The organism is Pseudomonas sp. H11T01, assembly GCF_048515765.1.
Classification (GTDB): Bacteria; Pseudomonadota; Gammaproteobacteria; order Pseudomonadales; family Pseudomonadaceae; genus Aquipseudomonas.
The window spans coordinates 230687-288357 of sequence record NZ_JBLYED010000007.1 but is presented as its reverse complement, the minus strand read 5'-3'; the positions used below and the strand labels follow the sequence as shown (position 1 = coordinate 288357).

General features: G+C 57.4%; 50 protein-coding genes and 2 pseudogenes (2 of these 52 running past the window's edge). 27 read left to right on the top strand and 25 right to left on the bottom strand.

The window, feature by feature from the left end; genetic code table 11:
- The 4 genes from ACN1C3_RS12280 to ACN1C3_RS12265 all read right to left on the bottom strand — a co-directional run.
- Window positions 1-713: the 5' portion of a DUF2955 domain-containing protein gene (locus tag ACN1C3_RS12280; RefSeq protein ID WP_419116072.1), read on the bottom strand. 328 nt of this gene lie to the left of the window's left edge; only the first 713 of its 1041 coding nucleotides appear in the window; it begins with the start codon at window positions 711-713; its stop codon lies beyond the left edge, outside the window.
- The gene (locus ACN1C3_RS12275; protein ID WP_419116071.1) at window positions 703-1842 is read right to left on the bottom strand and encodes an HlyD family secretion protein; all 1140 of its coding nucleotides are present in this window, start codon (window positions 1840-1842) and stop codon (window positions 703-705) included. Before ACN1C3_RS12275 ends, ACN1C3_RS12280 begins: the two co-directional genes overlap by 11 nt.
- Window positions 1835-3337, bottom strand: coding sequence for an efflux transporter outer membrane subunit (locus ACN1C3_RS12270; protein ID WP_419116070.1), 1503 nt, complete (start codon window positions 3335-3337; stop codon window positions 1835-1837). The genes ACN1C3_RS12275 and ACN1C3_RS12270 overlap by 8 nt, the downstream gene beginning before the upstream one ends.
- 74 nt (window positions 3338-3411) lie before the next feature.
- Window positions 3412-4515: an AI-2E family transporter gene (locus ACN1C3_RS12265; RefSeq protein WP_419116069.1), complete on the bottom strand. Its 1104-nt coding sequence runs from the start codon at window positions 4513-4515 to the stop codon at window positions 3412-3414.
- Between the two features lie 235 nt (window positions 4516-4750).
- On the opposite strand from ACN1C3_RS12265, the gene ACN1C3_RS12260 reads away from it, so the two are divergent.
- Window positions 4751-5272, top strand: coding sequence for a transporter suffix domain-containing protein (locus ACN1C3_RS12260; RefSeq protein WP_419116068.1), 522 nt, complete (start codon window positions 4751-4753; stop codon window positions 5270-5272).
- An 84-nt stretch (window positions 5273-5356) separates the two neighbouring features.
- Here ACN1C3_RS12260 and ACN1C3_RS12255 read toward each other — a convergent pair whose 3' ends face one another.
- Window positions 5357-5590, bottom strand: a complete 234-nt coding sequence (locus tag ACN1C3_RS12255) for a hypothetical protein (RefSeq protein ID WP_419116067.1) — start codon at window positions 5588-5590, stop codon at window positions 5357-5359.
- Between the two features lie 96 nt (window positions 5591-5686).
- On the bottom strand, window positions 5687-6700 hold the full coding sequence (locus tag ACN1C3_RS12250; RefSeq protein ID WP_419116066.1) for an AraC family transcriptional regulator ligand-binding domain-containing protein: 1014 nt from the start codon (window positions 6698-6700) through the stop codon (window positions 5687-5689).
- 446 nt (window positions 6701-7146) lie between these two features.
- Here ACN1C3_RS12250 and ACN1C3_RS12245 point away from each other — a divergent pair, with 446 nt between their 5' ends.
- The 8 genes from ACN1C3_RS12245 to ACN1C3_RS12210 all read left to right on the top strand — a co-directional run bounded on the left by ACN1C3_RS12245 (window position 7147) and on the right by ACN1C3_RS12210 (window position 17540).
- Window positions 7147-8415, top strand: coding sequence for an OprD family porin (locus ACN1C3_RS12245; protein WP_419116065.1), 1269 nt, complete (start codon window positions 7147-7149; stop codon window positions 8413-8415).
- A 375-nt stretch (window positions 8416-8790) separates the two neighbouring features.
- Entirely contained in the window at window positions 8791-10428 is a 1638-nt protein-coding gene (locus tag ACN1C3_RS12240) for a long-chain-fatty-acid--CoA ligase (protein ID WP_419116064.1), read from the top strand.
- 25 nt (window positions 10429-10453) lie between these two features.
- The gene (locus ACN1C3_RS12235; RefSeq protein WP_419116063.1) at window positions 10454-11233 is read left to right on the top strand and encodes a crotonase/enoyl-CoA hydratase family protein; all 780 of its coding nucleotides are present in this window, start codon (window positions 10454-10456) and stop codon (window positions 11231-11233) included.
- 99 nt (window positions 11234-11332) lie between these two features.
- The gene (locus tag ACN1C3_RS12230) at window positions 11333-11647 is read left to right on the top strand and encodes a DUF485 domain-containing protein (RefSeq protein WP_419116062.1); all 315 of its coding nucleotides are present in this window, start codon (window positions 11333-11335) and stop codon (window positions 11645-11647) included.
- A complete protein-coding gene (gene actP, locus ACN1C3_RS12225; RefSeq protein WP_419116061.1) occupies window positions 11644-13308 on the top strand; it encodes a cation/acetate symporter ActP in 1665 nt (554 codons plus the stop codon). Before ACN1C3_RS12230 ends, actP begins: the two co-directional genes overlap by 4 nt.
- 29 nt (window positions 13309-13337) lie before the next feature.
- Window positions 13338-15119, top strand: a complete 1782-nt coding sequence (locus tag ACN1C3_RS12220; RefSeq protein WP_419116060.1) for an acyl-CoA dehydrogenase — start codon at window positions 13338-13340, stop codon at window positions 15117-15119.
- A gap of 120 nt (window positions 15120-15239) precedes the next feature.
- Window positions 15240-16736: a CoA-acylating methylmalonate-semialdehyde dehydrogenase gene (locus ACN1C3_RS12215; RefSeq protein WP_419116059.1), complete on the top strand. Its 1497-nt coding sequence runs from the start codon at window positions 15240-15242 to the stop codon at window positions 16734-16736.
- A 648-nt stretch (window positions 16737-17384) separates the two neighbouring features.
- Window positions 17385-17540 carry a hypothetical protein gene (locus tag ACN1C3_RS12210; RefSeq protein ID WP_419116058.1) on the top strand — a complete coding sequence of 52 codons (156 nt, stop codon included), beginning with the start codon at window positions 17385-17387 and terminating at the stop codon, window positions 17538-17540.
- Window positions 17541-17603: 63 nt separating this feature from the next.
- On the opposite strand, the gene ACN1C3_RS12205 is transcribed toward ACN1C3_RS12210, so the two are convergent.
- The 9 genes from ACN1C3_RS12205 to ACN1C3_RS12165 all read right to left on the bottom strand — a co-directional run bounded on the left by ACN1C3_RS12205 (window position 17604) and on the right by ACN1C3_RS12165 (window position 29465).
- Complete coding sequence (locus tag ACN1C3_RS12205) at window positions 17604-18110, bottom strand: substrate-binding domain-containing protein (protein WP_419116057.1); 507 nt, start codon at window positions 18108-18110, stop codon at window positions 17604-17606.
- Window positions 18111-18653: 543 nt separating this feature from the next.
- Window positions 18654-19730, bottom strand: coding sequence for a tartrate dehydrogenase (locus ACN1C3_RS12200; RefSeq protein WP_419116056.1), 1077 nt, complete (start codon window positions 19728-19730; stop codon window positions 18654-18656).
- A 166-nt stretch (window positions 19731-19896) separates the two neighbouring features.
- Window positions 19897-21345, bottom strand: a complete 1449-nt coding sequence (locus ACN1C3_RS12195) for an APC family permease (protein ID WP_419116055.1) — start codon at window positions 21343-21345, stop codon at window positions 19897-19899.
- Between the two features lie 332 nt (window positions 21346-21677).
- Window positions 21678-23153 carry an NAD-dependent succinate-semialdehyde dehydrogenase gene (locus tag ACN1C3_RS12190; RefSeq protein WP_419116054.1) on the bottom strand — a complete coding sequence of 492 codons (1476 nt, stop codon included), beginning with the start codon at window positions 23151-23153 and terminating at the stop codon, window positions 21678-21680.
- 69 nt (window positions 23154-23222) lie between these two features.
- On the bottom strand, window positions 23223-24935 hold the full coding sequence (locus ACN1C3_RS12185; protein WP_419116053.1) for a phytoene desaturase family protein: 1713 nt from the start codon (window positions 24933-24935) through the stop codon (window positions 23223-23225).
- A 77-nt stretch (window positions 24936-25012) separates the two neighbouring features.
- Window positions 25013-25453: a hypothetical protein gene (locus tag ACN1C3_RS12180; RefSeq protein ID WP_419116052.1), complete on the bottom strand. Its 441-nt coding sequence runs from the start codon at window positions 25451-25453 to the stop codon at window positions 25013-25015.
- A gap of 2 nt (window positions 25454-25455) precedes the next feature.
- Window positions 25456-26805 carry an aspartate aminotransferase family protein gene (locus tag ACN1C3_RS12175; protein WP_419116051.1) on the bottom strand — a complete coding sequence of 450 codons (1350 nt, stop codon included), beginning with the start codon at window positions 26803-26805 and terminating at the stop codon, window positions 25456-25458.
- Between the two features lie 4 nt (window positions 26806-26809).
- Window positions 26810-27838, bottom strand: a complete 1029-nt coding sequence (locus ACN1C3_RS12170) for a phosphotransferase (RefSeq protein ID WP_419116050.1) — start codon at window positions 27836-27838, stop codon at window positions 26810-26812.
- Between the two features lie 181 nt (window positions 27839-28019).
- On the bottom strand, window positions 28020-29465 hold the full coding sequence (locus ACN1C3_RS12165) for a gamma-aminobutyraldehyde dehydrogenase (protein WP_419116049.1): 1446 nt from the start codon (window positions 29463-29465) through the stop codon (window positions 28020-28022).
- Window positions 29466-29596: 131 nt separating this feature from the next.
- Between ACN1C3_RS12165 and ACN1C3_RS12160 the strand changes: the two genes are divergently transcribed.
- Window positions 29597-31096 (top strand): PLP-dependent aminotransferase family protein, encoded by a 1500-nt coding sequence (locus ACN1C3_RS12160; RefSeq protein WP_419116048.1) that lies wholly within the window; start codon window positions 29597-29599, stop codon window positions 31094-31096.
- A 693-nt stretch (window positions 31097-31789) separates the two neighbouring features.
- Here ACN1C3_RS12160 and ACN1C3_RS12155 read toward each other — a convergent pair.
- Complete coding sequence (locus ACN1C3_RS12155; RefSeq protein ID WP_419116047.1) at window positions 31790-33571, bottom strand: helix-turn-helix domain-containing protein; 1782 nt, start codon at window positions 33569-33571, stop codon at window positions 31790-31792.
- Window positions 33572-33739: 168 nt separating this feature from the next.
- Between ACN1C3_RS12155 and ACN1C3_RS12150 the strand changes: the two genes are divergently transcribed.
- From ACN1C3_RS12150 to ACN1C3_RS12095, 12 genes are all read left to right on the top strand, one after another.
- Window positions 33740-34339 (top strand): amino acid synthesis family protein, encoded by a 600-nt coding sequence (locus ACN1C3_RS12150; protein ID WP_419116046.1) that lies wholly within the window; start codon window positions 33740-33742, stop codon window positions 34337-34339.
- Between the two features lie 114 nt (window positions 34340-34453).
- Window positions 34454-35437: a flavin reductase family protein gene (locus tag ACN1C3_RS12145; RefSeq protein ID WP_419116045.1), complete on the top strand. Its 984-nt coding sequence runs from the start codon at window positions 34454-34456 to the stop codon at window positions 35435-35437.
- A 22-nt stretch (window positions 35438-35459) separates the two neighbouring features.
- Entirely contained in the window at window positions 35460-36971 is a 1512-nt protein-coding gene (locus ACN1C3_RS12140; RefSeq protein ID WP_419116044.1) for an aldehyde dehydrogenase, read from the top strand.
- Window positions 36972-36993: 22 nt separating this feature from the next.
- The gene (locus tag ACN1C3_RS12135) at window positions 36994-38070 is read left to right on the top strand and encodes an LLM class flavin-dependent oxidoreductase (protein ID WP_419116043.1); all 1077 of its coding nucleotides are present in this window, start codon (window positions 36994-36996) and stop codon (window positions 38068-38070) included.
- A gap of 5 nt (window positions 38071-38075) precedes the next feature.
- Window positions 38076-38888, top strand: a complete 813-nt coding sequence (locus ACN1C3_RS12130) for an alpha/beta fold hydrolase (RefSeq protein WP_419116042.1) — start codon at window positions 38076-38078, stop codon at window positions 38886-38888.
- Complete coding sequence (locus tag ACN1C3_RS12125) at window positions 38881-39270, top strand: carboxymuconolactone decarboxylase family protein (RefSeq protein WP_419116041.1); 390 nt, start codon at window positions 38881-38883, stop codon at window positions 39268-39270. Before ACN1C3_RS12130 ends, ACN1C3_RS12125 begins: the two co-directional genes overlap by 8 nt.
- 191 nt (window positions 39271-39461) lie before the next feature.
- Window positions 39462-40658 carry a quaternary amine ABC transporter ATP-binding protein gene (locus ACN1C3_RS12120; protein WP_419116040.1) on the top strand — a complete coding sequence of 399 codons (1197 nt, stop codon included), beginning with the start codon at window positions 39462-39464 and terminating at the stop codon, window positions 40656-40658.
- Window positions 40651-41547: an ABC transporter permease gene (locus tag ACN1C3_RS12115; RefSeq protein WP_419116039.1), complete on the top strand. Its 897-nt coding sequence runs from the start codon at window positions 40651-40653 to the stop codon at window positions 41545-41547. The genes ACN1C3_RS12120 and ACN1C3_RS12115 overlap by 8 nt, the downstream gene beginning before the upstream one ends.
- 66 nt (window positions 41548-41613) lie before the next feature.
- Window positions 41614-42648, top strand: coding sequence for a glycine betaine/L-proline ABC transporter substrate-binding protein ProX (gene proX, locus ACN1C3_RS12110; RefSeq protein ID WP_419116038.1), 1035 nt, complete (start codon window positions 41614-41616; stop codon window positions 42646-42648).
- A 165-nt stretch (window positions 42649-42813) separates the two neighbouring features.
- A complete protein-coding gene (locus tag ACN1C3_RS12105; RefSeq protein WP_419116037.1) occupies window positions 42814-44286 on the top strand; it encodes an NAD-dependent succinate-semialdehyde dehydrogenase in 1473 nt (490 codons plus the stop codon).
- A gap of 23 nt (window positions 44287-44309) precedes the next feature.
- Entirely contained in the window at window positions 44310-45695 is a 1386-nt protein-coding gene (locus ACN1C3_RS12100) for an aspartate aminotransferase family protein (RefSeq protein WP_419116036.1), read from the top strand.
- 148 nt (window positions 45696-45843) lie between these two features.
- The gene (locus ACN1C3_RS12095) at window positions 45844-46335 is read left to right on the top strand and encodes an Lrp/AsnC family transcriptional regulator (RefSeq protein ID WP_419116035.1); all 492 of its coding nucleotides are present in this window, start codon (window positions 45844-45846) and stop codon (window positions 46333-46335) included.
- 17 nt (window positions 46336-46352) lie between these two features.
- Here ACN1C3_RS12095 and ACN1C3_RS12090 read toward each other — a convergent pair.
- Window positions 46353-46469: pseudogene (locus tag ACN1C3_RS12090) on the bottom strand (oxidoreductase); the annotation flags it as partial.
- Between the two features lie 535 nt (window positions 46470-47004).
- Between ACN1C3_RS12090 and ACN1C3_RS12085 the strand changes: the two are divergent.
- The 5 genes from ACN1C3_RS12085 (at window position 47005) to rfaH (ACN1C3_RS12065) (ending at window position 51775) form a co-directional block, all read left to right on the top strand.
- Window positions 47005-47745, top strand: coding sequence for a winged helix-turn-helix domain-containing protein (locus tag ACN1C3_RS12085; protein WP_419116034.1), 741 nt, complete (start codon window positions 47005-47007; stop codon window positions 47743-47745).
- Between the two features lie 33 nt (window positions 47746-47778).
- Window positions 47779-48534 (top strand): EAL domain-containing protein, encoded by a 756-nt coding sequence (locus ACN1C3_RS12080; protein WP_419116033.1) that lies wholly within the window; start codon window positions 47779-47781, stop codon window positions 48532-48534.
- Window positions 48535-48571: 37 nt separating this feature from the next.
- Entirely contained in the window at window positions 48572-49246 is a 675-nt protein-coding gene (locus ACN1C3_RS12075) for a winged helix-turn-helix domain-containing protein (protein ID WP_419116032.1), read from the top strand.
- 369 nt (window positions 49247-49615) lie between these two features.
- Complete coding sequence (locus ACN1C3_RS12070) at window positions 49616-51010, top strand: undecaprenyl-phosphate glucose phosphotransferase (protein WP_419116031.1); 1395 nt, start codon at window positions 49616-49618, stop codon at window positions 51008-51010.
- A gap of 258 nt (window positions 51011-51268) precedes the next feature.
- Window positions 51269-51775 (top strand): transcription/translation regulatory transformer protein RfaH, encoded by a 507-nt coding sequence (rfaH, locus tag ACN1C3_RS12065; RefSeq protein ID WP_419116030.1) that lies wholly within the window; start codon window positions 51269-51271, stop codon window positions 51773-51775.
- Here rfaH (ACN1C3_RS12065) and ACN1C3_RS12060 read toward each other — a convergent pair.
- The 8 genes and pseudogenes from ACN1C3_RS12060 to ACN1C3_RS12025 all read right to left on the bottom strand — a co-directional run.
- A complete protein-coding gene (locus ACN1C3_RS12060) occupies window positions 51772-52161 on the bottom strand; it encodes a cell wall hydrolase (protein ID WP_419116029.1) in 390 nt (129 codons plus the stop codon). The genes rfaH (ACN1C3_RS12065) and ACN1C3_RS12060 overlap by 4 nt on opposite strands.
- Window positions 52162-52637: 476 nt before the next feature.
- A complete protein-coding gene (locus tag ACN1C3_RS12055; RefSeq protein ID WP_419116028.1) occupies window positions 52638-52829 on the bottom strand; it encodes a hypothetical protein in 192 nt (63 codons plus the stop codon).
- A gap of 125 nt (window positions 52830-52954) precedes the next feature.
- Window positions 52955-53104 carry an IS66 family insertion sequence element accessory protein TnpB gene (gene tnpB, locus ACN1C3_RS12050; protein WP_419116027.1) on the bottom strand — a complete coding sequence of 50 codons (150 nt, stop codon included), beginning with the start codon at window positions 53102-53104 and terminating at the stop codon, window positions 52955-52957.
- A 118-nt stretch (window positions 53105-53222) separates the two neighbouring features.
- Window positions 53223-53300: pseudogene (locus ACN1C3_RS12045) on the bottom strand (cell wall hydrolase); the annotation flags it as partial.
- A 60-nt stretch (window positions 53301-53360) separates the two neighbouring features.
- Complete coding sequence (locus ACN1C3_RS12040; protein WP_419116026.1) at window positions 53361-53774, bottom strand: hypothetical protein; 414 nt, start codon at window positions 53772-53774, stop codon at window positions 53361-53363.
- Window positions 53775-53803: 29 nt separating this feature from the next.
- Window positions 53804-55912, bottom strand: coding sequence for a C1q-like domain-containing protein (locus tag ACN1C3_RS12035; RefSeq protein WP_419116025.1), 2109 nt, complete (start codon window positions 55910-55912; stop codon window positions 53804-53806).
- A 1067-nt stretch (window positions 55913-56979) separates the two neighbouring features.
- On the bottom strand, window positions 56980-57486 hold the full coding sequence (gene rfaH / locus ACN1C3_RS12030) for a transcription/translation regulatory transformer protein RfaH (RefSeq protein ID WP_419116100.1): 507 nt from the start codon (window positions 57484-57486) through the stop codon (window positions 56980-56982).
- A gap of 16 nt (window positions 57487-57502) precedes the next feature.
- Window positions 57503-57671 carry the 3' end of a hypothetical protein gene (locus ACN1C3_RS12025; RefSeq protein ID WP_419116024.1) on the bottom strand. Its footprint extends 359 nt past the window's final position, so 169 of the gene's 528 nt are visible here — the last part of the coding sequence; its start codon lies beyond the right edge, outside the window; its stop codon occupies window positions 57503-57505.

Sequence of the window (57671 nt, the reverse complement as noted above, 5' to 3'; positions counted from 1 at the left end):
CCCAGCAGGGTCGAGCCGAGCAACTCGCGACCGGCATTGCGAGCCGTCGTTGTGCAGCTCTGTTGGCCGAGGCTGACGGCCTTCAAGATGATCGGCAGATAGCTGGCCGGATCGATCAGCGCCAACAGGAAGGCCGGTAGCACGACCAGGGTGGCACGCAGCGCTACCCATCTGGCCTCTTCGGCCGGCAAGACTGGGGCGGCTGGCGGCGACTGCCCGCTGGTCGGTTCTGGAAATAGCCAATGACTGAAGGACAACACCATGACGGCGAGGAGCAGGCCCTTGACCAGCGCGCCGATGACCAGAGTGGCCAGGCCGAAATCCGCGGTGCCGGCCGCGGAAATCATGGTCAGGCCAATCACCAGAAAGGTGACGATCAGGTTGTTACCGCCGCGCAGACCAAAATGGAAGGCCAGGAACAGGCCCAGGCCAATCAGCAGCACGCCGCTGACGGGGTAATAACGCAGGACCGGGATCAGCAGCAGGCCGCTGCCGGTGGTCAACATTGCTACCAGCGCAAGGCCCAGTCCGGCCTTGAGCGACAGCGGGCGGTTGACTGTGGCCAGGAGCATCAGGCCAAGCACGGGGGCGATAAAGGGGATCGGCAGTTCCAGTCCGAAGCTGGCGGCGAGGCACAACGCCGTGCCGCTGGCCAGGCGCAGCGCACGCTGAACGCGGGGCTCGCGCTTAGTAGGCCCGCTCTCAATAGGCATAGGACAGCCAGCTCATTAGATGCACGAACAAGCGGCCGAGCGGGTTGAGCGGATTGCCCGGGCTGGGGAACGCCATGACTTCGGCCTGGCCACCAGCGCGGACGCCACGGATGTCGCGCAATCTGGCCGACGCGTCAGGGGAAAACTCGATAATCACTGGAAAGCGCTGGGCCGGACGCAGCCAGTCGCGGCTGTTCTGCACACTCGGCAGGGTACCCGGCGCCGTGCTCGGCCCCACGCTGACACCGTAGCCAATGCTGCGCACACGCCCCTCGAATACCTCGCCGGGCAAGGCGTCCAGCACAATGGCAACCGGGGTATCAAGTTCGACCCGGCCCAGGTTGTTCTCGGTCATGTCCGCACTGACCCACACATCGTGGATGGCGATCAGGGTCATGACCGGGCTTCCGGCAGCTGCAAATAGCCCGGTATCAGTACGCAGATCGGTGATCAGCCCGGCTGAGCGCGCTCGTACCTGGGTATTGGCCAAGTCCAGTTCGGCTTTCGCCAGAGCGGTGGCGGAGCTGCGCAGCAGAGCGTTCTCTTCGTCGTTGCCGCCCTGTTGTTCACGCGCGCGTTGAACTTCGGCCCGGGCGGCGGCGACCTGACTGATGGCCTGTTCGTGGTTGGCGCGAGACACTTCGAGCAGCCGCACGGAAATGGTCCCGGGATCTTCGCGGTGCAGGCCTTCAAGGCGTTGGTTATCTTGCCTCGTCTTGAGTTCGTTGGCCTGGGCAGCCCGCAAGGACGCCTGCGCGGATTCGATGCCGGCGGTGCTGGCGCCGATTTGTCGGCGTGTCGACTCAAGGTCGGCGTGCGCGCGGTCGACGGCGATCTGATACGCCTGCCGATCCACCTCGAAGAGGACGTCGCCAGCCTTGACGTCCTGATTGTTGCGCACCTGCACTCGGGTCACCCGCCCCGCCACTTCTGAGGCCACCGGAATCACAAAAGCCTGGACCCGGGCCTGTTGCGTATAGGGGGTGAAGCGGTCAGCCAGCAGGTACCAGACCAGGCTCAGAACGATCAGCAACATCACCCACTTGATGCCCTTTTTAGCAGGGTCGGCGGCAGGCTCTGGCGCTTTGGGGGCAGGCGCCTCGGGGGTGGGCTGCGCGGCTTCACTCATTGCTTTTTACCTCGCGTGGCGTCGGGGTGGGGCTGGCGGTGGGTTCATCCAGCAGGTCGCCCCAGTCAGTGCGTTTGCGCATCTGCTCGCGGGTGGCTTGATCAACTCTCGGCTGGGCGCTGTACCAGCCCCCTCCAAGGGCCTTGTACAGGGCAATCAGATTGCTCACTGCATTGCTGCGGCTGAGCAGGTAGTTATCCTGCTGATTGAGCAGCGCGCTCTGAGCATCGAGCACCCGCTGGAAATCCGAATAACCCTCTCGGTACTGGGTGCTGGCCAGGACCAACGAGCGCTTGGCGGCCAACTCTGCCTCGCGCAGGATGCGTTCGCGCTCCAGCGACTTGGTCAGGCCGTAGGCCGCATCATCGGCCTCGCGCGCGGCCTGGCGTACGGTGTCGCGGTAGACCTCGATCAACTGCTGCAAGCGGGCATCCTGCACCCGCACGTTGTTGGTGATTCGGCCGTGGTCGAACAGGTTCCAGCGCAGACTGGGGCCGCCGATCAGGTCCAGATTATTGGAGGTACCGCCCAGTGAATTGGCGGACCAGACGATGCTGCCCAGCAGGCTCAGCGACGGGTACAAGTCGGTTTCGGCCACGCCGATGAGCGCCGATTGGGCGGCGACGTTGAGTTCGGCAGCGCGCACGTCCGGGCGGCGCAGCAGCAGGTTGGCCGGTACGTCCTGCAGCACCGCGCGGTCAACCAGTGGAATCAGCCCTTCTGTCTCGGCAAGCTGCGCCAGCCTGCCGGGCGGTTGTCCGATCAGCACGGCCAATGCATTGCGAGTGCGCGAAACCTGGTCTTCGAGGTCGGGGATGCTGCTCAGGGTGCCCAGGTACTGGGTCTTGGCCTGTTGCAGGTCGAGCTCGGCATTCTGACCGCTGTTGAACAGCTTTTCGGTGATTTCAAAACTGCGCTTTTGCTGCCCGGCGTTCTCGCGGGCGACGCGCAAACGCGCTTCAGTGGTGCGCAGCGCGAAATAAGTATCGGCCACCTGGGCCCGCAGCAGCACCAGTACGTCCTCATAATTGGCCTGGGCGGCGAAGAAACCGGCATCGGCTGACTCGATGGCACGGCTGAAACGCCCCCAGAAATCCAGCTCCCAAGCGATGTCAAAACCGGCGCTGTATTGCCAGAAATGGCTGTTCTGGGGGTTGCTCCCACCGTATTGGTTGCGGTGTACGTACAGGCTGTCAGCGCTGGCCTGCTGCAATTGCGGATAGCGTCCGCTTTGGGCAATGCCCAGTTGGGCGCGAGCTTCCATCACGCGCAGGCCGGCAACCTTCAGGCTGGCGTTGTGAGCATCAGCATCGCTAATCAGACGGTCGAGGACCGGATCGGCGAAGACCTGCCACCACTGACGGGTATCGGGTTGTGGACGCTGCTGGCTGGCCTGCTCAAGTGCGGGGCTGTTCCAGTGCTCGACCCACGCTTCGCGCGGTGACTGAAAGTCCGGCCCCAGGCGCGCACAGCCGCCAAGGCCCAGTCCCCCCATCAGGAGCCCCCCTATCAGGAGCCCCTCTATCAGAAGTACCCGGCCCGGGCGACATGAAGGAAACATGGGGCGCGTCAGCTCTTGGGCTGGTCGGCTGGTCCGCCACCTTGCGGCTGGTCCTTCACCCATTGCCAGAACAGCTGATAACCGACCGCAAGTATCACCGGGCCGATGAACAGACCGATGATGCCATTGGCGACCATGCCACCCAAGGCGCCGATCAGCACCACCGGCATCGGCACATCGACACCGCGCCCCAACAGCAGTGGCTTGAGTACGTTATCGGACAGGCCGGCAACGAAGATATAGATGGCAAACACAATGGTCGCCGTGCTGGCACCCTCAGTCACGAAGACAAAGACGATCACTGGAATAGTAATCAGCGTGGCCGGTAACTGCATGATGCCAAGCAGCAGCACCGCCAGGGCGAGCAGACCTGCGCCAGGGATGCCCTTGAGCACGAAGCCGACGCCAATCAGTACCATCTGGATGAAGGCGATGCCGACCACACCCAGCGCCACCGCACGGATGGTGGCGGTGCACAGTTCGGTGAGTTTCGGCCCCTTGAGCGGACCGCTGATGCGCGAAGAGATCTGCACCGCGCTGCGGGCACCATTCTCACCATAGGCCATGAAGATACCGGCGATGATCAGGGCGAAGAAGAAGATGAGAAAACCCATGCCGACACCGGCGAGTTTGCCTAACAGGGAGAGACTGACCCCTTTGATCTGCGGTATGAACTTCTGCGCCAGATCGGGCAGGTCGGTGGCGGCTTGCAGCCAGAAACCATACAGCGGCTTGCCCACCAGTGGCCACCCGGCTACTGAATCGGCCGGTAGAGGAATATGGATGCCGCCACTCTTGACCATGGTCATGACACTCGCCACCGAGTCCGCAATCGAGGTGCCCAACAGGTAGATCGGCACCATGAGGATACCGATGGAGATCAACACGATCAGCGTCGCGGTGTACCCCTCGTTGTTACCCAGCATGCCCTTGAGCCTGCCTTGCAGTGGGTAGAGGGTGATCGCCAGGATCACCGACCACAGCATCAGGTCAAGGAATGGGTAGAAGATCTGGAAGCAAAAAATCACCAGAACGGCGATCATCCCGGCGCGAATCAGTACATCAAGCAGGCCATAGGAAAGCGCCTTTTCGGAAGTGGGCGTGGGCACCATTGATTGCCTCCTTGCAGGTGCTGCAAAGGAATGAGTTCGGTAATCCCAGCATAGACGCTCAACAGGCGATGAGAGGGATCTGCGCATTGGCCCGCTTGCGGCCCCTCAAGACCGTCTAAACTCCAGACACAGTGTGAGTTCACGGTGTTGGTTCGACGGCGTACCCACCAGAGATAAGCTTTTTTGAGCAGGACACAATCAACAGCGAGTTAATCACAAGAAGGAAGGTACGAACATGACGAGTCCCGACCAGAACACCGTTGCGCCCGCTTCAGCCGGCTGGCGCTTCAAATTGGGGGTCGCATTGATCTGTTTGATGCCAGCAGCGTGGCTACTGGTGCCTCTCGCTGCGGCGGTCGATGTACCCGGCACAAAGATTGCGGCGCTGACAGGCATCCTGTTTATCGGCAACAAGGTTCTGCTGATCCTCGTCATCGCGATCATGGGCAAGGCCGGTTTTCAGCAGTTGAAAAGCCGTCTATTTAGCTACGTGTCCGCGTTGGCTCCCAGCGCAGAAACCGAGGTGGGCCCGGCTCGTCACCGCATTGGCCTGGTCATGTTCTGCCTGCCACTGATCTCATCCTTTCTTGAACCCTACATCGATAGCATCTGGCCTGGGCTCAGACCGAATATCTGGCAGCTCCAGATGCTGGGCGACGCCATGCTGATTGGCAGCTTTTTCGTACTGGGCGGAAATTTCTGGGACAAGGTTCGCGCCTTGTTCATCCGAACCGCACGGGTGGTCAATGCGCAATAGCATCGGCCAGGGTGTTGAGCATGTCGCTGACAGGTGACTCATGATCAGGTGCGGTGCGCGTTTGGAGTGAAGGCCATCGGCGTTTCAAAGTATCGAACGTATGGTTCCACCCTCCACACGCATTGCCATTCCATTGAGCGCCGGTGACGCCGCCAGGTGCAGAACACTGCATGCCACTTCTTCCGGCTCGATCATGCGTCTGATCAATGAGGTCGGTTCGGTATCGTCAAAATAGTCAGCGACCACCTGTTGCGCAGTAATGCCCTTCTTCAAGGCAAACAACGCGGTCACTTCTACCGCAATTGGCAGAGGCAGCATGAGTGAGCAATTTGGCATTTGGCGTTGACGAGCGAACGTAAGCGTCCGACTAATAGACCTTCCTGAGATCCCAACGCTTAGGGCGATGGTGTCCACCTAGCAGTGCTGCCGGTAGGCCCCAGGTGTACTGCCTGTCCACCCCCGAAACGCGCGATGGAATACTGCGTTGGAGTCAAAGCCTAATCCCAATGCAATTTGAGTGATCGAGAGATCCGTGTGAATCAGCTGCTGCACAGCGATATCTCGACGTAAGGCGTCCTTGACCAGCTGGTAGCTAGTACCCTCCTCCTTAAGCCTGCGGGTCAATGTGCGAGTGGACATGAGCAGCGCGCTGGCAGCGCCCTGCAAACTGTCATCATGCTTTAGGTTCGACAGTAAGTATTGGCGCACCTGCTGAGCCACCAAACGCTCTTTCAACGTGGTGAACAACCAGTAGCGTGGGGCGGCCTTGAGAAAGGGCAGTAGCTCGGCCTTATTGCGGCGAAATCTGCGCTCCCCCCACTCAAGGTCAAAACAGAGTGTTGTGCAGGGTTGCTGGAAGCGGATCGGTGCAGGGAACATGTGCATGTACTCCGAGGCATACACCGGCCGTGGAAAGGAAAACATTACGCTGCACAGAGGAATTTCCTGCCCAATCAACCATGACGCAACACCATGAGCCAGCTTCATCATTAACTCATGGCCGAAGCGCTGCAGCTTGGCGGTGCTGTCTCGTGTTTCGAGGGAGATCACAATCGTGCCCGACTCTTCGGTGTAACCGAGCTGGTAGTCATCAAGCAACAAGTTCCAGAATCGAGTGAAACGGTACATGGCGTTGGAAAGGGAACTCGCGTCAAGAAGGCTCAAGCACAAGTACTTGAGCGTGCCACTACGAATACGCCGGGACCATAACCCCATCATTTCGTCGCCACTGCCTACGGCCACTTGCTGGTACAAGCGCACAAACTGATCGTAAGTCACCCTCGCGTCAGGCGTTCCCAGCAAGTGTTGGGCGATACCTGCTGCAGTGACAAAACCCTGTATGTCGGTGCGGCTACAGATACTGGTAGCCCCCTGTAACAGTCCCTGGACGAAGGTCATAGACAAGGTGTTATCCACCGGATGATCCACGCGTCCCCACTCCCCTGCGCATCGCCAGACTGGCGTGATATGCAAATAATTCGGCGTATCGGGTTATTTCAAGCCCGATAAGTAGCTGGTTAAGCTAAGGCTCAATCGACACCGAACGCTACCCGGACCGAGAGCCATATCAAAACACAAGTAACAGGTAATACAAGCCAATCACGAACTGCAGCACCCCATACCGGGCCATCCAAAAAACAGTCCATCCAGAATAAAAATGGAGACCTGACTACCGAGCAATTCTGACGATTAAACCTCACGCGGTACCTGCGCCCCTCATTTCTGTATCCGCGTTTTTTTATCGATAGACCCTCACCCGTTTGGCGAGGGCCGTTCCAGACCCGACCACCCTTTCGAAGTATTACCCCGAACATCGAGCCCTGAAGCGCGATGCGGGAACCCGTTGTTCCATAATAAAAATAAGGGATTTCACCATGGACCGTAACACCTGCACCCTCGCTACCCGTCTGTTGCTGGCCGGCGGCGTCATCAGCCTCTCGGCCCCCGCCGCTGCGGATTTTATCCAGGACAGCAAGGCCAGCCTGGAACTGCGCAACTTCTACTTCAACCGCGACTATCGCCAAACCAACGCCCCTCAATCCAAGCAAGAAGAGTGGGCCCAGGGCTTCCTGTTGCGCTACGAGTCTGGCTTCACCGAAGGCTTGATCGGTGTCGGTTTCGACGCCATCGGCCTGCTCGGCGTCAAACTTGATTCCAGCCCCGACCGCGCCGGTTCCGGCCTGCTCAAACGCCACAGCGACACCCGCAAAGGCGCGCAGGACGAGTACGGCGAACTGGGTCTGACCGCCAAGTTGCGCGCCTCCAAAAGCGTGCTGAGACTCGGCACCCAGCAGCCCAAGCTGCCGACGGTATTGGCCAACGATTCACGGCTGTTGCCACAAACCTTCGAGGGCGGCCAGTTGACGTCGCTGGAAGTTGAAGGCCTGACCGTGGATGCCGGGCGACTGACTCAGGTCAACCAGCGTGACTCCTCGAACTATGAGGACATGGGTATCACCCGAACCGGTGCCAAGGGCATCACGACGCGTCATCTGGACAGTGACAGCTTCGATTTCGCCAGCCTGAATTACAAATGGACCAGCAACCTCGCCACCGGTTACAGCTACGGTCATCTCGACAACTTCTACAGCCAGCACCTGGTAAACCTGACTTATGTATTGCCGGTGACCACGGGCCAGTCGTTCAAGACTGATCTGCGCTTCGCCCGCTCCACCGACGACGGCGGCAGCAACATTGACAACCGCGCGCTGGGCGCCATGTTCACCTACGCCCTGGGTGGGCACGCCTTCGGGCTCGGCTATCAAGCCATGAGCGGCGACACCGGCTACGCCTACATCAACGGCAGCGATGCGTTCCTGGTGAACTTCGTACAGATCGGCGACTTCGCCAGCAAGGACGAAAAGTCCTGGCAGGCGCGCTATGACTACAACTTCGCCGCGATCGGGATCCCCGGCCTGACCTTGATGAGCCGCTACATCAACGGCTCGAACATTGACCTGGGCAGCAACCGTCCCGAAGGCAAGGAGTGGGAACGCGATACCGACATCGGCTATGTGATACAGGGTGGCCCGCTGAAAAACCTCGGAGTGAAATGGCGCAATGCGACAGTTCGTTCGACCCACTTTGGCAGCGACCTGGATGAGAACCGCCTGATCGTCAGTTATAGCCTGCCAATCTGGTAAACGACTGGGCTCATCCAGTTAACGAACGTACCAGCGACGCTGCACTTGCGGGCCACGCCCCGCGCCCCCTTCATATGACCAATAAGCCCCAAGCGTACTGCATCCCCTAACACGATCCCCGCATCTAACAAGTCTGGCGTGATATGCAAATAAATAGGCGGATCGGGTTATTTCAAGCCCGATACCTCACTGGCTAAGCTAGCGCTGTACCAATGGTTAAAGCGACCTTGACCAAGAGACACCATTAAACAGATCACAACACAGTGGCAGGTAGTGCAAGTCCGCCACTAACCGAAACACTCTATCCAGCCGTCCAAAAGACTGCTTACTAATAAAAATAATGGAGACTTAACCATGCTGTTACATGGCGGAATGATGAACCAACCTCTTCTCATTTCTTCGATCATCACCCACGCGGCACGTAACTCCGGTAGCCATGAAGTGGTGTCGCAGCTTGCCGATGGCAGTCTCCATCGTTACACCTATGCCGACTGCGAGCAACGCAGCAAACAACTGGCCGGTGCCCTTCTGGGGCTGGGAATCACTCAGGGTGATCGGATAGCTACATTGGCCTGGAACGGCTATCGCCATCTGGAAATCTACTACGGTGTTTCAGGGCTCGGCGCGGTCTGCCATACCGTCAACCCCAGGCTGCATCTGCAACAGATTGTCTACATCATCAATCATGCCCAGGACGTCGCGGTGTGTTACGACATCGGCTTTGCGGCGCTGATCGCTCAGATCACCGGGCAATGTCCAAGCGTGCGTCACTGGATCGCGCTAACCGACATCGACCATGCCAAAGATTCTCTGAGTTACGAGGCATTGCTTCGCCAGGCCAACGCCCTTGAGCGCTGGCCCGAGTTCGATGAGAACACCGCTTCGGGTCTGTGCTACACCTCGGGAACTACCGGGCAACCCAAGGGCGTCTTGTACTCCCACCGCTCCACGCTGCTCCAGGCATACGCCGCCTCTCATCCCGACGCGATGGGTATCTCGGCACACGACGTGGTAATGCCGCTGGTGCCCATGTTTCACGTCAACGCCTGGGGACTGCCCTATACGGCGCTGATGGCGGGTTCCAAGCTGGTCCTGCCAGGTAGCCGGCTGGATGGCTCATCTCTGCAAGCACTGTGTGACGGCGAAGGCGTGACCTTTTCAGCAGGCGTGCCTTCCGTTTGGCAGGGCTATATCGAAACCCTCCAGGCCAGTGGTCAGCGACCGCGGACCCTGCGCAGAGCCTACATCGGAGGATCAGCCTGTCCGCCAGCGATGTTCAGCGCACTCCATGAGCTAGGCATCGATGTCACTCACTCCTGGGGCATGACCGAAGTGTCGCCCCTGGGAACAGCTTGCCGTCTGCTGCCCAGGCACGATGGCGAGGATAGTCAAACCAGAATCCGGGTGTTGGCCAAGCAGGGACGCGAGTTGTTCGGCATCGAAATGCGCACGGTCGATGAGGTGGGTATAACCCGGCCCCGGGACGGACAACACCCAGGCAACCTTATGGTGCGTGGCAATTGGGTGGTCCGTGATTACTACCAGAGCGACTCAACGGCGTTGACCGAAGGCTGGTTCGACACGGGTGACATGGCCACCATCGACGAAGAGGGTTACCTACTGATCACCGACCGCTGCAAAGATGTCATCAAGTCTGGTGGCGAGTGGATCTCCTCCATCGACCTGGAAAACATCGCCATGGCCCATCCCAAAATACACATGGCTGCCTGCATTTCCTGCGATCACCAACGCTGGGGTGAACGCCCTCTGCTGGTCGCTGTTGCCAAGCCTGACACGCAAGTCGATGCCGCTGAGTTGTTGGCTTTCTTCGAACACAAGGTTGCCAAATGGTGGATACCCGATGACGTCCTGTTCATCGAGGACATGCCCCTGACCGCCACCGGCAAGCTATTCAAACTCGCCCTGCGCGAGCGCTATCGCGATCACTACGAGCGCCAGTCATCGACTGGCGGCGATACACAAAGCCCTCCCCTAAACCAGGCACAAGCCTGACCCATCACTGCTATCTGGAGTCTGTATGAACGAGCCCTTCCTGAAAATCGAACTGCGCGGCACCATCGCGATCGTCACGCTCAATCGTTCACAGAAACGCAACGCGCTGGATGAACAGGCGATTGCCGCCCTGGATGATTTTTTCTCCACTGTTCCAACGAGTGTACGCGCCATCGTATTGGCTGCTGCGGGCCCACATTTCTGTGCCGGTCTGGACCTTAAAGAACACCATGATAAAGAACGCTCGGCGATTGATTTCATGCGTGTATGTCAGGCATGGCACCGCGCCTTTGACAAAATTCAGCATGGCGGCATCCCGGTGATTGCGGCCATGCAGGGGGCGGTTGTCGGCGGTGGGCTGGAACTCGCTGCCGCTGCCCATGTGCGGGTGGCAGATTCCACCACCTACTTCGCTCTACCCGAAGGCCAGCGCGGTATTTTTACCGGGGGTGGCGCCACCGTGCGCGTGGCACGGATCATCTCCGCCAACCGGATGGTCGAGATGATGCTGACTGGACGCGCACTCGACGCCCGCGAGGGGCATCGGTTGGGTCTAGCCCATTACCTGTGCGAGCAAGGACAGGATGTGCTCGAACAGGCCATCGGCTTGGCCGAACGTATTGCCTCGAACGCAGCGCTGTCCAACTACGCCATCGTCAGCTCAATCAACCGCATTGCCGACATGTCCTCAACCGACGGCCTCTTCGCTGAGGGCTTGATGGCTGCGGTGGTCCAGACCGGACACGATGTTCAGCGGCGTCTTGGAGATTTCGTCGAGAAGCGCACCGAGAAAGTCAGAGTCTGAGCCTGTTCAGGGCCGTCATGCACCACCTGCCATCCGACCTGGCAGGACCATAACAAAAAACTCCACCCGATCACCTCTCAGGTATTAAGGAGCGGCAGCATGTCATCGAACCTCATTTATCAGAAGATCCGCGAAAACCCTCAGTATCGCTCCCTCGTGCTGGGCCGCAGCCGACTGGCCTTTACCCTCAGCGCCGTTGTACTGGGCCTCTACTTCCTGTTCATCGCTTCGGTATCGTGGCAACCGCAACTGCTGACACATGTGCCCCTGAGTAGCGGCAGCCTGAACATCGGAATCTGGGCTGCATTAACCCTGATTGTCGGTTCATGGTTGCTGACAGGCCTATACGTGCTGCGCGCCAATAACGAGTTCGACAAGTTGACCCAGGCGCTGCTTGAGGAGGTGCGGCCATGAAGCTCATCACTCGAGTAACGGTATTCAGCCTACTGTCCGCCGTCAGCTTCGTGGCGGTTGCGCAGGCCTCGCTTCAGAGCACCCGCGCGCCCAACATTACGGCGATTGTGATCTTCCTGGCGTTCGTTATCACCACGATAGGCATCACCTACTGGGCTGCCGGGCGCACACGCTCGACGGCCGACTTTTACACTGCGGGGGGTGGAATCAGCGGCGTGCAAAACGGCTTCGCGATTGCTGGGGATTATATGTCGGCGGCGACTCTGCTCGGTGTTTCAAGCATGGTCTTCAGCACAGGTTTCGACGGCATGATCTATTCCGTCAGCGCATTTCTGGGTTGGCCGTTGATCATGTTTTTGATGGCTGAGCGACTGCGCAACCTTGGACGCTTCACGCTCGCCGACATCATCTCCTACCGCCTCGACCCGGTGGGCACACGGGTGTTTTCAGCCTGCAGTTCGCTGATCATCATCTGTTTTTATTTGATCGTACAAATGGTCGGCGCCGGTCAGTTGATCAACCTGTTGTTCGGGCTCGATTACGAGGTCGCGGTCATCTGCGTCGGCGTGTTGATGGTGGTCTATGTGACATTCGGCGGTATGGTCGCCACGACCTGGGTGCAGATCATCAAGGCTGTCCTGCTGCTCGGCGGCGGCCTATTCCTGACGCTGCTGGCATTCAAGCACTTCGGCTTCAGCCTGGAGCGCATGGTGGACAGCGCGGTTGCCAGTCACCAGAGCGGTAGCACAATACTCGGGCCGTTGAAGTTCGCCAGTGATCCGCTCTCCATGATCTCGATGTCCCTGGGTCTGGTGTTTGGGGTGGCAGGCCTGCCACATATCATGATGCGTTTCTTTACCGTTCCGGATGCCAAAGCAGCGCGCCAGTCGGTTTTTGTGGCCACCGGTTTGATCGGCCTGTTTTTCATCGTGGTCTGCGTGCTGGGAATGTCGGCGATCAGCATTGTCGGACAACAACCGAGATTCTTCGAACAGGGGATTATAGGCGGCACGCTACTCGGTGGCGGCAACATGCCAGTCATGCACCTGGCCCAGGCTCTGGGTGGCGACCTGATGTTTGGGTTCCTGGCCGCCGTGGCCTTCGCCACCATCCTTGCCGTAGTTTCCGGTCTGGCCCTGGCCGGTGCTTCAGCCCTCTCCCATGACCTGTATGCCAATGTCCTGTGCAAGGGAAAATCCTCCAGCCGCAATGAAATGCGTGTCAGCCGCTGGGCAACGCTAGGTCTGGGCATAGTCGCCATTGCCTTGGGGATTGTCTTCAAAGGCCAGAACGTGGCGTTTCTCGTCGCGCTGACATTCGGCATCGCCGCCTCATCGAATTTCCCGGTACTGCTGCTGGCCATGTATTGGCAGGGATTGACTAGCCGGGGAGCCATTTGTGGCGGCCTGGCCGGCCTTATCAGCTCTGTTGCCTTGGTCGTGCTGTCTCCCGGTGTCTGGGTCAAGGTGCTGCATCATCCCGAAGCCATCTTCCCTTTCGACTACCCCGCACTGTTCTCGATGCCCTTGGCCTTCGGTATCGCCTGGATAGTCTCGTGCCTTGATCGTAGCCCAGCTGCAAACCTTGAAAGAACTGCGTTCGAACCGCAAAGCGTACGCGCCGAAACTGGCTGGGGCGCCAACCAAGCAGCGCAGCATTGACTATCTGAACGACCTCCAAGGAGTTACTGATGAGCTATCAAGCCCCGGTTAAAGAGATGCGCTTCGTCATCAATGAGTTGGCAGACCTGGCCGCTATCGCCCGGCAACCTGGAATGGAGGACGCAAGTCCCGATACGGTGCAAGCGGTGCTCGATGAGTCGGCGAAATTCACTACGCAGGTGATTGCACCACTCAATCACACTGGCGACGTTCAAGGGTGCCGGTTGATTGCAGGCGAAGTCATCACCCCTTCTGGCTTCAAGGAAGCCTTCGCCCGGTTTGCCGCCAGTGGTTGGCAGGGGTTGGCGCACCCCACCCAATTTGGTGGCGCAGGGCTGCCGAAACTGGTCAGCACAGCCTGCAATGAAATGCTCAATTCAGCCAACATGTCCTTTGCTCTGTGCCCACTGTTGACCGATGGCGCGATCGAAGCCTTGCTAACGGCCGGCAGCAAGGAACAGCAAGATTACTATTTGCCACGCCTGATATCGGGAGAATGGACCGGCACCATGAACCTGACCGAACCCCAGGCCGGCTCGGATCTGTCCCTCTTGCGCAGTCGTGCCGAACCCATTGGCGATGGTCGCTATCGCGTATTCGGTAGCAAGATTTTCATCACCTTTGGGCAGCACGATATGGCGAGCAATATCGTGCATTTAGTGCTGGCACGCGTACCCGGTGCGCCGGAAGGCGTCAAAGGTATTTCCCTGTTTGTGGTTCCCAAGTTCCTGCACGATGCGGACGGCCGTCTGAATCTGCGCAACGACATAGAGTGTCTGAGCCTGGAACATAAGCTGGGGATTAGAGGCAGCCCCACGGCAATCCTGCAGTTTGGCGATCATGGCGGTGCGATCGGTACCTTGATCGGCGAGGAGAACCGAGGCCTGGAATACATGTTCATCATGATGAACTCGGCGCGTTATGCCGTCGGCATGCAAGGTGTAGCCATCGCCGAACGAGCACGACAGCAAGCGACTGCCTATGCGCGGGTACGCGTCCAGGGCCGAGCATTGGACAGTAGCCATAGAACCGTTGCGATCATTGAGCATCCCGACGTCAAGCGCATGCTCCTGGACATGCGCGCCTTGACCGAAGGCAGCCGGGCAGCCGCCTATATGACTGCTGCTCATAGTGACCTGGCGGCACATCATGCAGATCCCCAGCAACGACGGCAGCATCAGGCGCTCTATGAGTTCCTGGTACCGATCATCAAGGGCTGGTGCACCGAGATGGCCCAGGAAGTGACCAGCCTGGGCATACAAGTCCATGGTGGCATGGGCTTCATCGAGGAGACTGGCGCCGCTCAGCATTTCAGAGATGCGCGGATTTTGCCGATTTACGAAGGGACCACCGCCATTCAAGCCAATGATCTGATCGGTCGCAAGACGGTGCGCGATCAAGGCGCAGTGGCGCGATTGCTAGCCAGACACATTGAGGAAACCGAGAACCAACTGCTCGCCAGTGGCAACCCGGATGCTCGGGCCATTCACGGTCCGTTGCGCCAGGCTCGATTGGCCTTTGAGGCAGTGGTGGACCATGTGGTTGAACACCATCGTAGTTCAGCACAGGCGGTCTACGCCGAGGGAGTCGCTTACCTGACACTGTGCGGGATATTGGTTAGCGGCTGGCAACTGGCGCGCGCCCTGCTGATTAGTGAGTCACGGCTCGCCGAAGACCGGAGCTTCTACGGCGCGAAAATTGTCGTCGCTCGCTACTTTGCCGGGCACTACCTAACACGGGCAGCGGCGTTGCGCGATTGCGTGCTGTACGGCGGCGAAACGGTAAACCGTTTAGCAACCGATGATCTCTAACGCTACCAGGGTTCTGCAGCGTATCAATATTGGCCAACTACCCCGCTTCTACGGACTAGCGGGAAACTTTTTCGGTTAAGACCTGGCTACCCCAGGAATCAATATGAGAGAAAAATAACAATGGCTACCATCCCCCATTTGATTCACGCAGAGCGCATCTTCAGCAGCGTGCGTACTTGCAATGTATCCAACCCCTCCACCGGCGAGGATATCCATACGCTCGGACTGGCTGACCGCGAAACCGTACAACAGGCCATCGACTCCGCCAAGCTAGCCTTTCCGGCCTGGCGCAATACGCCGCCGGCCAAACGTGCCCAGGTGATGTTCCGCTTCAAGCAACTGCTTGAGCAGAACGAAGCGCGTATCGCTCAGTTGATCAGCGAAGAGCACGGCAAAACCCTGGAAGACGCTGCTGGCGAGCTCAAGCGCGGTATTGAGAACGTCGAGTACGCCTGCTCGGCTCCGGAAATTCTCAAGGGCGAGTACAGTCGCAACGTCGGTCCGCGTATCGATGCCTGGTCAGATTTCCAGCCATTGGGCGTGGTGGCCGGCATTACTCCGTTCAACTTCCCGGCCATGGTGCCGTTGTGGATGTATCCGCTGGCGATCGTCTGCGGCAATTGCTTCATCCTCAAGCCTTCCGAGCGTGATCCGAGCTCAACGCTACTGATCGCCGAACTGCTGCATGAAGCCGGGCTGCCCAAAGGCGTGTTGAACGTGGTGCACGGCGATAAGGAGGCAGTGGACGCGTTGATTGAAGCGCCGGAAGTCAAAGCGCTGAGTTTTGTCGGCTCGACACCTATCGCCGAGTACATCTATTGCGAAGCCACCAAGCGCGGCAAGCGTGTACAGGCCTTGGGTGGAGCGAAAAACCACGCGGTGCTGATGCCGGATGCGGATCTGGATAACGCGGTCAGTGCCCTGATGGGCGCGGCTTATGGTTCGTGCGGTGAACGCTGTATGGCGATTTCGGTGGCCGTGTGTGTCGGTGACCAGGTGGCGGATGCGCTGATCAGCAAACTGGTGCCACAGATCAAAGCCCTGAAAATCGGTGCAGGTACCCATAGTGGTCTGGATATGGGCCCGTTGATTACCGGAGCACACCTGGACAAGGTAATCGGCTACATCGAAGACGGCGCGCAGGCTGGCGCTCAGTTGGTCGTCGACGGGCGCGGATTGAAGGTTACCGGTAACGAAGGCGGCTTCTTTCTCGGTGGCTGCCTGTTCGATCGCGTCACGCCAGAGATGCGAATCTATAAAGAAGAGATTTTTGGCCCGGTGCTGTGCATCGTGAGAGTGAACAGTCTTGAAGAGGCCATGCAACTGATCAACGATCACGAGTACGGCAACGGCACCTGCATCTTTACCCGTGACGGTGAAGCGGCCCGATTGTTCTGCGACGAAATCGAAGTTGGGATGGTCGGCGTCAACGTGCCGTTACCGGTTCCAGTGGCGTACCACAGCTTCGGCGGCTGGAAGCGCTCACTGTTCGGTGACCTGCATGCCTATGGCCCGGATGGTGTGCGTTTCTATACCCGTCGCAAGGCGATTACCCAACGCTGGCCACAACGTGCAAGTCTCGAGGCGGCGCAGTTCGCCTTCCCTAGCAACAGCTAACAAGGAGTTGCCTCATCGGATAATAAAACCGGTATGAGTTCAATGCCGTGTTTAGACTTCAAATAGCTATTTCACGGAGTCTCAGGAAACACAGAAGCAAGAGCGCCGATTTGATTGATGAGGTTTGTGCGAGCAAACACCTCTAACAAACCGGCGTTCTTATGCCAGATCAGGACTCGATGCACCCTCGGCCGCTGTCCGGCGCGTGCACATGGCGACACCGAAAAACTCAGATTTCGACGACGGTGTGGTTCCTATCGACAACAGTGGGTGAAAAACCAGATCCACCCGTAAGTGCTACGCCACTTGAATGCCCAGAGATTTTTGCCCCCATCAACGAAGGCTCCTCCCTCCTCCAGACAGGAAAGCGCTCTAATCGTGCATTTTGATCAAGACTATTGTGCTTGCTAATGCATTTTTCTCTCGGCTGGAGGCGCAGATACTACCGGTAATCACCCGTAGAGTAGCCCTGCATCATGCAAGGCGCAGCAGACCTGATGAACTCACATTTCAACGTTTGCTCGGCCCCAACAACTTCTCCATCGAACTGGAATTGCCGCTGGACAATGATTGGTCCACTACCGGCCAACGCTTGCGTATGGCGGAAAAACGCCCATTCGGCGTCCCTGACCTGAAGCAACACAAGCAGTGGCGTTCGCCTCGGCGCTGAACATTTCAGCCTTCAACCTGGGCATTGCCCTGGGAGAAACCAGCGGCATTGCCCTGGTCGACAATGGGCAGATCGCCCTCACGCCTTGGGCGGGTGTTGTGACGGTGATCATTGCTCAGTTGCCGCTGGTCTGACTGGCATCGCGCAGTCGCAGAGATCAGGGTTTTCGTAGCCCGAGTTCAACGGTCGGTTGACGACTATTCGTGCGGTTGCCATACCCGGCAATCAGGTCCCTGCTTTACGCCAGACTCATGGATTTTCGAGCTTTTGCGCACGATCAACTGCCCGCGAAGAACCTCTTGAATCGCAGGCGTATCAGGGTTTTCCAATTGCGCGCAAATGATGCCGACCGCGCGACTCACCATATCGCCAACAGGTTGAACGTAAGTGGTCAGCGAAAAGACCGGCCAGGCTGCCAGGGCAATGTCATCGAAACCGACGATTGAAATGTCGTTGCCCGGTTCCAGCCCGAACTCCTCGCGAGCGACGTTGATGGCGCCCAACGCCATGATGTCATTCGCGCAAAAAATGCCGTCGGGTGGATGGGCGCTCGACAGCAGACGGCGAGTGGCGTCCATTGCACCGTCAAACGTGTAATGACCCACTTCGCGCTGCGGCACTGAATGTCCGAGACGTTGCAGCGCGTCCACAAAACCTCTTTCCCGGTCGCGACTGGTCGAGGAGCTTTCCTTGAGCGAAAGCAAACCGCCCGAAGACGCTTCGTTAAGTATTCAAGTGCTGTCAAAACTGAGGTCGCCCAGTAGCCTCAGGACCAGTCTGGAGGATACCTGTCTACTGTCCAGATGGCAGCCGGTGTATAGGCGGCATGAGCTCAATACAGTCTTTGGTATGGAACGTGAGAACCCCGCCTTTGATGCCAAGGGAGCACTGCTGGAGGAGACCCACAACACCAGCCCCCGGCCCTGTTTGCGCAGCTGCGACATCAACGTCGTGACGCCACTGGTATTGGTGAACGCATATGGATTACTGACGCAGTCTTGCTTGGACTTGAACGCGCCGGTGTACCAGAAGGTACCTGGAGTTCCGTCATCGGCCATCTACTTGTCGCTCATGGTGTAGCTCGGTACAAGCGTGGAGGCATAGGAAGAGAAACGACCTTTTTCATTCATTCTTATGGGGTGCTTGTTCCCGCTGGCTGTCCTTCCGCCGATAGCAGGAAGACACTGACACAAAACGCAAGTGGCGGCCCAACGAAGAAAGCACCACCACTTGCCAAACTGGCGAGGTTAGAGAGCGTCAGCGATGGCCTGGCCTACCTCTTGGGTAGATCCTTGCCCGCCCAAATCGCGCGTCTTCGGGCCTTGAGCAATGACCGTCTCGATGGCATGCATGATTCCATCGTGGGCAGCACGGAACTGCGGACCGTCACCCAGGAAATCCAGCATCAACGCGCCCGACCAAATCATGGCAATAGGATTGGCAACGTTCTTGCCGAAGATATCCGGCGCCGAGCCGTGGACGGGTTCGAACAACGAAGGAAATTTTCGCTCTGGATTTAGATTGGCCGAAGGCGCAATACCAATGGTGCCTGTGCAAGCAGGCCCTAGGTCAGAGAGGATATCGCCGAACAGATTCGACGCCACCACCACATCAAAGCGGTCCGGTTGCAAGACAAAGCGGGCGCACAGGATGTCGATGTGTTGCTTGTCCCATTTGATGTCGGGGTAGTTGTCCGCCATCGCCTCAACACGTTCATCCCAGTACGGCATGCTGATTGCCATACCGTTTGACTTGGTTGCGGCGGTTACATATTTGCGCGAACGCGTCTGGGCCAGCTCGAAGGCGTACTTGAGGATGCGGTCGACACCTCGCCGGGTGAACACCGATTCCTGTAGCACGAACTCACGATCGGTCCCCTCGAAAACACGCCCCCCCACCGAAGAGTACTCACCTTCGGTGTTTTCCCGGACAACAATGAAATCGATATCACCAGGTTTCCGATTAGCCAATGGGCATGGCACACCAGGGAATAGCTTCACTGGGCGGATATTCGCGTATTGATCAAACTCCCTACGAAACTTTAGCAACGACCCCCAAAGTGAAATATGGTCTGGCACTTTATCCGGCCAGCCGACGGCGCCAAAATAAATAGCATCAAACCCTTTAAGTTGCTCAAACCAGTCATCTGGCATCATCTTTCCGCAGGCCAGATAATAATCACAGCTGGCCCACTCAAAGTATTGAAACTCAAGTTTTATACCGTACTTGGCAGCGGCCTTCTGAACAACTTTAATGCCCTCGGGCATTACTTCGACGCCGATTCCGTCACCGGCAATTGCGGCAATTCGAAACGTCTTGCTCATCACACTTCCTCTCTTGATATCGAACGAAAACAGCCATGAATTAAATCGACAGCGTAATCAACAAGCATACTTATGCAGCGAGGTGCTTAAGCCAATATTCATAAGCGTTAATTCAACCGCTACCGCGCACTCGACGCAGCAGCGGCAAAGACGGATCGCAGGTTTGTCAGACCTGATCGCCCAACGAAGACTCCAGGCGTGCATATTTCTCGGGTGACCGGGCACGCAGGTAGAACGCGCCCACAACCCCCAGCGCAAACGACCCAAACAACAGCGCCATGAAGAACACTTCAAGCGCGCCTTGTACACCCAGCAACACATCAAAGCTGGTCAGGGCGAAATAAAGAAACGGCAGTAGCCCCGCGACGCTCAATAGTGGTGCGAGAAAGGTGTGCCACAACCGTTTATCCACCTTGGAACGACGGAAGAACACGAAGATCGCCATGCTGGCGATGCACTGGATGGTAATGATCCCCGCCGCGCCTACACCGGTGAACCAGGTGAACAGCGTATCGTAGGGGTTCAGCCCCAGCACCGCGAATATCGCGACCACTACAGCCACCATTGCGGTTTGCACGTAGCACGCCACATGAGGTGACTTCTGCACCGGGTGAGTCGAGCCGAGTTTCTGGCTGATCAAACCTTGGCGCCCCAGGGAATAGAGGTAGCGAGCGACGTTGCTATGGAAAGTCACGATGGCAGCAAAGAGGCTGGTAATCACCAGCACCTGAAACAACTCCGTCGCCCAGCCTCCCAGGATCTTGTCGCTGACCCAGAAAATCAGGTTACCCGACTGGTCCTTGGCCACTGCCACCGCTTCGTTTGCACCGATTGCGTTGATAATCAGCCAGGCTGTGAGCGCATAAAACACACCCATAAAAATCACTGCAATGTAGGTGGCGATCGGCACTGTGCGTTTGGGATTGCGCGCTTCCTCACCGTAAATGGCCGTGCCTTCGAAGCCAATGAACGAAGCGTGGGCGAACATCAGGGCTACACCAATTGCGCCGGAAAAAGTCGCGGAAGGACTGAATGGCTCAAACGAAAACTGGCTGAGTGGTACGGAGTGATCGCCAAACAAAATGCCCAGGTCCAGGATCAGGATGATCACCGTTTCAAGCGTGAGCAGGACCGCCAACACCACGGCGCCGGCGTGCAAACGCCGTAACCCCAGCCATAGGCACATCGCCATGGCCGTGAAGGAGTAAACCCACCATGGCAAATGGAGGTTGAGCTGCTTGCCGAGCAACTCATTGAGGTAATAGCCAATACCTCCATACAGACCGAGTTGAATCGCGTTATAGGAAAAAATCGCCAACGATGCGGAGCCCAGTCCCATAGGGCGGCCGATGCCTTTGGTGATGTAGGCGTAGAACGCCCCGGCGTTGGTGATGTGTTTGCTCATCGCCACATAACCCACAGCGAACAGCAACAGCACCAAGGCTACCGCCACAAACGCGCCGGCAATGCCGATACCGTTTCCGGAGCCGATAATGACAGGGAACAACGCGACAACCACGGTCAGAGGCGCCGCAGCGGCAATCACAAAGAACACGATGCCCATGACGCCGATACTGTTTCGTTCGAGGTCTCGGCTATCAGAACTTGTGTTCATGGTCTTACCCGGTGTTGATCCCGCTAAATCCAGCGTAGCTGGTTTATTACTATATTCGTATGACATCGCTAAAACCCTGTAGGTAGTGAGTTTTTTATTTCGGTAAAGCGAGGCAGTCGTTAAACAAGCAATATTCAGCCGCTGCGCCTATATACACCTCGGCACATTCTGGCTTTTCGTAGTTACAAGTGTCCGTATCAGTGTTGAACCGGTGCAGACTTTATACGTAGATCCGTCCCATTCCTGTACCACGACAACCCAAAAAACTCTGCAGACTGTTCGCACCCAAATTAAAAGCTTTAAAACAGGTACTGATCATGTAAGACGCATGTCTATGACTCCAAAGTGGAACGTTCAAGTTTGGTCGATATGAACTTCACGTCGAGATACTCTTGAAGTCCCCAGTGACCACCCTCCCTGCCCAAGCCGCTGTCTTTATTGCCACCGAACGGCGCTTGCGCGGTCGAGGGTGCTCCATCGTTGACGCCGATCATTCCGTACTCCAAAGCTTCAGCAACCAGTTGCGCTCGGGTCAGGTCTTTGGTCCACAGATAGGCCGCCAAGCCGTATGGCGATGCGTTAGCTGCCGCGACCACTTCGGCTTCACTGTCGAACGTGATCAGCGGCGCCACCGGGCCAAAGGTTTCCTCCTGCATGATCAACATCGTTGCAGTGACGTCCTGGAGCACGGTCGGCTGAACATAGAAACCTTCCATCCGGACACCTCCGGCGATGATTCGAGCACCTTGGGCCACCGCATCGGCGATATGGCTGAGTGCTTTGTCACGTGCATGTTGATCCACCAACGGTCCTATCCGCGTGGACTCTTGCAGTGGGTCGCCCACCTGCAGCTGATTGACCGCAACGGCCAGTTTTTCGGCAAACTGACTGGCGATCGAGCGATGGACATAGATGCGATTGGTGCACACGCAGGTCTGTCCGGCATTACGGAATTTGCAAGCCACGACTTCATCCACCGCCGCGTCCAGATCGGCGTCTTCAAAGACAATGAACGGCGCATGCCCACCCAATTCCAGAGACATCCTTTTCAGTGTCTTGGCTGATTGTTCGTACAGACGCTTGCCCACCTCAGTGCTACCGGTAAAGGTGAGTTTGCGAATACGCGGATCATCGAACATCACCTGAGACACCGTCCGCGGATCGGTGGTGGTAATCACCTGCAAGGTTCCTGAAGGGCCCCCGACCTCTTCCCACAGTTTGGCGAAATACAGTGCCGTGAGCGGTGCTTGCACGGGAGGTTTGACGATCGCCGTGCAACCCACTGCCAGCGCTGGCGCCAGTTTGCGGGTGATCATCGCCGCCGGAAAATTCCAGGGCGTAATGGCATACACAGGCCCCACCGGCTGTTGCAGGGTCGCCAGCCGCTTATTGCCATGTTGGCTCGGCATGCTTTCGCCCCCGACACGCCGCCCTTCTTCGGCAAACCAGTCGATGAACGAAGCGGCATAAACGACTTCTGCACGGGCTTCCTGAATCGGCTTGCCCATTTCCATGGTTATGGTGCGGGCGATGCCCTCGGTGTGTTCGATGACCGCGTTGTACCAGGCACGCAATAGTGCGCACCGGTGGTGGGCGGTTGTTTGGCGCCAGGTCTGGAATGCGGCACTGGCGGCATCGGCAGCCAGCATCGCCTCTTCAATACCGGCGCTCGGAAGCTCGGCGATGATTTCCCCGGTTGCTGGAGAGCGCACCGGGAACCAGGCAAAGGCGCCGATCCATTGACCATTGACGAACATCTTGCGACGACCGCCATCGTTGGAGCCTGGCGTAAAGATTGGAAGTTTCATGTAGTGATCCACCTATTCGGTTATGCCTGCCTTCTCATCAAGAAAAAGGCACGTCGTACACATTCGCTGTCACTTGCTCAGGCGTTCGGTCAGGCTTCGAAAAATGCGCGACCTGGCGACCTGATAGCCGAGGCGTTGCCCGACATCCGTTTTCAGCAAACTGCCGATCAGCCCGTTATCCGCCTTGAGCACCTTGCGGCCCGCTGCCGTATCGGTTTGCCCGGCCAGGTCGGCAAGGATGCGTTGCGCCGCGTTGTGCCCGGGCATGCCGCTGACGCCGCCGCCGGGATGGCTGCCGGAGCCGCACAGGTAGTAACCGGGAACTGGTGTCCGGTAATGCGCCGCCGCTTTGATGGGTCGATTGTCGAAGAGGTTGTCCAGACCGATCATGGACTGGTGGAAGATGTTTCCACGGGTGATGTGATAGTCGCGATGCAGATCCAGTGGCGTGATCACATGGCGAGCGAGAATGTGCTTGCGCATGTTCGGGGCATAGCGGAAATAGATTTCCAGCACCTTGTCCGCCCACTCTTCCTTGCGTGTGTCCCAATCTCCATGGGCCAGATCAAAGGGCAGTTGCTGCACCCCCAGTGAGAGCGTGTGCGTACCCGGCTGGCTCACCAGCCCCGGGTGGGTCACGGAGGGGATCAGTGCCTCAACAACCATGTCATCTGGAAACTCTCCTCGCTGCTGCGCTTGCCAGGCCATTTCATACAGGTCCGGGGACGGACCGAGAATGTTCAAACCCTGATGCTGGGGCCCCAGCTTGCCAGCCGGGAAGCCGACGTAATCCGGCAGCGCATCCACCAGCAGGTGAATGCGTGCCATGGAACCTCGCTGGTCAATTTCCTTGGCATCGGCGGCAGCGGCCTCTGGTAGCGCACCCTCTGGTAACAACCCCACCAAAGAGCGAGTCGGGTCTGCACCCGAAATGATCAGCGGCGCGCGAATCTGCTCGCCCGAGGCCAGCAGAACCCCAACCGCTTTACCTTCTTCAATCAAAACCTGCTGGATGGGCGTACTCGTTTCAACCCTGCCGCCATAGGCTTGCAGAGCGCTGACCAGCGATTCGCTGATCATGCCCATCCCGCCTTTTGGCAGGCCATAACGACCGAACTGACCTTCGAACTCTCCCAGTGCGTGATAGCCATAAACATAGGCCGTGCCTGGCGTCGTCGGACTCCCCCACGTGGAGACCAGGCCCATGAACATCATGAAGCCGCGAAGACGATCGGACTCTATGTAGTCTTTGAGCAGGTCTTCAGCCGAAGCCGTCATGAACGCGTCGTACAGCGCGCTTTCACCGGCGTCGTCGAATATCGCTTTCAAGCGTTGTTGAGTCGGCGGGTCGCTGAGCTGGATTTCATGAGTCAGCTCACCGAACCGCTTGAGCCGCGTGGCAAAACGCATGAAGTTGGCGCCATCGGCCTTGTTGTGATCCTCGATCGAACGCAGAGTCTTGTCGATCTCCTGCCAGAACATCACGCGATCGCCGTCGTCCCACAGCGCCATTTCCTGCAAGCCCGGAGCCACCGACTCCAGGCCGTATTTTTTCAGTTCAAGATCGTCGACCACTTCCTGTCGAAACATCATCTGAATGTACGAACACGAAGAGAAAATAGCGCCCGGTATCAGTTCTTCACTGGTACACGCGCCACCCACAATGGGCCTAGCCTCCAACACCAATACCTTGAGGCCTGCCCTGGCCAGATAGTTTGCGCACACCAGCCCGTTATGGCCGGCACCGATGATCAGAGCATCAAGATCGTTATGCTTACTCATGGCGTCATTCCATCTGAATGTGAAATCGAATGCCTGCCCACCTGCACGGTGAACAGGCCGCCTGCACGGCCAGCGACTCAGGTCGGCAGCACCAACTTGAACAACTGGTGATCGGTGAAGGTGTCATCCGGGTGACCGACAAAATTGCCCGTCACAATGCCGGTCGCGCCTTCAAATCGGCCACCACCACGAATCACGCGCCAAGCGATCGAACCGGTGCTGTAGCCGTTTGCCTGCACTTTGAACTGGCCTGGCATGACCGTTTCAACATCGAGATAGCTGTCGATCCCGGGGAAGTCGACGCGACCGGTTTCCCAACTTTGCTCGCCACGCACGGTCACCACCGTATCGAAGTGTGCGACACCGGTCGGAACCTGCAACGCCCCCTCGCCCTGCACATCCGCCACTGGATCAAGTGCAAGAATCAGACCTTGGGCACGGGACCGCACGACACCGGTGGCGTGGCCAATGGCTTCGGCCTTGCCGGTGAAGTAGATCAACATGGAGTAGGTTTTCATCATCACCCCCTCACACCGGTGGTTTTGCTCAGGTCTGCCATGACGTCGGCCAGGATGTCGAGGAAGTAAGCGGCGTTGTCGGCGGTGAATGGCAACGGCGGGCGTATCTTCAGAACGTTGCCCAACGGACTGGAAGCGCTGATCAATACGTTGTGGTCACGCAACTTGTTGACCACTTGCATGGCCAGTTCCTCGTGCGGCTCTTTGGTGAGCGGGTCCTTGACGAATTCCGCACCGATGAACAGACCCGCCCCCCGGACATCACCGATGACCGGATATTCCTTGGCCAATTCACGCAGACCGGCACGCAATACCTCACCGACCTCCAGAGAATTCTTTTGCAGGTTTTCCCCTTCGATCACCTCCAGTACCGCCATCGCCGCAGCGGTGGAAACCGGGTTGCCGCCAAAGGTATTGAAGTAACGCGCGGTCGTTGCAAAACGGGTCAGCAGTTCCGGTTTCGCCACCACACCACCGATGGGAAGGCCGTTGCCCATTGGCTTGCCCATGATCACCAGGTCAGGCACTACGCCGTGACGCTGGAAACCCCAGAACGTATCGCCGGTCCGCGCAAAACCCGGTTGAACCTCGTCAGCGATGAACAGCCCACCCGCGCGGCGGACCGCTTCGACGGCCTTGACCAGAAAACCACGCGGGTCGGAGAAGACACCGTCACTGGAGAAAATGGTGTCCGTCACCAGCGCCGCCGGGCGGATGCCGTGACGAAGCATGTCAGCAATCGCAGCCTCGACCGACTCGGCGAATGCATCGCCGACATCCTTGTCACCTGCACGATACGCATCCGGCGCAGGAACCAGGCGCACCATGCTGCCCAGCGCCACGCCTTCACCCAGAGAGGGAGACATCTCGGCAATCGCGGCGGTGATGCCGTGGTAGGCGTTCTCGGTGACGATGATGCCGGTATTGCCGGTATGGCAACGCGCAATCCGAACCGCAAGATCCGATGACTCACTGCCGGTGCAGGTAAACATGACGTTCGCCAGTTCCTTGGGAAAGGTCGCAATCAGCTTTTCGGCATAGGTCAGTACAGTGTCGTACAGATAACGGGTATGGGTGTTGAGCAGCGCCATCTGTTTGCAGACCGCCTGCACCACGTGAGGATGGCAGTGCCCTACGGATGGGACGTTGTTGTACACATCCAGGTAGGGCGTGTTGTGCGAGTCATACATCCACACACCTTCGGCGCGAACGAAGTGCACAGGCTTTTCATAGAACAGTTTGTAGGAAGGGCCGAGCACTTTTGCACGACGTTCGAGCAGTTGTTCGACCACCGGGTCCAGACCATGAGCCTGAGCAGGATCGAACGAGTTGATCATCAAGGGACGATTCATTTTTTCACTCCAGGTTGCATGCTTGGCGAAGAATGGATTGGGCATCGGATCGGCGTACTTGCGCCAATCGCTGGAGCCCGTCCCAGGCAACGCGTGTGTTCTTGAGGATGTAAATACGGTTGGCGGGATACAGGCGTGCCCGAAACTCGGTGATCGCAATCGCCGTACACAGACGCGTGATGATCAGGTCATAAAGCAGATTCACTTCCGCTTCCAGCAAAGGCAGCACGCCGTGATAGGCGCCGAGCATCTGGGCTACTTTGCTCAACGGGTGATCACCGTCGGTGTGATAACTGGCTGCAATGGCGATGTCGTTGATCAGTTGGGTCGACACCATGTCGCCAAAGTCGAGGATGCCGGAGACCTCATCATGGCGAACGCCGTCCATCAGGATGTTGTGTGGATTGAAGTCGGCATGAACCACCTGGCTGCGCATTTTGAGCAGTTGCGGGTAGACGACTTCATCGAAATAATCGAAGCCTGCCCAAACCAGGTTCCAGGGTTTATCGCCATCGGCATGCGGCGGTGATGGCAGCATCTCCCGACAAGCTGCCGCCTGCTGAATGTCCCATGCCAGGACTCGATCAGCCCCTGGGTGGTTGAAGCCGCGCAGTGCTAACCCGAGTTCGGCCAGACTGATTCCGATGTTGCGCAACTGGGCCTCTGAGCTGGCACTTTTCGGCAGCGCCAAGCCCTCTAGAAACGAGGTCATCCAGATAATTCGTCGCGGGTTGTCGCCCACTTTTGCAGCAAAGGACGTTTCACCTTTGAGCGACGCAATCAACAGGGGAACAGGAATATGCGGTGCGCGCTCGGCCAGCCAGGCCAGCGCTTGAATCTGCATATCAATGGTTGCGTGATCATCTGCCGGATTCGACATCCGCAGGATGTACTGCGAGCCATCGACAGAAAAAGCATGGAACAGCTCGTCACGTTCACAACTGATTCGCGTGCATCGGACACTGATGCCATATCGGCCCAGAACAAGTGCTTCGACTTCAGCCAAAGGTGTCTCTTCGACCGCAGTCGTCATGTTGCTCAGTGATAGCGAGAGACCATTTATAGTCATTGGATATGCTGCCTAATGCTATTCAGGACCCGTTTTTGAAGCACGGTCCAGCCGCGACCAAATAAACAGGTCGCTCTGCAGTGCGCTCATAAGAGTCCCGAATCTCGAATATCGGGAGTACCCCCGCCGTAGCGAGGGCGTCATATCACTCGAAGTTCATCATGACGTGACGAACCACCGTGTAGTCTTCCAGGCAATAGATCGATTGATCCTTGCCATAACCGGACATCTTCATACCGCCATGGGGCATTTCGCTCACGAGGGTGAAGTGTTGATTGACCCAGGTTGTGCCGTATTGCAGGCGCGCACTGACCTTGGCGGCCGTCTTGGCGTCACGGGTCCAGACAGACGAGGCCAGACCATAGCGGCTGTCGTTCGCCCAATCGATGACCTGATCAACGTCCTGGAAGGAGGTCACGGAAACCACGGGGCCAAACACTTCACGCTGGACGATTTCATCGGTCTGCAAGGCCCCGACGACGAGCGTCGGCTCGTAGTAGAAACCATCACCCGCCACATACTTGCCACCGGTGATGACCTGGATATGCGGTTGGTCCTTCGCACGGTCGACAAAGCCCCCCACGCGTTCACGCTGTCGGGCGCTGATCAGCGGACCGAGTTCTGTTCCGGCCTGGTCGGTAGGCCCCAACTTGATCGAAGACACGGCCACCTTTAGCGCCGCGACGAGTGTGTCGTGGACGCTTTCATGCACGTAAATCCGGCAAGCGGCGCAGCAATCCTGACCGGCGTTGTAGAAGCCTGCCGAACGTACGGTGGAGACCACCGCCTCCAGGTCAGCGTCGGCCATCACGATCACCGGCGCCTTGCCGCCCAGCTCGAGATGGGTGCGTTTGAGATTGCCTGTCGCCGCTTGCAGAACTTTCTGACCGGTAGTGACATCTCCTGTGATGGACATCATGTTGATATCCGGGTGTTCACCCAGCGCTTGACCGACCGTTTGCCCGCGACCGGTGACGATATTGACCACGCCCGGTGGCAGCATCTCGGCAAGGATACTGCCCAGTTTCAATGCGGTGAGCGGGGTGTTCTCCGAAGGTTTCATCACCACGGTATTACCCACGGCAATCGGCGCAAAAATTTTCCAGGTGGCCATTGCTAATGGGAAGTTCCAGGGAGCGATGGCTCCCACCACGCCAACCGGGTCACGACGAATAATGCTTGTGTGGTTGGCTGCGTATTCACCTGCCGCCAGCCCGGTCAGGCAACGCGCCGCGCCGGCAAAAAAGCGAATGTTATCGACTACACCCGGTATCTCATCCTCAAGCATGCGCTCGTAGGGCTTGCCCACGTTCAACGATTCAATTTGAGCGAAAGCGGCGCCTTCCTGTTCGATTCGATCGGCAATTTTCAGCAGCAGAGCCGAGCGTTTTCCAGGGGGCAATTGCGACCAGGCCGGAAATGCCTTGCGTGCCGCCGCGACCGCTTGATCTATCTGTTCGAGACTCGCCTCCGGCACTTCTCCCAACACACGACCGGTGGCTGGGTTAACCAGTGTTTCCGCCTGACCTTCACCGCGAACCAGCTTGCCGTCGATCAACAGATCAATCACGAACTCTTGTGTAGTACTCATAGTTCCTCTCACGCTCGTCTGTAAAAACTGTGGCAGGACAACCAGAAGGTCATGACCCGGCTGCGCTCCTCGTTACAGACAAACTATGACAATATGGACCGAGCACCTATGTCCAATCGGAACGAGTTGTTATGTCCACTTTTGATCCCAATCTGCTGTCTGACCTGATTCTTGCCACGCTGAAGCAAAGCAGTGGGATTTCACTGCAAAGGCAAATCTACAAGGTCATTCAGCAGGCGATCCTTGACGCACGGCTGGCTCCGGGGCACCGTCTGCCCGCTACCCGCGCTCTGGCCAAAGAACTGAACATCTCGCGCATGACCGTGACCCTGGCCTACGACAAACTGGGCGCGGAGGGATACCTCGTCAGCACGCATGGCAGCGGCAGTTTCGTGGCCAATATCCACCCGGCGCTCAACCGGGGGCATATGGAAACCGCGCCTTCAGCACCAATTGACAGGCCGGGACTTTCACGTCGAGCGATCGAACTGGTGGCGGGTACCCACGGCGCGACAGAACATGAAGGTGCGTTCGTCCCGGGCGTCGCCGACACGACGAACTTCCCTTTCCATATCTGGCAACGCATGCAGAACCGCTACGCCAAAAAACCGTTTTCGGCGCTGACCGGCTACAGCAGCGATGGGGGTTATCTGCCGTTGCGTCAGGCCCTGGCGGAGTACTTGCAGATATCTCGTTCGGTGAAGTGCAGCCCACATCAGATCCTGATCACCATGGGAACGAATCAGTCTCTGGACTTGTGCGCGCACATGCTGGCCGACTCGGGCGACGTCGCACTGATCGAGGAGCCCTGCAACTGGAGCACGGCGCTTATCTGGAAAGCGGCAAGCCTGAGAGTAGTGCCGGTCCCGATCGATGAGGATGGTGTAGCCGCTCAGCACTTTCCGTTTCAAAAAACCAAGCCTGAAGACCTGCCGAAACTACTCTTCACAACACCGTCCCACCAATACCCGATGGGGGGCTCAATGGGCCTGCATCGCCGGCGACTGTTGATTGAATTAGCCAGGGAATACAACTTCTGGATCATTGAAGACGACTACGACAGCGAGTTCCGATATGACTCCAGCCCCCTTCCCTCTCTGCAGGGATTGGATGAACATGAGCGAGTCATTTATCTGGGTACCTTCAGCAAGGTGATGTATCCGGGATTGCGAATGAGCTATCTGGTAGTGCCCGAAGCACTCGCCGACGCCTTCGCCAGTGGGCTGACTCAGCTTTACCGTCCAGGCCAACTTGGCCTTCAAGCGGCCATGGCCGACTTCATCGGCGAAGGATATTTCGCGACGCATATCAGAAGAATGCGGGGCATTTACGCGGAGCGTCAGCGCGAACTGAAACGTGCATTGAACGAACACTTCGGTGACGCTATAACGGTTTCAACTGGCAACACCGGACTACACCTGACCATACAGTTCACCACGGACATCGACCTGGCAAGAATGACCGTAGAAGCCAAAGCGAGAGGCGTATATCTGCGCGACATAAGCCTCTATCACCAGTTGCCTCATTCGATGAAAGGTTATGTCTTGGGTTATGGAGGGGTCAGGACCAGTGATATCGAACCCGCCGTCAAGAAAATGGCTGAGGCCTATCAAGCAGCAAAAAAGCATTAAAGGCAGTTAATGAGTGTCTGTCGGTGTATCACATTTAGCCCGGATCAAGTCGAGCATTGATCGTTGATGTACTGAGAGAAATGCAGATGATCGACATCTGCACCATAAAAAGTTGAGATAACCACGATTCGCAGAGACACAAAATATTCAGCACTGCGAATGCCTGCTTTCTGCCGTGGCCGTGTTAAACCTCCAGCTCAGATCTTAGGTTCGCGTTACTCCGCGAAACCCTTAGCGCTTTTACGAACCGTGGTCACTCAAAAAGAAGCAGCGAGCACCAAGTTTGATCCTTTATTGATCGGCGCTTGGCGCTCTAATAGTTTCCACGCAGCCTACTTTTTAATGCCCGGCAACATTCCGCGCCGAACCCACTGCCGGTTCGGCATACACAGGGCCGAGGCGGTCAGCGCCAACGCGACCAACACCAACAGGCCACCAATCCACGCGTTTTCATAGCTTCCATCGGCTGGCCCAGGTCATGGTCCTATGGGCCGCACTGCAGGTTACCTTCGCGATGAAGCTAATTGATTCCGCCACCGTTTACTTAAGGCCGCCAGAGCTTTGTTCGTTTCTTTACATGACGCCCAGGTTGGGCCGAGTCCTGCCGACGGACTCCGAGCCGATACCTCCTCCTCGATGGGAGGACGTCCCCAGAAACAAACGCAAAAGTCGCTCTGGGCACGGATGTAGTCATCAGTTATCAATCACCCGTTGCAAATGAATCGCCAACTCCGTGGCAAACCGTCGCTCCGGCGTCTCGACATCAATGCCGAACAGATCCTGAATCCGCGACAGGCGATACCTGAGCGTCGTCACGTGCACGCCCATTGCATCAGCACAGGCCTGACTGCGGCAGCTTTCCCTCAGATAGACGGTCAGTGTTTCGAGGTAAGGCGTGTGGTGTTTGCGGTCATGAGCCAGCATGGCACCGACGCTTTCATTGACGAAGGTACGAATATCTTCACCGCCTACCGCCGCCATAAAAATGGGTATCGGTCCAAAGTCCTGATCGGAGATCGGGCCACTGCGGCCGAACGAACGAGCGATATCGATCAACCGCCTGCACCGCTCCCAGGCTGCGGGGTAATCGGTCAGCATCCTGCAGACGCCGCTGGCCAGCAGAATCGGCTCGGCCCCCAGGTAGTGTGCCAAGTCATCGGCAATCTGGCGCTGGACCTTGGCCAGACGCTCCCGGCCCTTCTCGCCTTCCGATGGCAGGAGGCACACCAGGCCGTTGTCGACGACAATCACCGTTGAGTGGATCGCCGCCCGCGTCAGAATTCGTGCAACGTTGTGATGCAGGTTCTTCTGCTCTCGGGCCTTGCCGCCGTAATCGATAATGATCATCTGCTGCGCGGTACTGAAGCTGATGCCCAGGCGCTGCGCCCGCTGCTGGATATCATCGGCGTCGCGCCAGCGGCCTTCAAGCACCTCGAACAGCAGTTCAGTCTGGGTTCGGGTTTCGAAGCGAAAGCGGATAAAGCTGCGCATCATCTGCACGCTCAAGGCGAACTTGGCGCTTTCCAGCATCATCAGATCCAGCTCATTGACCGGCTGCGCCACCGGGAACAGCACCAACGCCCCCACCAGTTCGTTATCAACCATCAGCGGCTCGATCTGGGCCCGCAGGGTGAACTGACGCTGGCCGTCGTCGAGGAACAAATTGACCGTACTCCTGAGGGCACTTCGCAGGCTTTCATGGGCGGCTTTGGAGATCTGCACACTCAGTACCCCGGCAACGGCGGCCTGCCAGGCGATGTCATCGAACAACGCGGTATCCGGCGAGCGACCGGCCACCACCTGATTGGCGGTGAAGTCCACGGCAATCACCGGGTTGGGCAATTGATTGCCGACCATCAGCGACAGGGACGTCACGGACCCGCCGCCCAGCACGTGCTCCAACAAGGTGGTATGTACGTGCAACGCCTGCTGCATGCGCTCGGCGGCGCGGCGCTCGGCTTCCAGTTGGCGCTGACGCTCCACCGCGATGGCGCCCAAGTGGATGATCATGCCGAGAAACACCCGGTCTTCCTCCGACACGTCCATGATCGTGCGGGAAATCACGCTGAGCACCATGGGCCGACCGTCGAAGTCGGTGCAATTCATCGGCATCACCATCACCGTACGGTAATCGCGCTCCAGGGATTCGCTGCGATAACCGGGGTACTCGCATTCCCGTACGTCGCGGATAAATACCGGCTCGTTGCGTTGCAGAGCGGTCATCACCGGGCTGGATGACAGCTCCCAGCAATCCACCAGAGGCCGCTGCACCAGGGTCGGGTCATGGCGGGCAATCACGTGGCCAAAACCGGCGTCCATATCAATGGCCATGATGGAGCTCATGGTCCAGTGGGTGTGGCGACAACTGGCGTAGACCAATTGGTGCAGCATCGATTGCAGATCGCCGCCGGAGTTGATCTGACTGGCCACATCGCGCAACGACAGTATCTGCATTTCTCGATTCAAGGCGCTCACCTGAACATGGAGGTCACGGCAGCAATCTAGCCTGCCAGGCTCGCCTGATACTTACGCCGGTTCCGAGCAATGTCCAGCTGATTTGCACTGCGAAACCACGGAAGACGCTCTTTCCCTTTGCTCCTAGCCTAAGGCCATAACCAACAGCCACAAGGGCAACGAGTCATCATGAATCTAGAGAATCTGGGCGTCAGGAAGTACTGCACCTTTATCGAGGAAACCTTTATCGAAGGCGGCAAGGACGCCGGCAAACCGATCACCCTGATCGTCGTCGCCGCCGTACTGAAAAATCCTTGGGCCGGCCAGGGCTTCGTCGAGAACCTGCGCCCGGAGATCCTGCGCCTTGCCCCGGGCCTGGGCTACGAAATGACCCGCCGCTTGATCGCGCTGATGCCGGGCGACCAGGTCGAAGCCTTTGGCAAAGCCGCCGCCGTGGGGGTCAACGGTGAAATCGAGCACGCTTCCGGGCTGATCCACACCCTGCGTTTCGGCAACCTGTTCCGCGAAGCCGTGGACGGTACCGCCTACCTGAGTTTCACCAATACCCGCAACGCGCCGGGCGCCCTGCTCTCCCTGCCAATGGTGCACAAAAGCGAAACCGGCAAGCGCTCGCACTTCCTCACCGCCAATTTCCAGATCGCCGATGCGCCGGGGCCCGACGAAGTCCTGATCGCCATCGGCGCCGCCGACGGCTCACGCCCACACCCGCGCATTGCCGACCGTTACCAGGACATGGCGGAGATGGAAGCGGAAAGTCCAAAGGACTGAAACCCCTGTGAACCGCAGCAAAACTTTTGCTGCGGTTGCTCTTGATCGATGCAAGCCCAGGCGCTTTGTTCCTCAAACCATAAGAAACACGCCCTAAAAAACAGGAGTACTCCGATGCCGAGCACCATGGTCAGCGCCAACGCTGCAGAAGTCGATCCGGGCGCCTTGCGTCAGGCCTTCGGCACCTTCGTTACCGGGGTTACCGTCATCACCACCCATGACGCCGAGGGCAACCCACGGGGCATGACGGCCAATTCGTTTACCTCGGTGTCCCTCGACCCGCCGCTGCTCTTGGTGTGTGTCGGCAAGTCGGCGGCCAGCTACACCTCGTTCGCCAGCACCGAGCACTTCGCCGTCAACCTGCTGCACGAAGGTCAAGTGGATGTCTCGGGGACGTTTGCCTCCAAGTCACCGGACAAGTTCCACACTGTAAATCACGACAAGGTCCACACCGGCGCGCCGATCCTCACCGACAGCCTGACCTGGTTCGATTGCACCGTGGACCAGCGCATTGACGCCGGCGACCACCTGGTGCTGATCGGCCAAGTCCGGGCCTTCGGCACCAGCCCCAAGCTGCCGCTGTGTTTCTGCCGGGGGCGCTACGCCAACATTCAGGACCCGCTGCCGGCCAGTTGGCTGAACTCCCACAAGATGATCATCGGTTACCTGATCGAAGCCGGCGACGCCATTCTGTTCCGCGCCGACGGCAACGGTGGCTGGACCCTGCCCGTGGCCGGCAAACGCAAAGGCTTTATCGACGCTGGACACAGCGCACTGTCGATCGAACTGGAATCGACCTTTCTGTACTCGGTCTTCGATGTTGACGACACCGACCCCGGCTTCCTGATCTATCGCGCTCAACTCGACAACCTCGACGCCGACGTCGAGCTGCCCGACACCCTGCGCTTCTTCCCTCTGGACGACTTGCCCATCGAGCAGATGCCGGTCAACGAACTGCGCTCAGTGGTACGCCGCTACGCCCGCGAGCGCAAAAACCAGCAGTTCGGCATTTACTCCGGCTCCGCCGACAGCGGCCGGGTGGAAATGATCGAGAACGCCGCGCAGCCATACGCCGCACTGGCCCACGAATCCCTTTGATACGCACCCACAGGACTCTTGCATGAAAACCACGGTCAGCGCCCTTGAGGGCAATCGCCTTAACCTGTTTATCGACGGCCGCTTCGTCGCCCCCGACAGCGCAGCCTATTTCGACAGCTTCGACCCCACGACCGGCCAGGCCTGGTATCAATTCGCCCAAGCGGATGCCAGCGACGTGGACCGTGCGGTCGCGTCGGCCCAGCGCACCTTCAACGACCCGCAATGGCGAAACCTGACGCCCACGGCAAGGGGCAAGCTGCTGTACCGCCTGGCCCAACTGGTGGCGGAAAACGCCGAAGCCCTGGCATTACTGGAAACCCGCGACAACGGCAAGTTGCTGCGAGAAATGCGTGCGCAGATGAGTGCCCTGCCGGACGCCTACACCTACTTCGCCGGCATGGCCGACAAGCTGCAAGGCGAAACCATCCCGGTCAACAAGCTCAACCAGCTCAACTACAGCACCCGTGAACCCTTGGGCGTGATCGGCATGATCACCCCGTGGAACTCGCCGCTGATGCTGCTCACCGGCACCCTGGCACCGTGCCTGGCCATTGGCAACACCGTGGTGATCAAACCGTCCGAGCATGCCAGCGCCTCGACCCTGGCCCTGGCCGAACTGATCATCGAAGCCGGCTTCCCGGCCGGCGTGGTCAACGTCGTCACCGGTAATGGTGCAGTCACCGGCGACGCCCTGACCCGCCACCCCGGCATCGCCAAGTACGTATTCACCGGCAGCACCGACACCGGACGGCGCATCGCCGGCAATGCGGCGAACAACCTGGTGCCGTGCCAGATGGAACTGGGCGGCAAGTCACCGCATGTGGTGTTTTCCGATGTCGACATCGACAAGGCCGTCAACGGCGTGGTCTCCGGCATCTTCGCTGCGGCTGGGCAAAGTTGCGTGGCCGGTTCGCGCTGCTTCGTCGAAGCGCCGATCTACGACAAATTCGTCGAAGCCCTGGTGGCCCGTACCCAGCGCATCACGGTCGGCCACCCCATGGAAGAGCACACCGATATCGGCCCACTGGCGCTGCAAGCCCAGTTGCAAAAACTCGAAGGTTACATCGCCAGCGGCGTGACACAGGGGGCGCAGGTGGCCATTGGCGGCAAACGCCCAAGCGCCAGCAACCTGTCCGAAGGTTGGTACTTCGAACCGACCGTAATGGCCAATGCCAGCAACGACATGTCCTTCATGCGCGACGAACTGTTCGGCCCGGTGGTCGGCGTCATGCCGTTCACCTCCGAAGAACAGATGATCAGCCTGGCCAACGACACCTCCTACGGCCTGGCCTCGGGCATCTGGACCCAGAACATCGACCGCGCCATGCGCTTTGCCAACCGGATCGACGCCGGCACGGTGTGGATCAACACCTACCGCAGCGCCGCTTACATGTCCGCCAATGGCGGCTTCAAGCAAAGCGGTTACGGCCGTCGTGGCGGCTTTGATGTGATGCGCGAGTTTTCCCGGGCCAAGAACGTGGTCATCGACTACTCCGGCGAGATGCAAGACCCCTTCGTCATTCGCCTGCGCTGATCAAGCTATTGAGGAGCACCTTATGAAATTTGCCGTATCCCTGAGCATGGAACGCTTCTCCCCCGACGTGCCCATGCAGACTGTCATGGCCAACCTGCTGGAACTGGCCAAGATCGCCGATGAAGGCGGCTTCGAAACCTTGTGGACCTCGGAGCACCACACCCTCGAATGCACTATCGCGCCCAACCCGTTCCAGACCCTGGTCTGGTTGGCCCAGCACACCCAGCGCATTCGCCTGGGCACCGCGACCCTGGCAGCCGCCTATTGGCACCCGATCCGCCTGGCGGGCGAAGCCGCGTTGTGCGACCACCTGACCAACGGGCGCCTGGAATTCGGCATTGCCCGTGGTTCCTATCAGTATGAATTCGACCGCATGACCCCCGGCCTGCAACAGCAGGAAGGCGTGGGTTATATGAAGGAACTGGTGCCGGCGGTGCAAAAGCTCTGGACCGGGGATTACGCCCATGACGGCCACTACTGGAAATTCCCGCTGACGGCCGCGGTGCCGAAGCCCCTGCAAAAGGATCACCCGCGTATCTGGGTCGCCGCACGGGATCCCGGCACCTTCGACTGGGCGGTGAGCATCGGCGCGAACATCCTTTCCACCCCGCTCTCGTTACCGGCCGCGGAAATCGCCGTACTCGGGGAGAAATTCAACAAGGCGGTGGCCGACAATCCCCATGTGCCGCGCCCACGCTTCATGATGCAACGCCGCACCTGCGTGTACGCCAAGGCCAGCGATTGGGAATTGCCGGTCAAGCACAGCATGGACTTTGGCCGCGCCTTCGAAAACCTGATGCAGAACATCGGCACCGTGCACAACGGCTTCCCCGAGCCGGTGCCGTTTGAAAGCGTCAAGGGCAAGGACAACTACAACCCGGAAAACATTCGGCGCAACCTGATGTTCGGCACCCCGGACGAGATCATCGAAAAGCTGCTTGATTACGAAGCCGCCGGTGTCGACCAGTATTGCCTGGGCCTGACCTTCAATCTGCCGTTCGAATTGCAGAAGCAGACATTGCGCCTGTTTATCGATGAAGTGATGCCGGTATTCGCCGAGCGCGAACGTGCCAAACGCCGCGAACAGGTCACGGGGTAAGCGCCATGAGCGACGCACAACGTTTCAGCGTGGCTAACGTCACGCTCAACTATCGCCTCGATGGCCATGGACCACGCCCGCTGGTGTGCATCCATGGTGTCGGTTCAAGCCTTGAGGCGTGGGCCGAGGTGGTGGACGGTTTGAAAGACCAGTTCACCGTATTGACCTTCGACCTGCGGGGCCACGGACAGTCGTCTCGGACTCAGGGCCGTTATGAAATCGATCACCTGGTGGGCGAAGCCTTGGCCCTGGCCGACCATGTCGGCTTCGACCGCTTTGATCTGGCCGGTTTCTCCCTGGGCGGGCTGATCGCCCAGCGCATGGCCCTGACCCATCCGGCACGGATCCGCCGACTGGTGTTGCTATCGACGGTCGCTGGGCGTAACGCTCAAGAGCGCGAACGAGTGCAGGAACGTTTGGCTGCGTTGCAGGCCGGCGAACCGGTCGCTCACTACGAAGCGTCGCTGTCACGCTGGCTGACCGAGGACTTTCAGGCGCGTCATCCCGAAACCGTCACCCGTTTGCGCGAGCAAAATGCCAACAACGATCCGGGCTGTTACGCGGCAGCTTATCGAGTGCTGGCGGAGTCGGACTTCGGCGAACAGCTATCGCAGATCCGCTGCCCGACGCTGATTGCCACGGGTGCCGATGACACGGGATCCAACCCGAGAATGGCCGGCCTGATGCACGAACGCATCCAGGGTTCACAGCTGAAGATTCTGCCGAGGTTGCGTCACTGCATCCTCATCGAAGCGCCAGAGCAGGTGGCCACCCTCATGCGCGACTTTCTGATTGATTTGGAGGTACACCGTGGATAAGTCATTGCAGGCCCAAGGCGAAACCGTTCGCCGCCAGGTCCTGGGCAACGCTTACGTCGATCAGGCCCTGGGTAAGGCCGATGATTTTTCCAAGCCATTCCAGGCCGTGCTCAATGAGTATTGCTGGGGCATGGTCTGGACCGACGATGCCCTGGACCTCAAGCAACGCAGCCTGCTGAACCTGGGCATGCTCGCGGCGCTGGGCCGGATGGACGAGTTCGGCACCCACTTCTGCGGGGCCATACGCAACGGCCTCAGTGACGACGAACTGCGTGCAGCCCTGGTACAGATCGCGGTGTATTGCGGCGTACCGGCGGGTGTCGAAGCCTTTCGTGTCGCACGTAAAGCGCGGGAAAGTATGAGCCAGGACGAACGGCCATGATTTAGCGACCGACTGGCGTCTCGGCGTTGCACTCGCCATACCGCTCATGCTGTAAGTGCCACCGCACAACAACAAGAAGTTTTTGAGACTGCACCCTTGCGTGACTGAATGACCTTTAACTGCCAGTAGCCCAAAAATTTCTATACATGAAGTTTTCCGCAGATTTGAAAAACAATAATTGGAGGCAATGGGTGAGCGAACGACTGAAGATTGAAAACCTCTACAAGGTCTTTTCCTCTTCGCCAGACAGAGCCATGCAGCTCTTGACGGCCGGGGCCAGCAAAGACCGAATCCTGGCCGAGACCGCTACGGTGGTCGGCCTCAATAACGTATCGCTGTCCATTCCCAGCGGCGCGATCTACATGATCATGGGCCTGTCCGGCTCGGGAAAATCCACCCTGGCGCGTTGCATCAATCGCTTGAACGAACCGACGGCGGGCAAGATCCTGCTCGACGGTGAAGACCTGGTAACGCTTAACGAAAGCCAGCTGCGGGAAGTGCGACGAACCCGCATCTCGATGGTGTTCCAGCACTTCGCCCTGCTGCCGAACAAAACCGTGATCGAGAACACCGAATTTGGCCTCAAGTTGCGGGGCGTGCCGTTGGCCCAGCGCCGCAAGCGCGCCGAAGAAGTGCTGGCGGTGGTCGGCCTGGCCAAGTGGGCCGATCACCATCCCCATGAACTCTCCGGTGGCATGCGCCAGCGGGTCGGCCTGGCCCGTGCACTGACCACGGATGCCGATGTGCTCATCATGGACGAAGCCTTCAGCGCGCTCGATCCGCTGATTCGTACGGAAATGCAGGATGAGTTGCTGCGCCTGCAGCGCACCCTGAAGAAAACCATTCTGTTCATCACCCACGACTTTCAGGAAGCCCTGAAGCTGGGTACACGCATTGCAATCATGGCCGACGGCCAAGTGGTGCGCGAGGGCACTCCCCAGGAAATCGTCGCCGACCCCGGCAGCGACTATGTCGCCGCGTTCACTCGGGATGTGGATCGCTCGCGGTTGTTTGATGCGCGCTCGATCATGCAAGCCGCCGACACCCTGCTGGTCCAGGGCGACACCCGCATCGTCGGCAATGACAGCGCCGACGCCTTTGTGCTCAATGCCGCAGGCAAGGCCGTGGGTGTGCTGGATTGCGGCGCGCTGTTGGCGGTTGGCGGCGGCAGCGATGCGCTGCAACGCCTCTCGCCGCAGTTTGTCAGCGTGCCGGCCAGCGCCAAGCTGGTGGAAGTGGCACGCCTGCTCAAGCCCGGCCTGCCGGTAGCCGTGGTCGACGGCCAGGGGCTGTTTATCGGCACCCTGAACAGCGCCCACATCCTTGATTGCATCGCCAGCGTCCCGCCCCCTCGCCCATCCACTACGGAGGTTGCACACCATGCTTAGTTCAGAAGACCTCGCTGTCTTGCCCGTGGACCAATGGATCAGCCAGGGCGTGGAATGGGTGGGCATTCACCTGCGCCCGATCTTCCAGGCGATCCGCTGGCCGGTGGAACACCTGCTGGCCTTGAGCGACTCGGTGATCCACGCCATTCCGTTCCCGGTGATGGTGGTGCTGATGTTCCTGATCGCCTACCGCGCGGCGAGCCTGGGAGTGGCGTTGTTCACTGCCGTCGCCTTGGTGATCATCGCGGCACTGGGGGTGTGGGATGAGGCCATGACCACCCTGTCACTGATCACCACCGCCATTGTGATCTGCATGGTCGTGGGCATTCCGGTAGGCGTGTGGTGCGCCCGCAGCGAACGGGTTTGGGGGGTGATGCGACCGATCCTCGACATCATGCAGACCACACCGACCTTCGTGTACCTGGTGCCGGTGGTGATGCTGTTCGGTGTGGGCACTGTGTCTGGCGAAGTTGCCGTAGTGATTTCCGCTTGCCCGCCGCTGATCCGCTTTACCTACCTGGGCATCCGCATGGTGGAAACCGAACTGGTGGAGGCCGGCCTGGCCTTTGGTGCCGACCGCCGGCAATTGCTCTGGGAAATCCAGTTGCCCCTGGCGATCCCGACCATCCTCGGCGGCCTCAACCAGACCGTGCTCACGGCCATGGTGATGTCGGTGGTGGTGGCGATGATCGGCGCCGAAGGCCTGGGCCTGGTGGTGTTGCAAGGCCTTGGGCGCATGGACGTGGGCCGGGCGGCGGTGGGCGGGATCGCCATTGTGCTGCTGGCGATGATGCTCGATCGGATCACCCAGAACCTGGCGCAACCGACCGTGCGTAAACGCAAATCGCTGTTCAAACGCTTGCTCAATACCCGCCCGGTAAACGCATAGAAAGAAGTCATGAATGCCCGTTGTTGACTGCCAACCTTTAACCATAACGAGAAAAAAGAGGAAATCATGATGCGTCCATTCAAAGCCTTGCTTGGATTTGCAGCAACGTTGTCCCTGGTGGGCCTGGCTTGCACGCAGGTGCAGGCTGAGGACCTGCCGGGCAACGGCAAGACCATCCGCTTTGTGCAGTCGGAAAGCACCGGCGGTAACTACGTCATCACCAAAATCGCCATCGAAGCCAGCAAGCGCCTCGGTTACGCGACCAAGTTGAGCACCGTCAACACCACGCTGTTTTTCCCGGCGGCGGCCCAGGGCGACCTGGACCTCTCGATGGACGTGACCCTGCCCCAGCTGCAACCCAGCTTTGACAAGGTCAAGGACCGCACCGAGGTAGTGGGCAGCGGCTCCATCACCGGCGCCGGCTATAACGGTTACATGATCGACAAGAAAACCGCCGACGCCTACCACATCACTAGCCTGGAACAGCTGAAAGACCCGAAGATCGCCGGGCTGTTCGGCAAGAGCGGCAAGGCTGACCTGATCAGCTGCGACCCGGGTTGGGGCTGCGGTGATGTGGTCGACTATCAGCTCGACAAGTTCGGCCTCAAGGCCACCGTCAACCCGGTTCGCGGCAAATATGAGGCGCTGATGTTCGAAAACGTCGCGCGTCTTAAACGCGGCGAGCCGGTGTTTTTCTATGCCTGGGCGCCGTCGTGGATGACCAACACCATGGTGCCGGGCAAGGACGTGGTATGGCTGCCTACACCGTTCGATGCCTTGCCTGGCAATGTACCGAGCACAGTTTCGGCGTTGACCCCGGGGGTGGCCGGTTGCGCCGGCGGCGCCGACCCTTGCCGCATGGCCATGGCCGCGTGGAACTGGTACGCCATCGGCAACAAGCAATTTGTCGCTGCCAACCCGGCCGTCAAGGCCCTGGTGGAGCAGATGACGTTCTCCCAGGCCACCTGGAGCTACTGGGAAAAAACCATCAGCCAGGATGGGTCCAGCGAACGCAACATTCGCAAATTGGCTGATGACTGGATGAGTGAAAACAAGGCGACGATGGATGGATGGGTGGCCACGGCCAAAGCCGCTCAGTAGCGCCGGATAGCTTGTGGTGAGCGGGTTTGCCTGCTCACCACAAAAACCTCTGTTTGACGGCCCGCAATCAGAAAAAATCCGCTGCCGTACCCCCGCCAAACCTCCAGATACCGCTACCGCCCTGCCCTAGCATAAGTCCCACTCAGACCATTTGGAGTGAACGCAATGACCTACAAACACCCGCTGCTGTTCAAAGCCCTTTGCTACATCGACGGGCATTGGGTCCACAGTGACAGCGGTCGCAGCATCGCCGTGCATGACCCGGCGAACCTTACGTTGATTGGCCACGTGCCCCTGCTCGACCAGCCGCAGATTGTCGCGGCGGTCGACGCAGCGCACCGGGCGTTTGCGTCCTGGCGTGAAATGAGCCTTGACGCTCGCGCCACGATTCTGCGGCGCTGGGCGGCGTTGATCCTTGAGCATCAGGAAGACCTCGCGCGCATTCTCAGCCAGGAGCAAGGCAAACCCTTGGCCGAGTCTCGCGGCGAAATCGCCTATGCCGCGAGCTTCATTCCCTGGTTCGCCGAAGAAGCCCGGCGTCTTTATGGACAGAACATTCCCAGCCATATCCCTGGCGCACACCTGGGCACCGTTAAGGAGCCAGTCGGCGTTTGCGCGCTGCTGACACCGTGGAATTTCCCTTCGGCGATGATCACCCGCAAAGCCGCCGCAGCCTTGGCCGCCGGTTGCACCGTGATCATCAAACCGGCTCATGAAACACCGTATTCGGCATTCGCCCTGGCCCAGTTGGCAGAAGAAGCCGGCTTCCCGGCAGGTGTGTTCAACGTGGTGTTGGGCGAGCCGCAGATGGCCATGCAGACCCTGGTTCAGGACAGCCGCGTGCGATCCGTCAGCTTCACCGGCTCGACCCGGGTCGGCAAGTTGGTGCTGCAAGCGGCGGCCCAGGATGTGAAGAAAGTATCGCTGGAACTGGGCGGCAATGCGCCGTTCATTGTCTGCGCCGATGCCGATCTGGAACTGGCGGTGAAAGTCGCGGTAGAGGCCAAGTTCCAAACCTCTGGGCAGGACTGCTGCGCGGCTAACCGAATCATGGTTGAACGCTCGATTTACCCGGCTTTCCTCAGCCGCTTTGCTGCCGCCGTGCGTGAACTGCGGGTCGGCCCGGCGCTGGTGGGCGAGCAGGAGCAACACGTCGACATCGGCCCGCTGATGCACCAGGCCGCTTTCGATGTCACGGCCGAACGGGTGGCTGACGCGCTGCACCTGGGCGCGCAGCGCCTGGTGGGCGGCGAAGCTCACGCGTTGGGTGGATTGTTTTACCAGCCGACGGTGCTGGCCAATGTCACGCCGCAGATGCGCATCTACCGCGAAGAGAACTTTGCGCCAATCGCCGGGGTGATGCCGTTCGACACCCTGGAGCAGGCCATCGAAATGGCCAACGACACCGAATACGGTCTGGCCGCTTACGTTTGTTCCAACCGCCTGGACCTGATCTACCCCCTGATTCGCCGCCTCGACCACGCCATGGTCGCGGTCAACGGCGTCAAGTTCACCGGCCACCCGATCCCGTTCGGTGGCATGAAAGCCTCGGGGCTGGGCCGCGAAGGCGGCACCGAGGGCTTCGAAGCCTTTGTCGAAACCAAATACTTTTGTCTGCACCATCAAGGCCAGTTCTAAGGCCAGTTCTCAGGAGACATGCCATGAACCAAGAACTCGATACGCTGTTCGAACAAGACCGCGCGCACTTCATGCACCCCTCGACCCACGCCCACGACCACGCCAGCGGCGCGCTCAAGGGACGCATCATCAAGAGCGCTTCGGGCATCCGCATCCGCGACCACGAAGGCCGCGAATTCATTGACGCCTTTGCCGGGCTGTACTGCGTGAACATCGGCTACGGCCGCACCGAAGTCGCCGACGCGATCTACAAGCAGGCCAAGGAACTGGCCTACTACCACACCTATGTCGGCCACTCGACTGAGGCGATCATCGAGCTGTCCAGCCGCATCATGGACTGGGCACCTGAAGGCATGAAAAAGGTCTACTACGGCCTGTCCGGTTCCGACGCCAACGAAACCCAGATCAAATTGGTGCGTTACTACAACAACGTGCTGGGCCGTGCGCAGAAGAAGAAAATCATCTCCCGTGATCGTGGTTATCACGGTTCGGGCATCATGACCGGCAGCCTGACCGGGCTACCGACTTTTCATCAGCATTTTGACCTGCCTTCGCCGTGCGTCAAACACACGGTGTGCCCGCACTGGTACCGCAAAGCCCCGGCCGGCATGGACGAGGCCGCCTTTGTCCGTTATTGCGCCGACGAGCTGGAGAAAATGATCCTCGCCGAGGGCCCCGACACCGTCGCCGCGTTCATTGGCGAGCCCGTCATGGGCACCGGCGGCATCGTGGTCCCTCCTGCCGGTTACTGGGCGGCGATTCAGGCGGTGCTGAACAAGTACGACGTGTTGTTGATCGCCGACGAAGTGGTCTGCGCGTTTGGTCGCTTGGGTTCGAAAATGGGCAGCCAGCGCTACGGCATGCGCCCGGACCTGATCACCACGGCCAAAGGCCTGACCAGCGCTTACGCGCCATTGTCAGCGGTGATCGTCGGCGAAAAGGTATGGGACGTCATCGAAAAAGCTTCCGAGTCCCAAGGTGCCATGGGCCATGGCTGGACCTATTCCGGGCATCCGATCTGCGCAGCGGCCGCCTTGGCCAACCTCGATATCCTGGAGCGGGAAAACCTCACGGCCAATGCCGAGCAAGTCGGCAGCTACCTGAACCGCCGCTTGCGCGAAACCCTGGAAGGCCACCCGCTGGTGGGCGAAGTGCGCGGCGACGGTATGCTCGCCGCCGTGGAGTTCATGGCCGACCGTGAGCAGCGCACCCCGTTTGATGCCGCCTTGAAGGTCGGCCCGAGGGTTTCGGCGGCGTGCCTGGAGCGCGGCATGATTGCTCGGGCGATGCCCCATGGCGATATTCTTGGCTTCGCACCGCCGCTGATCCTGACCCAAGAGGAAGCGGATCTGATCGTCGACATTACCCGCAGTGCGATAGATCAGGTGGCCAGTGAAGTGCTGGGCTGAGTACACCCAAGCCTCTGCGCGTCTTAATGAAACAGCAAACCCCGGATAATCGGGGTTTTGCCGTTTGGAGCAGCCGTTGCAAGAGCGTTACAGTCACACTCCACTGATGGCCTGATACTCACCCATGCGCTTGCGGAGTTCGTTCACGATGCACAAGCTTGATCGTTATGACCTGAAAATCCTGCGGATCCTCTCCGAGGACGGGCGTATCACCAAGTCGAACCTGGCCGAGGCGATCAACCTGTCGGTGACACCCACCTGGGAGCGAGTGCGCAAGTTGGAAAGCGCGGGCCTGGTGAAAGGTTACCGCGCCTTGATCGACTGGAACCAGGTGTTCAAGAGCCAACAGTTGCTGGTGCAAATCACCCTCGCACGTCACACGGCACAGGACATGCGCCGCTTCGAACAGCGCATGAGCTTCGCTGGCGAAGTGGAGTTCTGTTATGCCACTGGCGGCGGCGTGGATTACATCGCAATGATCCAGGCGCCGGACATTGATCAGTACCAGCGGTTTATTGATCAGTTGCTGCTGGAAGACCTGGGGATCGAGCGCTACTTCACCTATATCGTCACTAAGACCATCAAGACCGGCGGGGCGCTGCCGGCCCAGGCGTTGAATGTTTTACCTCCCGCTGACTAGCGCCAAGCGACAGTTAGCTAAAGCGCCAATACCCATCGCCGGGTTTTCGAGCGAGAACAACACGGAGTGAATGGCTCGTTCAACGCATGCTCTTTGTCGCTCATGAAGACATCCCGGTGATCCGGGACACCGTCGTGATCCGCGCCAGGTCTTCGCGGTGGGTGATCAGGGTTTGATGTCGACGCAGAGGGCAACATTTTTCCGCAATCAACTCTATGAGACCAACAGATAAGTAAAGTGCATTAATCTGCCGACCTGAATACGCTGTTATAAAACGTCCAGAGCCGAGTTTCCACCCCACTCGTTACATAAGGTCAGTGTTAAATAACGGACCCGAACCCGTTATTTTAGGCGACAAATCCCTGCCCATTCATAACACTTCATCAAAGATGCCACGGCGAGAACTTTACTGGCATTCGCCGAGTATTTACGGGGGGCACACAGCGCTAGCGCCATGGATGGCATAATGATATTGTTGAACAGCCCAAGGCAGGCACCCTCATAGTTCCCCCCCAAAAAAGACAAGGCAGAACCACGACAGACTCACAGCAACGTTAAAAAAGACGTGATAATTGTGTGAGAAATGCGTGAAAATGTTAGCAATCGTCAGTCACAGACGATAACCAGTGCATTAACATTCAAATGCCAGTACCAGTCCGAGTCAAAAGCATGATGCTTAAAGGGAAAGGAAGCACTACCACACACGGTCAGACAACGGGGGAGACGAGGATTCTCACCATTGGGAGAACCCACACTTTAGCTGAGGGTTTCAGGCAGTTGGTAGCAAACCATGTACGCAACGATATACCTATTGATACGACGAGCTACAGCCATCTACCCCAAAAAAACCAGCACTCCAGTTCGTATCGAGCGATTTTTGTCATCATTGACAGCCCCCATGCTTTCCTTGAGAGCCTCGCCGTTGTAGAAAATGTTCGCGCCGAAAATCTGACGCCAATAATTTCCGTCATCATGACCGGCAGAGGCACTTACAACAAGATGAAATACCATCTTGCCGGGGCCGATCACTGCATCAAATTCAGCAGTGTTCCTGACGAAAACGTTGAGGTGCTTTCCGATTTTTTTTGCAGTACAGAATGGCAAAGGGAGATCAGCTTAGTCCTGGATCCCACACGTATGTGCCTTCATGGCCTCGATCAAAAACTGGAAATATCGTTTGCGGAAATGAAAGTGCTAGAGGCGCTGACTCACACAAAGAATCACATTTTGAGCCATGATGAAATTGCCAGCGTCATGGGGCTGAATATAAATTTTTATGATCCAAGAGCCTTGGAAAAATCAATTAGTCGTCTTCGTGGAAAAATAAAAAGTACCTATGGCACCAACGCCATTCAAAGCATCCGCGGGCATGGATACCGTTTAAGCAGAGGCCTGATTTCGTCAAGCTGATTCACTTTAATATTACAGGGGAGTTATTGCTTCATGAATGCGACTGGGTGCACCTCACACGTTAATGGTGCAGATCATTATCTGTCTCGACAATTGATCCTGACGCGAGATGACTGCCCGTTCGGCAGCGAGATACGGATAAACCTTGACGGCAGACAGGTTCTGCCCCCTCACGCCTCCTGCACATTGCCGGCGCATCAGATGAGTGGCATCTACAGTGAAATACTGATGCAGACCCGACTGATTGCCTTCTCGCTAAAAGACCGCAACACCGCCACCGGGAAAGAATACTTCAGCCGAAGATTCGTTTGCGTAGCACAGTCAGATCTCGTCGATTCTGCACTCACAGAAGAGTTGATACAGTCCGGTGACGCGCTGCGCGCTTTCGGCCAGACACTGGTCGTCGCCTTGAGTGAATTACCCCTGTCGGCGGCCAGTTTCCAGGATAAAAAGAAGATCCTGCACAACGTGTATCTATTGAAAGATCACGGCGTAGAAATTGCCCTCGACCACTACATTCCTCAGGATGAAAGTGTCGAAATGTTTACAAGCCTGAATCTATTCGACTATATAAAGATTCCTGTTTCAGACTTAGACTCGAGCCTTAAACTCAATGGCAACCCTGATTTATTCAACCAACTCTATGAACGCATGACCATGCTGAGCCACAACACTAAAGTTTCTTTTATCGCCGACAGGGTCGAGCATAGCGCTAGCCATGTCTTGGCACGAGCCCTGCCTTTTAATTACTTTCAAGGGAGCTATTACTCCCCTGCCGACAACCTTTGAATTACTAACCTGGCGTACCCCCCCTCAGGAGAGCGAAATGGAAAATGGAATGACCTTCACTCGAAAATACTTTGTCGTGGTGACTCATAGCCCGGCATCACAACTTGAGCTCGAAACAATACTGTCCAGTGAACGCTATAACTCGTTCGGCACACCGCAAGCAAAGATGTTTGTCGAAGGTATGGATTCACCCTTCCCACCCCCTACGCTTACTGACGTTTTTTCCCAGCACGTGAGCAGGGTTGGCCTTCCCACCAACATGCATGACACACAGGATATTTTGTCAGCATTCGAATCTGAGTGGTTCAGCTCCCAGCCGGCCAGCATCCCCTCGGATAGAGAGGAAGCCAAGGATGGCGCCGATGACTCCACAGACCTGGCGGCCAAAGCCCACGCGCCAATCGCTGAAACCTGGCGACTAAGCAATAGCAGCAACGCCTTGATCAAAGACGATGTTGAAATTGTTCTGACCGGTTTAGAAGTCACCCTTGTTACAAAAATGCTGCACCATGAGGAGCGCGTAGTCAGTAAAGACGACCTTATTCGGAGCATCGGCAGAGAGCCAGAACATTATCGGGGTCTCGAAATGTGCCTGAGTCGGCTGCAGGAAAAATTTAAAAGTGCCAGCAACGGCGAACGTCTTTTCCGAGCAGTCAGGAACCGTGGCTACTGCCTCATACAAAAAATAACGCGCGGAAAAAAGCTGGTCTGAATACATAGAATAATGACCCGGACGGTACCACTACAAAAATAAAAACCGTCCCCTCTCTTACTTATAAATACTCTTGCCTACCTCCCTCGCCGCACCAATAAGCACCCCTACAATACCAACTACACCACTTTCTATCACCGACCATTTCTAACGCCACCCCACATTAGTGGCACCTTGATATTGACCGTTAAAAGTCGTCAGACAGAACCCCCCTCAATAAATTAATCTATTCACTGTCGATAGCGCCGACGGCGGTATTGCTATTGCTATCGCTCTCGCTTTGCCATCTCAAAAACAATAATAACTTTGGCTTCAACAACTTGGCATTTGTCTGTCGACACATGAATGGACGTATTTTGAGGATATAGCATGGTAAACAATCTTCGTATCAATCGAGATACCAGCCTCAAAGGACTTACCTTCTGGGGACAATGGGCACTTGCACTGGGCTATGTTGTCGCCCTGTTGTTCCTGTTGGTTTATTACCAGCAAGGAACGGTAGAGTTTTATTATCGGGTGTGCGCAATAGTCACTGTTCTCGCCTCAGTCCCGGCCTATACATGGTGTGGCGTCTATGCAAAAAAAGATGGCTACCTGACGGGGTTGGGACGCCTGTTCATGGGTTGGTTGCTGACACTGGCAGCATTGGCCTTTGTGGGCTTTGCCTCCAAGGCCGGTGAGCTATTTTCTCGTGAAATCATCCTGGTGTGGGCCGTCACCAGCTATATCGGACAGGCGCTTTTATACGTGCCTCTGCAGGGCTTTTCCAAATTCTATCAACGGTTACTTCAAAGCGACCATAAAACGCTGATTGTCGGTACTGGCGAGCTGGCACTGGAATTGGCTAAAAAGCTCCGCACCCTTGAGCACCTCCCCTTGGTCGGCCTGATCAGTACTGACGCCACTCCCTTGCAGCAGATGAGTGCACCTCGTGTCGTGGGTCAGCAGGAGGAACTGCTGGAACTGATCAAGACCCATGACATTCGACGTCTGTACATCACGCTGCCCCTGAGTGAAGCGGCACAAATCGAAGCCATGTACATTAATTTGCTCGATGCCAACGTCGACGTTGTCTGGGTTCCGGACTTGAACAGCCTGATGCTGCTCAATCACTCGGTGAGAGACGTGGATGGCTTGCCAGCCATCTATTTGAATGAAAGCCCGTTGACCAGCCAACCCACTGCCGCCCTGAGTAAGAGCCTGCTCGACAAAAGCGTGGCGCTGATGGCCATTGTTGCTCTAAGCCCGCTGTTATTAATCATTGCACTGGCCGTCAAACTGACCTCCCCAGGCCCCGTGCTCTTCAAACAGGACCGCCATGGCTGGAATGGCAAAGTCATCAAGGTCTGGAAGTTCCGCTCGATGCGCGTGCACCACGATCATGAGGTCAAGCAGGCCAGTCGCAATGACTCACGGATCACTCGGGTCGGGCGCTTTATCCGTCGCACCTCAATCGATGAGCTACCGCAGCTGTTCAATGTCATGCAAGGCCATATGGCCCTTGTCGGGCCGCGCCCTCATGCCATTGCGCACAATGATTACTACTCCGGCAAAATTCTCGCCTACATGGCGCGCCACCGAATCAAGCCAGGCATTACCGGGCTGGCTCAGATCAACGGTTGCCGCGGCGAAACCGACACCATCGACAAAATGCAAAAGCGCGTCGAGATCGACCTCAAATACATCAATAACTGGTCGTTGTGGCTTGATATAAAAATCCTGATCAAGACCCCCTTCACCTTGCTGTCAAAAGACATTTATTGACGGCAAAGACTTCAGCTTATTGATTGTGTGCCAGCAGACTGTAGGAGCAGCCGGTCGACGCTCGATTGCTCGCGATGGACGTTAACGATAACGCATGTTTACTGAATAAACGCGTCGCCCTTGAGTCCATCGTCGGAACGCCGCCGGGACCAATCGAGCGTCGACCGGCTGCTCCTACATTGGGGACGTAAGTCCCCTTTGGCATTTGATTGTGGCCACAACGCAAGACCATTAACTCGCCAAGCAAGGAAGATTGCGATGATCGCGAGTGAGCAATGTGCGGTTCCGGCCTGGTACCTGATTCACTGCAAAGCCAAGCAAGATAAACGCGCCCAGGACAACCTGATGCGTCAGGGGTATGAATGCTATCGCCCCACCTATCGACGTGAGCGCCTATCACGGGGCACACGACAAACGCTCAGTGAGTCGCTGTTTCCTGGCTATCTGTTTATCCAACTCAGCTTGCACGACAACTGGGCGCCCCTGCGTTCGACGCGAGGCGTGTTGAGGACTGTGAGTTTCGGTGGCCAACCTGTCGCGATTGCCGATGAAATTATCGATCACCTTCAACTGCGCGAGCGTGAACCCAGCGCACAACCGCTGCTGACACAAGGCGATGCGGTGCGTATCAATGAAGGGACGCTTGCGGAACTGGAGGCGCTGTTTATGGCGATGGATGGCGATGAACGGGTGGTGCTGCTAATGAACATTCTGCAACGCGAGCAGCGCATCAACCTGCCGATGTCGAGCATCACCAGGCTTTAAGAACAGTGGGGCGCGGTACGGAAGTCGCCGAGCGCAGCTGATCGAAAAGAGTATGACCAGCTCCAGCGTCGCACAGCACAAGCGCCGGCACCACCACCCGCACAGTGCGCACCTCTGGCTCTCGGATGGGCAAACTGTCCGGCCGGAATTGGCTTGGCGCCACTCAGGCATCTGAAGTTCGGATCGTTCTTGTTCCAGCAGCTGAACTGCCAGACCTTCAGGCACACACCGGCATAGCCCTCGCCCCACCACGACTTTGCCTTGCCATCGTTCACACGGTTGCGGATCGTCCAGCCGACGGCAATCCGACCGGCCAACCCTTCCCCTCGAGCCTCACCCCAGAGTGTGCGGACAAGAATGTCTGGATCTCTATCTGTGACCGTCATGGTTTTCTCCAATCGTAAAAAAGCCCGCGACTGGGCGGGCGTTCGGGGAGACCTCCAGCAAATGCTGCGGGGTAATTGGCGTGTTTTTTCTCCTGACGACCAAGCTCCGGATATGTATTAACCCTGATACATGAAAGGTTATTATTTGACGCGTTTCTAACAGAGGCACATTGCTATGATCCCAGCAAACACCACTGCTAGAGGCTCTGAAGTGAAATTAACACCTGCTGAAAACAGCAAGTCTCGGGGATGGGGATGGGCCTATAAAAAAATCAGGGGGTATGGATGCTCTCGAAGGACAGCCATCCACAGAGCAACCCTGTATGTACTTCGAGGCGACTCGGGAGTGTTCTCCAGCAAGCGGAGTTTTCAAAGTTTCCGGCTACGACGTTAGGTAATAACAAGCCAGCCCACTTCCCCGTGAAAGAAAATTTCACTCGTAACGGACTCTGAGGCATGAGTCGAGCGCTACCTTTTTAGTCCGCCAGCAACGCCATGGCTTCATCGGTGTCCAGCTCCAGATCGTACTTCCCGAGCAAGGCGGTTACTGCAAAGTCCTGGCTGGTGTAGCCCCCGATTGCAATCTGCTGGCGGTAGGCCCGAACCTCACACCAGCGCCGATAGGCGCCGGACAAACCTGTAAAGCAGCTGATGAAGGAACGGCGCAACCCGGCACACCATCCAGAAGGACAGCGAGGCGAGTTGTGCCAGCAGTATGCAGACCAGCAGCCCGAGAGCCATCGCGGCATACCACTGCCGCACATGAGTCTTTTCGTGTTCGATCAAGCCCACATCATCTTTGTATTTCGGCAGCAGATTGATCAGCGGCCCTTGGCGTGATGTCCAGTTCGACCAGAGCAGCGAGGCCATCGATGGATTTTCGGAAGTCGACGGGCTTGGGGTAGAGATAGACTTTTTCGACTTTTGCGTCGGGACGCATCATGAGGTGCTGGCTCCGGAAAGGAATCGGGAGCACAGCATCGGGGATCAGGTGGTGATGCGGACTCCACGGCCATCCGGCCACCCATTCCATGAACATCCGGCCACTAATTCCACGGTGATCCGGCCAACCCTTCCCCGCGAGCTTCTCCCCAGAGTGTACGGGCAAGGATGTCTCGGTCCTTATCTGTTACAGGCATGGCTTTCTCCAGACAAAAATAAACCCGCACATGGCGGGCAGTATCGAGGAGCACAGCGCTTCAGTCGCTGAGCAACGCTCTGGCTTCATTGATGTTCAGCCCCAGGTCGTACTTCTCGACCAAGGCGTTTACCGCAAATTCCTTGTTGGTGTAGCCCCCGGCAGCAATTTGGTGGTATGCCCGAACCTCGCACCAACGACGATAAGACCTGACATACCTGTACAACAGCTGGTGCCCGAATGGCGCCAGCCCCGCCAAAGACAGAAACAACGGAGTGACGGACATCCAACCAGCTACAGCGATCACCAAGAGAGTCGCCATCACGGTATACCACTGCCTCACATGGGTTTTCTGATGTACAAGCAGTCCGGGGTCTTCTTTGTGCTTCGGTCGGATCTTAATCAGCGGACCATACTTCTCGCCACCGAATTTATCTGAGAGGTTATCTGCGTACTTAAGAAAGTAATAATTCATCGATCACTATAAATGATAGCCAGTATCGGCTAGTGCATCGCCTCAATTGACCATGAGTTCTCAACCGTTGCGTCAATTGTTCCAGCCAGGTTAATCGAAGCGCCACTGTTCTGTTCAGCGATGACAAAGACAAGATCCCCAGCAGCTAGAGTAACTTCTTTATCGATGGAATATGACTCTGCAAATATAGATTTGGCAACACCCGCTCCACCCGCAAGATAGATAGGATTCGTAGTTCTGGACAAGCCGAAGCGCAGCCGAGTGCCGACAGGCATCGCCACTGTTAATTGCATGCGAAAACGGTATATGCCTGCATAAGGCGCCTTAAAATAACCAGTAGCCGGATCATAATTACCCCCGGTATCGAACAGCTCTGTGGGGAAAATGATCTTTGCGGCCTCACTTGCGAAACCTGATGTGCCGATTTTTTGAGCGACAGCCCCTATAACTGAGCACCCGATAATACTGGAGGTGCTGGCTACTTTTTTGCCCCTGCTAGTCACTACCATATCAACGGAGTTCCGGTTCAGCCCAGTGACCAACTGCGTATCCAGAACGCCTAAAAAACCATTATCAGAGATATCTAGATCAATTTTGCATCCACGCAAGTCTGTGTTGTTGTTGAAGTTAACGAATTGTCCAATTGCTGATAGTGGGCCACCTGAATGGGTTCGATGAAACCCTTTTATGTTCAGGCTAGTTACTAGTAATTCGGTCGCTCCGACATTATAACTAACCGTGGGCCAGTACACCAAGGAGGTGTTTGGAGCGGTATTGTACCGGTGCATTATGCGGGACTCTAGAATATCCAAACCCGAGATAGAACCAATATTGTAGCACTTCTCGCAATTGTCTAATTCAAGGAGTCGTATTGTTGTTCGCCCGCCTACTAGAAGATCGAACGGCACGTCAATTGCCCAACCCCTCTGATTGCCCATGGAAATATGCATATACTCACTAGCAACCCCAAGCCCGCGAATACCTCCAGCTACGCCATCAATAACACGGATGAATTTGAATCTGCAATGGGTTACGCCAACGCTGTTGTCGTTATTAATTCCGTAACCTAACGAACCTATAGACTCAACCCCCTTAAAGTCGCAGCTCGAGACGTTATAAGGGTCTGGGTTATTTCCCGCGTAAAGCTTGCGCTCAAAGTGAAGCAAATCCCCCCGTAGATTCTGACCTTTCATATAACCAAACTCGGTTCCGCAGAAACCATATATAGATAAGCCGTGCCGCCGAGTAGCCGTGGATGCAGAAAACGGGTCAACAAAGGTAATACCACCGTGACTGCCCCCCCGCCACAACTTGTACAACGCCGCATTAGCTGTGCCGTTGTTGATGCGCAGCATAGGGGCATCTATGTCGGAGGCAGCAATGAATTTAACTGCCCCATGACCTGCGGTTATAATATGTGGGAATGGACGATCACTCCACGGCATCGAGAAATCCAGTTGCCCAGGTGTAACCAAGTACTCGCCGGGTGGGATCTCTACAGAATGCCCATTTCCTAGGCAATATGTATAGAAAGCGTGCAATGCAGAAGTTGAGTTGGTTGCGCCAGTGGGATCAGCCCCGAAATTTAAAGTTGCGCTAGCCATCACTTGCGCTTTTTCGTACAAATTTGATGGTACGGCCCCGGCGACAGGGAGAGTGTAAAGAACCATCGCCGCCCCTTTGCTCGGGTCGATGGAGCTGGCTAATTCCTGCCGCAGCACATCGTCCCCGAGCAACACAAACGCGTCGCTCTCGGTCGCCCAGTCACCGGTGGTGGTGTAAGGGACGGAGACAAACGACGATAGTCGGTATGGCTGTCCATCTTTCATAACGTACTGACTGTGGCGCTCAATCACTAAGCCAGAGCCGTAGTCACCAATCAGCGCGTACGCGCTCTCTTCCATGAAGCGATCAAACTGCTCAGCGCGCGCTTCCTGCGCACTTTGAAAATGACTATCTCGCTGCGACTGATCTGAGTCGAACTCAGCAATCATGCCGGGGATGCTTTTGCGATTCACCCCAAGCCGATCTTTGTAGGTGTGCGCCGGACCGTTGGCGAAGCTATCGAAGCATTTCGCGTTGTCGAAGAGATCGCGCGGGTTGGTACTGCCGATTGGGTTGCCGGTGTTGTAGCTCATGGTCATCTCACTCATGGAGTATGCCGTCGGCGCCGCGAAGGAGGCGGTGCTGAGGGCGCTGAGTTTTAACAGTTGCCGGCGATTTACCATGACGACCAAACCTCGAGAATAGGAGTGGCCAGCAGTATAGCGGTGGAAATTTCGTAAGTGCGTAATGGCCAGGGCTGGCCATTACTGGGATAAATCAATCTTCATAATATCTAGGCCAATCCTGATTCATGGCCCTGTCGAAGATGTCAGACATGAGGATGTAGTCCGGTGCGATCAGCTCCCATTCCGCCTCAATCAATGGCCACTTGAACAACTCAAGGTTTGCCGTGAATCGCCAATGACTCACACCCACCTATGTCGGGCCGCTGTAGATATCGGTGAACCGGGCCTGGTAGGTTTCAAGTCCCAACGGAGTCTTCAGGGGGGGCATTCAAACCACAAGGTGCCCGACATGAAAACGTACTCGAACCATCCTTCAAACACCTGGCTCTGAGCATCACCGAGTAGCCACGACACAGAAGACGTCGGCACCGAGGTGTATCAGCGCCGCTGCCTGGAACGCCCACTTTGCAATTCAGAGCGGATCATAGGGCTGACCGCCTGAAACCCGTAGCCATCCCTCAGCGGCGGCGGTAGACCCTCAGGGTATGAAATCTGACTCCGCCGCAGTGCGGCGCCCCCCCCTGATGGGCACTGGAGCGAGGTGCCATGCGCTTAGGGCGAAGCCTTTGGATTACCCATATAGCAAGGTAAGCCAGTTCCATACAGGTTCTGCGCCTTAACTGATCGGCATTGGGGACGTGAGCGTCTATCACGGTGCAGACGACAAACGCTCAGTGAGTCGATGGTGCTAAAGTGGTTCTTGAGTGTGGGAAAGGTGCGCTTGTAATGTGGGCTAATCGTCCTGAAACGGCGCAATTAGAGGGAAAACCATGAGTTACGCGCAGAAAGGTCTGGTTTTCGACCGAGTAAACGTTTTTTGAACCTCAAGCAGAGAGGGCATCAAAAATCGGTGGGTACTTCAGACCGTTCTTAATGTCGTGTCCGGGATTAGCTGACCACTACATAGGGGCTTCTCAACGCTTACTGATACCCACCAAGGGCATACTAATTCTTTGCTCACGCTGCAGCAGTGTCATCAGAAGTACCACTCGCTGCTCGCCCTCCATCGCCAGGAAGATCGCTTCCAATTCGACAAAGGGCCCCTCATTGATACGAACCCTCTCTCCACAGGCAAACCGAACCTCCACAGGGGCTCCGCTATCGTGCTCATAAAGTTGTGCAATCAAGGCATCATCTACGGGTAGCGGTTTGCCTCCAAAACTGACAATTCGCAATACGCCGCGGGTAGAACGCAAAGGCGACCAGCTCTCATCCGAACCGAGCTGAATAAACAGATAACCCGGAAACAGCGACTCGCGAGTAATCCTCCTGCGCCCCTGTAAAACGCGCTCGCGCCGGTGCGTAGGGCGAAAGCAGGTATACCCCTGGTTAACCAGATTTATTTCCGCACGTTCGTCCTGGCTCGCCTTGCATTGAACCAAATACCACACCCTGGCGGTGAGGCTCTCACGCGCGGTCATTTGAACAGCCGCAGTATTATGGTTGGACACAATCAGCCCCTTTTCCGCCTATTTGTTCAAGTAGCTCCGCGGTTTTCGCCTGCATCAACGCGACATCGCCACGACTTTCCACGCGCAAAAAAATCACAGGTTCGATAGTCGATATCCGCAATTTGAAGCGCCAATCGGCTAAAACCAGACTAAGT

Bases quoted from the DNA above. Each gene is read 5' to 3' on its own strand.
- ACN1C3_RS12235 (WP_419116063.1), top strand. From the start codon at position 10,454: ATGAACGAGCCCTTCCTGAAAATCGAACTGCGCGGCACCATCGCGATC.
- ACN1C3_RS12270 (WP_419116070.1), bottom strand. From the start codon at position 3,337: ATGGGGGGACTGGGCCTTGGCGGCTGTGCGCGCCTGGGGCCGGACTTT.
- ACN1C3_RS12035 (WP_419116025.1), bottom strand. From the start codon at position 55,912: ATGAGCTACAACACCGGCAACCCAATCGGCAGTACCAACCCGCGCGAT.
- ACN1C3_RS12200 (WP_419116056.1), bottom strand. From the start codon at position 19,730: ATGAGCAAGACGTTTCGAATTGCCGCAATTGCCGGTGACGGAATCGGC.
- ACN1C3_RS12085 (WP_419116034.1), top strand. From the start codon at position 47,005: ATGATGCTTAAAGGGAAAGGAAGCACTACCACACACGGTCAGACAACG.
- ACN1C3_RS12275 (WP_419116071.1), bottom strand. From the start codon at position 1,842: ATGAGTGAAGCCGCGCAGCCCACCCCCGAGGCGCCTGCCCCCAAAGCG.
- ACN1C3_RS12130 (WP_419116042.1), top strand. From the start codon at position 38,076: ATGAGCGACGCACAACGTTTCAGCGTGGCTAACGTCACGCTCAACTAT.
- ACN1C3_RS12265 (WP_419116069.1), bottom strand. From the start codon at position 4,515: ATGGTGCCCACGCCCACTTCCGAAAAGGCGCTTTCCTATGGCCTGCTT.
- ACN1C3_RS12165 (WP_419116049.1), bottom strand. From the start codon at position 29,465: ATGAGTACTACACAAGAGTTCGTGATTGATCTGTTGATCGACGGCAAG.
- proX (WP_419116038.1), top strand. From the start codon at position 41,614: ATGATGCGTCCATTCAAAGCCTTGCTTGGATTTGCAGCAACGTTGTCC.
- rfaH (WP_419116100.1), bottom strand. From the start codon at position 57,486: ATGACCGCGCGTGAGAGCCTCACCGCCAGGGTGTGGTATTTGGTTCAA.
- ACN1C3_RS12160 (WP_419116048.1), top strand. From the start codon at position 29,597: ATGTCCACTTTTGATCCCAATCTGCTGTCTGACCTGATTCTTGCCACG.
- ACN1C3_RS12185 (WP_419116053.1), bottom strand. From the start codon at position 24,935: ATGAGTAAGCATAACGATCTTGATGCTCTGATCATCGGTGCCGGCCAT.
- ACN1C3_RS12040 (WP_419116026.1), bottom strand. From the start codon at position 53,774: ATGAATTATTACTTTCTTAAGTACGCAGATAACCTCTCAGATAAATTC.
- ACN1C3_RS12245 (WP_419116065.1), top strand. From the start codon at position 7,147: ATGGACCGTAACACCTGCACCCTCGCTACCCGTCTGTTGCTGGCCGGC.
- ACN1C3_RS12135 (WP_419116043.1), top strand. From the start codon at position 36,994: ATGAAATTTGCCGTATCCCTGAGCATGGAACGCTTCTCCCCCGACGTG.
- ACN1C3_RS12215 (WP_419116059.1), top strand. From the start codon at position 15,240: ATGGCTACCATCCCCCATTTGATTCACGCAGAGCGCATCTTCAGCAGC.
- ACN1C3_RS12075 (WP_419116032.1), top strand. From the start codon at position 48,572: ATGGAAAATGGAATGACCTTCACTCGAAAATACTTTGTCGTGGTGACT.
- tnpB (WP_419116027.1), bottom strand. From the start codon at position 53,104: ATGATGCGTCCCGACGCAAAAGTCGAAAAAGTCTATCTCTACCCCAAG.
- ACN1C3_RS12060 (WP_419116029.1), bottom strand. From the start codon at position 52,161: ATGACGGTCACAGATAGAGATCCAGACATTCTTGTCCGCACACTCTGG.
- ACN1C3_RS12240 (WP_419116064.1), top strand. From the start codon at position 8,791: ATGAACCAACCTCTTCTCATTTCTTCGATCATCACCCACGCGGCACGT.
- ACN1C3_RS12150 (WP_419116046.1), top strand. From the start codon at position 33,740: ATGAATCTAGAGAATCTGGGCGTCAGGAAGTACTGCACCTTTATCGAG.
- ACN1C3_RS12255 (WP_419116067.1), bottom strand. From the start codon at position 5,590: ATGCTGCCTCTGCCAATTGCGGTAGAAGTGACCGCGTTGTTTGCCTTG.
- ACN1C3_RS12080 (WP_419116033.1), top strand. From the start codon at position 47,779: ATGAATGCGACTGGGTGCACCTCACACGTTAATGGTGCAGATCATTAT.
- ACN1C3_RS12190 (WP_419116054.1), bottom strand. From the start codon at position 23,153: ATGAAACTTCCAATCTTTACGCCAGGCTCCAACGATGGCGGTCGTCGC.
- ACN1C3_RS12180 (WP_419116052.1), bottom strand. From the start codon at position 25,453: ATGAAAACCTACTCCATGTTGATCTACTTCACCGGCAAGGCCGAAGCC.
- ACN1C3_RS12175 (WP_419116051.1), bottom strand. From the start codon at position 26,805: ATGAATCGTCCCTTGATGATCAACTCGTTCGATCCTGCTCAGGCTCAT.
- ACN1C3_RS12115 (WP_419116039.1), top strand. From the start codon at position 40,651: ATGCTTAGTTCAGAAGACCTCGCTGTCTTGCCCGTGGACCAATGGATC.
- ACN1C3_RS12140 (WP_419116044.1), top strand. From the start codon at position 35,460: ATGAAAACCACGGTCAGCGCCCTTGAGGGCAATCGCCTTAACCTGTTT.
- ACN1C3_RS12220 (WP_419116060.1), top strand. From the start codon at position 13,338: ATGAGCTATCAAGCCCCGGTTAAAGAGATGCGCTTCGTCATCAATGAG.
- ACN1C3_RS12105 (WP_419116037.1), top strand. From the start codon at position 42,814: ATGACCTACAAACACCCGCTGCTGTTCAAAGCCCTTTGCTACATCGAC.
- ACN1C3_RS12230 (WP_419116062.1), top strand. From the start codon at position 11,333: ATGTCATCGAACCTCATTTATCAGAAGATCCGCGAAAACCCTCAGTAT.
- ACN1C3_RS12170 (WP_419116050.1), bottom strand. From the start codon at position 27,838: ATGACGACTGCGGTCGAAGAGACACCTTTGGCTGAAGTCGAAGCACTT.
- ACN1C3_RS12095 (WP_419116035.1), top strand. From the start codon at position 45,844: ATGCACAAGCTTGATCGTTATGACCTGAAAATCCTGCGGATCCTCTCC.
- rfaH (WP_419116030.1), top strand. From the start codon at position 51,269: ATGATCGCGAGTGAGCAATGTGCGGTTCCGGCCTGGTACCTGATTCAC.
- ACN1C3_RS12100 (WP_419116036.1), top strand. From the start codon at position 44,310: ATGAACCAAGAACTCGATACGCTGTTCGAACAAGACCGCGCGCACTTC.
- ACN1C3_RS12070 (WP_419116031.1), top strand. From the start codon at position 49,616: ATGGTAAACAATCTTCGTATCAATCGAGATACCAGCCTCAAAGGACTT.
- ACN1C3_RS12260 (WP_419116068.1), top strand. From the start codon at position 4,751: ATGACGAGTCCCGACCAGAACACCGTTGCGCCCGCTTCAGCCGGCTGG.
- actP (WP_419116061.1), top strand. From the start codon at position 11,644: ATGAAGCTCATCACTCGAGTAACGGTATTCAGCCTACTGTCCGCCGTC.
- ACN1C3_RS12145 (WP_419116045.1), top strand. From the start codon at position 34,454: ATGCCGAGCACCATGGTCAGCGCCAACGCTGCAGAAGTCGATCCGGGC.
- ACN1C3_RS12195 (WP_419116055.1), bottom strand. From the start codon at position 21,345: ATGAACACAAGTTCTGATAGCCGAGACCTCGAACGAAACAGTATCGGC.